This window comes from Streptomyces sp. NPDC056231 (genome assembly GCF_048270745.1).
Lineage (GTDB): Bacteria > Actinomycetota > Actinomycetes > Streptomycetales > Streptomycetaceae > Streptomyces.
The window spans coordinates 114,853-170,659 of sequence record NZ_JBLVKW010000006.1 but is presented as its reverse complement, the minus strand read 5'-3'; the positions used below and the strand labels follow the sequence as shown (position 1 = coordinate 170,659).

General features: G+C 68.5%; 56 protein-coding genes, 1 tRNA gene and 6 pseudogenes (1 of these 63 cut by a window edge). 43 read left to right on the top strand and 20 right to left on the bottom strand.

All coding sequences use genetic code 11. The features are described from left to right. Positions 1–88 precede the first annotated feature (88 nt). The gene (locus ACNPQM_RS08245; RefSeq protein WP_418083472.1) at positions 89–550 is read left to right on the top strand and encodes a hypothetical protein; all 462 of its coding nucleotides are present in this window, start codon (positions 89–91) and stop codon (positions 548–550) included. 15 nt (positions 551–565) lie between these two features. Here ACNPQM_RS08245 and clpB read toward each other — a convergent pair whose 3' ends face one another. Then, positions 566–3,163: an ATP-dependent chaperone ClpB gene (clpB, locus tag ACNPQM_RS08240; protein ID WP_418083471.1), complete on the bottom strand. Its 2,598-nt coding sequence runs from the start codon at positions 3,161–3,163 to the stop codon at positions 566–568. A 225-nt stretch (positions 3,164–3,388) separates the two neighbouring features. On the opposite strand from clpB, the gene ACNPQM_RS08235 reads away from it, so the two are divergent. Beyond that, positions 3,389–3,811 carry a pyridoxamine 5'-phosphate oxidase family protein gene (locus ACNPQM_RS08235; RefSeq protein ID WP_418083470.1) on the top strand — a complete coding sequence of 141 codons (423 nt, stop codon included), beginning with the start codon at positions 3,389–3,391 and terminating at the stop codon, positions 3,809–3,811. A gap of 268 nt (positions 3,812–4,079) precedes the next feature. On the opposite strand, the gene ACNPQM_RS08230 is transcribed toward ACNPQM_RS08235, so the two are convergent. Together ACNPQM_RS08230 and ACNPQM_RS08225 are read right to left on the bottom strand one after the other, a co-directional pair. Next, on the bottom strand, positions 4,080–4,400 hold the full coding sequence (locus tag ACNPQM_RS08230; protein ID WP_358857025.1) for a (2Fe-2S)-binding protein: 321 nt from the start codon (positions 4,398–4,400) through the stop codon (positions 4,080–4,082). Beyond that, positions 4,397–4,717, bottom strand: a complete 321-nt coding sequence (locus ACNPQM_RS08225) for a hypothetical protein (protein ID WP_418083469.1) — start codon at positions 4,715–4,717, stop codon at positions 4,397–4,399. The genes ACNPQM_RS08230 and ACNPQM_RS08225 overlap by 4 nt, the downstream gene beginning before the upstream one ends. Before the next feature lie 127 nt (positions 4,718–4,844). On the opposite strand from ACNPQM_RS08225, the gene ACNPQM_RS08220 reads away from it, so the two are divergent. Then, positions 4,845–5,909: a helix-turn-helix transcriptional regulator gene (locus ACNPQM_RS08220; protein ID WP_418083468.1), complete on the top strand. Its 1,065-nt coding sequence runs from the start codon at positions 4,845–4,847 to the stop codon at positions 5,907–5,909. Between the two features lie 267 nt (positions 5,910–6,176). After that, entirely contained in the window at positions 6,177–8,195 is a 2,019-nt protein-coding gene (locus tag ACNPQM_RS08215) for a fibronectin type III domain-containing protein (RefSeq protein WP_418083467.1), read from the top strand. 66 nt (positions 8,196–8,261) lie between these two features. On the opposite strand, the pseudogene ACNPQM_RS08210 reads toward ACNPQM_RS08215, so the two are convergent. The 3 genes and pseudogenes from ACNPQM_RS08210 to ACNPQM_RS08200 all read right to left on the bottom strand — a co-directional run. Beyond that, positions 8,262–8,396: pseudogene (locus ACNPQM_RS08210) on the bottom strand (heat-shock protein HspR); the annotation flags it as partial. A 416-nt stretch (positions 8,397–8,812) separates the two neighbouring features. Further along, on the bottom strand, positions 8,813–9,235 hold the full coding sequence (locus tag ACNPQM_RS08205; RefSeq protein WP_418083466.1) for a hypothetical protein: 423 nt from the start codon (positions 9,233–9,235) through the stop codon (positions 8,813–8,815). Positions 9,236–9,276: 41 nt separating this feature from the next. Further along, positions 9,277–9,636 carry a helix-turn-helix domain-containing protein gene (locus tag ACNPQM_RS08200; RefSeq protein ID WP_418083494.1) on the bottom strand — a complete coding sequence of 120 codons (360 nt, stop codon included), beginning with the start codon at positions 9,634–9,636 and terminating at the stop codon, positions 9,277–9,279. A gap of 479 nt (positions 9,637–10,115) precedes the next feature. Between ACNPQM_RS08200 and ACNPQM_RS08195 the strand changes: the two genes are divergently transcribed. From ACNPQM_RS08195 to ACNPQM_RS08165, 7 genes are all read left to right on the top strand, one after another. Beyond that, positions 10,116–10,283 (top strand): hypothetical protein, encoded by a 168-nt coding sequence (locus tag ACNPQM_RS08195; protein WP_358857019.1) that lies wholly within the window; start codon positions 10,116–10,118, stop codon positions 10,281–10,283. Further along, positions 10,283–10,795 carry a hypothetical protein gene (locus tag ACNPQM_RS08190; protein ID WP_418083465.1) on the top strand — a complete coding sequence of 171 codons (513 nt, stop codon included), beginning with the start codon at positions 10,283–10,285 and terminating at the stop codon, positions 10,793–10,795. Before ACNPQM_RS08195 ends, ACNPQM_RS08190 begins: the two co-directional genes overlap by 1 nt. Then, complete coding sequence (locus ACNPQM_RS08185; protein ID WP_418083464.1) at positions 10,792–10,980, top strand: helix-turn-helix domain-containing protein; 189 nt, start codon at positions 10,792–10,794, stop codon at positions 10,978–10,980. The genes ACNPQM_RS08190 and ACNPQM_RS08185 overlap by 4 nt, the downstream gene beginning before the upstream one ends. 245 nt (positions 10,981–11,225) lie before the next feature. Further along, positions 11,226–11,627, top strand: a complete 402-nt coding sequence (locus tag ACNPQM_RS08180) for a hypothetical protein (protein ID WP_358857016.1) — start codon at positions 11,226–11,228, stop codon at positions 11,625–11,627. A gap of 77 nt (positions 11,628–11,704) precedes the next feature. Beyond that, entirely contained in the window at positions 11,705–12,301 is a 597-nt protein-coding gene (locus ACNPQM_RS08175) for a phage tail protein (RefSeq protein ID WP_358857015.1), read from the top strand. Between the two features lie 78 nt (positions 12,302–12,379). Next, positions 12,380–12,670, top strand: a complete 291-nt coding sequence (locus ACNPQM_RS08170; RefSeq protein WP_358857014.1) for a hypothetical protein — start codon at positions 12,380–12,382, stop codon at positions 12,668–12,670. A gap of 116 nt (positions 12,671–12,786) precedes the next feature. Next, positions 12,787–13,080, top strand: a complete 294-nt coding sequence (locus tag ACNPQM_RS08165; protein WP_358857013.1) for a hypothetical protein — start codon at positions 12,787–12,789, stop codon at positions 13,078–13,080. 56 nt (positions 13,081–13,136) lie between these two features. Here the strand turns inward: ACNPQM_RS08165 and ACNPQM_RS08160 are convergent, their stop codons facing one another. Next, a complete protein-coding gene (locus ACNPQM_RS08160) occupies positions 13,137–13,784 on the bottom strand; it encodes a hypothetical protein (RefSeq protein WP_418083463.1) in 648 nt (215 codons plus the stop codon). A gap of 110 nt (positions 13,785–13,894) precedes the next feature. Between ACNPQM_RS08160 and ACNPQM_RS08155 the strand changes: the two genes are divergently transcribed. From ACNPQM_RS08155 to ACNPQM_RS08120, 8 genes are read left to right on the top strand one after another with little or no spacing between them, the layout of a single operon-like run. After that, positions 13,895–14,533 carry a hypothetical protein gene (locus tag ACNPQM_RS08155; protein WP_418083462.1) on the top strand — a complete coding sequence of 213 codons (639 nt, stop codon included), beginning with the start codon at positions 13,895–13,897 and terminating at the stop codon, positions 14,531–14,533. Positions 14,534–14,563: 30 nt separating this feature from the next. After that, positions 14,564–15,634, top strand: a complete 1,071-nt coding sequence (locus ACNPQM_RS08150) for a hypothetical protein (RefSeq protein WP_358857010.1) — start codon at positions 14,564–14,566, stop codon at positions 15,632–15,634. 7 nt (positions 15,635–15,641) lie between these two features. Beyond that, a complete protein-coding gene (locus ACNPQM_RS08145; RefSeq protein WP_358857009.1) occupies positions 15,642–16,490 on the top strand; it encodes a hypothetical protein in 849 nt (282 codons plus the stop codon). Continuing rightward, positions 16,477–18,846, top strand: a complete 2,370-nt coding sequence (locus tag ACNPQM_RS08140; protein WP_418083461.1) for a hypothetical protein — start codon at positions 16,477–16,479, stop codon at positions 18,844–18,846. The genes ACNPQM_RS08145 and ACNPQM_RS08140 overlap by 14 nt, the downstream gene beginning before the upstream one ends. Further along, the gene (locus ACNPQM_RS08135) at positions 18,846–18,992 is read left to right on the top strand and encodes a hypothetical protein (RefSeq protein ID WP_358857007.1); all 147 of its coding nucleotides are present in this window, start codon (positions 18,846–18,848) and stop codon (positions 18,990–18,992) included. The genes ACNPQM_RS08140 and ACNPQM_RS08135 overlap by 1 nt, the downstream gene beginning before the upstream one ends. 52 nt (positions 18,993–19,044) lie before the next feature. Then, a complete protein-coding gene (locus ACNPQM_RS08130) occupies positions 19,045–19,686 on the top strand; it encodes a hypothetical protein (protein ID WP_358857006.1) in 642 nt (213 codons plus the stop codon). A gap of 12 nt (positions 19,687–19,698) precedes the next feature. Beyond that, complete coding sequence (locus ACNPQM_RS08125) at positions 19,699–20,550, top strand: peptidoglycan-binding protein (RefSeq protein ID WP_418083460.1); 852 nt, start codon at positions 19,699–19,701, stop codon at positions 20,548–20,550. Between the two features lie 12 nt (positions 20,551–20,562). Then, complete coding sequence (locus ACNPQM_RS08120; protein WP_358857004.1) at positions 20,563–20,817, top strand: hypothetical protein; 255 nt, start codon at positions 20,563–20,565, stop codon at positions 20,815–20,817. Positions 20,818–20,882: 65 nt separating this feature from the next. Here the strand turns inward: ACNPQM_RS08120 and ACNPQM_RS08115 are convergent, their stop codons facing one another. The 4 genes from ACNPQM_RS08115 to dnaK form a co-directional block, all read right to left on the bottom strand. Beyond that, entirely contained in the window at positions 20,883–21,326 is a 444-nt protein-coding gene (locus ACNPQM_RS08115; protein WP_358857003.1) for a heat shock protein transcriptional repressor HspR, read from the bottom strand. A 1-nt stretch (position 21,327) separates the two neighbouring features. Further along, the gene (dnaJ, locus tag ACNPQM_RS08110) at positions 21,328–22,515 is read right to left on the bottom strand and encodes a molecular chaperone DnaJ (RefSeq protein WP_358857002.1); all 1,188 of its coding nucleotides are present in this window, start codon (positions 22,513–22,515) and stop codon (positions 21,328–21,330) included. Between the two features lie 93 nt (positions 22,516–22,608). After that, the gene (grpE, locus tag ACNPQM_RS08105) at positions 22,609–23,259 is read right to left on the bottom strand and encodes a nucleotide exchange factor GrpE (RefSeq protein WP_418083459.1); all 651 of its coding nucleotides are present in this window, start codon (positions 23,257–23,259) and stop codon (positions 22,609–22,611) included. Beyond that, positions 23,256–25,109, bottom strand: coding sequence for a molecular chaperone DnaK (dnaK, locus tag ACNPQM_RS08100; RefSeq protein ID WP_384373318.1), 1,854 nt, complete (start codon positions 25,107–25,109; stop codon positions 23,256–23,258). The genes grpE and dnaK overlap by 4 nt, the downstream gene beginning before the upstream one ends. A 320-nt stretch (positions 25,110–25,429) precedes the next feature. Here dnaK and ACNPQM_RS08095 point away from each other — a divergent pair, with 320 nt between their 5' ends. The 5 genes from ACNPQM_RS08095 (at position 25,430) to ACNPQM_RS08075 (ending at position 33,917) form a co-directional block, all read left to right on the top strand. After that, the gene (locus tag ACNPQM_RS08095; protein WP_418083458.1) at positions 25,430–25,993 is read left to right on the top strand and encodes a sugar transferase; all 564 of its coding nucleotides are present in this window, start codon (positions 25,430–25,432) and stop codon (positions 25,991–25,993) included. An 82-nt stretch (positions 25,994–26,075) separates the two neighbouring features. Further along, positions 26,076–28,343 (top strand): (Fe-S)-binding protein, encoded by a 2,268-nt coding sequence (locus tag ACNPQM_RS08090; protein WP_418083457.1) that lies wholly within the window; start codon positions 26,076–26,078, stop codon positions 28,341–28,343. A 242-nt stretch (positions 28,344–28,585) separates the two neighbouring features. Further along, positions 28,586–29,479 carry a Yip1 family protein gene (locus ACNPQM_RS08085; protein ID WP_418083456.1) on the top strand — a complete coding sequence of 298 codons (894 nt, stop codon included), beginning with the start codon at positions 28,586–28,588 and terminating at the stop codon, positions 29,477–29,479. Positions 29,480–29,943: 464 nt separating this feature from the next. Continuing rightward, a complete protein-coding gene (locus ACNPQM_RS08080; protein WP_418083455.1) occupies positions 29,944–30,972 on the top strand; it encodes a polyphosphate kinase 2 family protein in 1,029 nt (342 codons plus the stop codon). Between the two features lie 53 nt (positions 30,973–31,025). Beyond that, entirely contained in the window at positions 31,026–33,917 is a 2,892-nt protein-coding gene (locus tag ACNPQM_RS08075) for a cation-translocating P-type ATPase (RefSeq protein ID WP_418083454.1), read from the top strand. Between the two features lie 73 nt (positions 33,918–33,990). Here ACNPQM_RS08075 and ACNPQM_RS08070 read toward each other — a convergent pair whose 3' ends face one another. Next, positions 33,991–34,500, bottom strand: coding sequence for a phosphoribosyltransferase (locus tag ACNPQM_RS08070; protein WP_358856996.1), 510 nt, complete (start codon positions 34,498–34,500; stop codon positions 33,991–33,993). 9 nt (positions 34,501–34,509) lie between these two features. Further along, complete coding sequence (gene dcd, locus ACNPQM_RS08065; protein ID WP_037695496.1) at positions 34,510–35,085, bottom strand: dCTP deaminase; 576 nt, start codon at positions 35,083–35,085, stop codon at positions 34,510–34,512. Between the two features lie 493 nt (positions 35,086–35,578). On the opposite strand from dcd, the gene ACNPQM_RS08060 reads away from it, so the two are divergent. From ACNPQM_RS08060 to ACNPQM_RS08045, 4 genes are all read left to right on the top strand, one after another. Further along, positions 35,579–35,652 (top strand) — tRNA-Gly (locus ACNPQM_RS08060). 329 nt (positions 35,653–35,981) lie between these two features. Beyond that, positions 35,982–36,224, top strand: a complete 243-nt coding sequence (locus ACNPQM_RS08055) for a hypothetical protein (RefSeq protein ID WP_418083453.1) — start codon at positions 35,982–35,984, stop codon at positions 36,222–36,224. Between the two features lie 671 nt (positions 36,225–36,895). Then, complete coding sequence (locus tag ACNPQM_RS08050) at positions 36,896–38,137, top strand: PP2C family protein-serine/threonine phosphatase (protein WP_418083452.1); 1,242 nt, start codon at positions 36,896–36,898, stop codon at positions 38,135–38,137. Between the two features lie 261 nt (positions 38,138–38,398). After that, positions 38,399–38,707: an STAS domain-containing protein gene (locus ACNPQM_RS08045; RefSeq protein ID WP_418083451.1), complete on the top strand. Its 309-nt coding sequence runs from the start codon at positions 38,399–38,401 to the stop codon at positions 38,705–38,707. A gap of 61 nt (positions 38,708–38,768) precedes the next feature. Here ACNPQM_RS08045 and ACNPQM_RS08040 read toward each other — a convergent pair. After that, positions 38,769–39,533 (bottom strand): annotated as a pseudogene (locus ACNPQM_RS08040) (tyrosine-type recombinase/integrase); the annotation flags it as partial. Between ACNPQM_RS08040 and ACNPQM_RS08035 the strand changes: the two are divergent. The 8 genes and pseudogenes from ACNPQM_RS08035 to ACNPQM_RS08000 form a co-directional block, all read left to right on the top strand. Beyond that, a pseudogene (locus ACNPQM_RS08035) lies at positions 39,514–40,329 on the top strand (mobilization protein); the annotation flags it as partial. The pseudogenes ACNPQM_RS08040 and ACNPQM_RS08035 overlap by 20 nt on opposite strands. Positions 40,330–40,599: 270 nt before the next feature. Next, entirely contained in the window at positions 40,600–41,625 is a 1,026-nt protein-coding gene (locus tag ACNPQM_RS08030; protein ID WP_418083450.1) for a tetratricopeptide repeat protein, read from the top strand. A 387-nt stretch (positions 41,626–42,012) separates the two neighbouring features. Next, positions 42,013–42,453, top strand: coding sequence for an IS3 family transposase (locus tag ACNPQM_RS08025; protein ID WP_418083449.1), 441 nt, complete (start codon positions 42,013–42,015; stop codon positions 42,451–42,453). Beyond that, positions 42,351–42,638: pseudogene (locus ACNPQM_RS08020) on the top strand (DDE-type integrase/transposase/recombinase); the annotation flags it as partial. The gene ACNPQM_RS08025 and the pseudogene ACNPQM_RS08020, both read left to right, overlap by 103 nt. A 608-nt stretch (positions 42,639–43,246) precedes the next feature. Further along, positions 43,247–43,519, top strand: a complete 273-nt coding sequence (locus ACNPQM_RS08015; RefSeq protein ID WP_418083448.1) for a hypothetical protein — start codon at positions 43,247–43,249, stop codon at positions 43,517–43,519. A gap of 110 nt (positions 43,520–43,629) precedes the next feature. Further along, positions 43,630–43,902 (top strand): hypothetical protein, encoded by a 273-nt coding sequence (locus ACNPQM_RS08010; protein WP_329840475.1) that lies wholly within the window; start codon positions 43,630–43,632, stop codon positions 43,900–43,902. A gap of 265 nt (positions 43,903–44,167) precedes the next feature. Beyond that, on the top strand, positions 44,168–44,590 hold the full coding sequence (locus ACNPQM_RS08005; protein ID WP_418083447.1) for a YjbQ family protein: 423 nt from the start codon (positions 44,168–44,170) through the stop codon (positions 44,588–44,590). A gap of 224 nt (positions 44,591–44,814) precedes the next feature. Further along, positions 44,815–45,407 (top strand): annotated as a pseudogene (locus ACNPQM_RS08000) (DUF5994 family protein). 351 nt (positions 45,408–45,758) lie between these two features. On the opposite strand, the gene ACNPQM_RS07995 reads toward ACNPQM_RS08000, so the two are convergent. Together ACNPQM_RS07995 and ACNPQM_RS07990 are read right to left on the bottom strand one after the other, a co-directional pair. Then, complete coding sequence (locus tag ACNPQM_RS07995) at positions 45,759–46,178, bottom strand: SRPBCC family protein (protein ID WP_358856984.1); 420 nt, start codon at positions 46,176–46,178, stop codon at positions 45,759–45,761. A gap of 27 nt (positions 46,179–46,205) precedes the next feature. After that, positions 46,206–46,568 (bottom strand): VOC family protein, encoded by a 363-nt coding sequence (locus ACNPQM_RS07990; protein WP_418083446.1) that lies wholly within the window; start codon positions 46,566–46,568, stop codon positions 46,206–46,208. A 128-nt stretch (positions 46,569–46,696) separates the two neighbouring features. Between ACNPQM_RS07990 and ACNPQM_RS07985 the strand changes: the two genes are divergently transcribed. After that, positions 46,697–47,581: a helix-turn-helix domain-containing protein gene (locus ACNPQM_RS07985; protein WP_418083445.1), complete on the top strand. Its 885-nt coding sequence runs from the start codon at positions 46,697–46,699 to the stop codon at positions 47,579–47,581. A 221-nt stretch (positions 47,582–47,802) separates the two neighbouring features. Next, positions 47,803–48,321, top strand: coding sequence for a hypothetical protein (locus ACNPQM_RS07980; protein ID WP_418083444.1), 519 nt, complete (start codon positions 47,803–47,805; stop codon positions 48,319–48,321). 332 nt (positions 48,322–48,653) lie between these two features. Here ACNPQM_RS07980 and ACNPQM_RS07975 read toward each other — a convergent pair whose 3' ends face one another. Next, a complete protein-coding gene (locus ACNPQM_RS07975) occupies positions 48,654–48,932 on the bottom strand; it encodes a hypothetical protein (RefSeq protein WP_418083443.1) in 279 nt (92 codons plus the stop codon). Positions 48,933–48,960: 28 nt separating this feature from the next. On the opposite strand from ACNPQM_RS07975, the pseudogene ACNPQM_RS07970 reads away from it, so the two are divergent. After that, positions 48,961–49,395: pseudogene (locus ACNPQM_RS07970) on the top strand (alpha/beta fold hydrolase); the annotation flags it as partial. 55 nt (positions 49,396–49,450) lie between these two features. On the opposite strand, the gene ACNPQM_RS07965 reads toward ACNPQM_RS07970, so the two are convergent. Beyond that, the gene (locus ACNPQM_RS07965; RefSeq protein WP_418083442.1) at positions 49,451–50,233 is read right to left on the bottom strand and encodes a polysaccharide deacetylase family protein; all 783 of its coding nucleotides are present in this window, start codon (positions 50,231–50,233) and stop codon (positions 49,451–49,453) included. A 521-nt stretch (positions 50,234–50,754) separates the two neighbouring features. Here ACNPQM_RS07965 and ACNPQM_RS07960 point away from each other — a divergent pair. Continuing rightward, a complete protein-coding gene (locus tag ACNPQM_RS07960; protein WP_418083441.1) occupies positions 50,755–51,051 on the top strand; it encodes a hypothetical protein in 297 nt (98 codons plus the stop codon). 165 nt (positions 51,052–51,216) lie between these two features. Next, positions 51,217–51,648, top strand: coding sequence for an SRPBCC family protein (locus ACNPQM_RS07955; RefSeq protein ID WP_358856976.1), 432 nt, complete (start codon positions 51,217–51,219; stop codon positions 51,646–51,648). Positions 51,649–51,829: 181 nt separating this feature from the next. Here ACNPQM_RS07955 and ACNPQM_RS07950 read toward each other — a convergent pair whose 3' ends face one another. Together ACNPQM_RS07950 and ACNPQM_RS07945 are read right to left on the bottom strand one after the other, a co-directional pair. After that, entirely contained in the window at positions 51,830–53,251 is a 1,422-nt protein-coding gene (locus ACNPQM_RS07950; protein ID WP_418083440.1) for a HAMP domain-containing sensor histidine kinase, read from the bottom strand. Continuing rightward, positions 53,251–53,943, bottom strand: a complete 693-nt coding sequence (locus tag ACNPQM_RS07945) for a response regulator transcription factor (RefSeq protein WP_418083439.1) — start codon at positions 53,941–53,943, stop codon at positions 53,251–53,253. Before ACNPQM_RS07945 ends, ACNPQM_RS07950 begins: the two co-directional genes overlap by 1 nt. Positions 53,944–54,082: 139 nt before the next feature. On the opposite strand from ACNPQM_RS07945, the gene ACNPQM_RS07940 reads away from it, so the two are divergent. Next, a complete protein-coding gene (locus ACNPQM_RS07940; RefSeq protein ID WP_418083438.1) occupies positions 54,083–55,363 on the top strand; it encodes a glycosyltransferase family 4 protein in 1,281 nt (426 codons plus the stop codon). 427 nt (positions 55,364–55,790) lie between these two features. Further along, a protein-coding gene (locus ACNPQM_RS07935) for a hypothetical protein (RefSeq protein ID WP_418083437.1) crosses the window boundary here: on the top strand, positions 55,791–55,807 show its start. The gene runs 529 nt beyond the window's last position; 17 of the gene's 546 nt are visible here — the first part of the coding sequence; the start codon lies at positions 55,791–55,793; the stop codon falls past the right edge of the window.

Sequence of the window (55,807 nt, the reverse complement as noted above, 5' to 3'; positions counted from 1 at the left end):
CAACCCCCGACTGGTCCGATCAGCTGTCGGCTGACATGATCCCGCCTGCCGGGGAGGGGACCCGGGAGGCTCCGCGCGAGGGGATGTCATGGACGGAACACGCAACTGGGCCGCCCGTTTCCGCTCCCCCTGGGTGCTCCTGGCACTGCCCGCGCTCGTCGTCGCCTGGATCGGGTGGTCCGTCATCGGCTTCCTGACGAGCGACGATCCTCTCGGGACCGTTTCGAAGGTCCCCTGCGCCGAGGCGATGGAATTCACCGGGGTCCCGCTGCCGGCCGGGGCGCGCGACCGGCAGTGCAAGAGGCGCGCCTGGCTGGACACCGAGTACGACGTCCGCTTCCGGATCACCCGTAAGGAGCTGGACAACTGGCTGGAATCGGAGTTCCCCGGCACCGAGCTCGACCCGGAGTTCTGCGCCGACAAGGTCGACACCTGCGCGCACATCGAGTTCGGCGACCAGCGGCCGAGCCAGGCGGTCGCGGCCGAGGTGTCGGTCGTGTACGAGGGCGGCGGCACCGCCCTCGTACGCTTCGAGCCTTTCGACGTCTGAGAACCACCCGGTCCGTTACCGGGCGGCCCCCACGATCAGACCGCTCTCCTCGCCGTCCCCGAACGTGTCCACCCGCACGGTGTCCCCGTCCGTGACCTCGCCCGCGAGGATCTCCTTCGCGAGCCGGTCGCCGATCGCCGTCTGGATCAGGCGGCGCAGCGGCCGTGCCCCGTACGCCGGGTCGTTGCCCTCCTTCGCCAGCCAGGCCAGGGCGGCCGGGGTGACGTCGAGGGTGAGACGCCGGTCGGCCAGCCGCTTCGCGAGCCGGTCGATCTGGAGCCCGGCGATGTGCGCGAGCTCGTCGCCGGAGAGGGCGGAGAAGACCACCAGGTCGTCGAGCCGGTTGAGGAACTCCGGCTTGAAGGACGCGCGCACGACCTCCAGGACCCGCTCCTTCTTCGCCTCCGGCTTGGTCAGCGGGTCGACCAGGAACTGGCTGCCCAGGTTCGACGTCAGGATCAGGATGGTGTTGCGGAAGTCCACCGTCCGCCCCTGGCCGTCGGTGAGCCGGCCGTCGTCGAGGACCTGCAGCAGGATGTCGAAGACCTCGGGGTGGGCCTTCTCCACCTCGTCCAGCAGGACAACGCTGTACGGGCGGCGGCGGACCGCCTCCGTGAGCTGGCCGCCCTCCTCGTAACCGACATAGCCGGGCGGCGCGCCGACGAGCCGGGCGACGCTGTGCTTCTCGCTGTACTCGCTCATGTCGATGCGGACCATGGCCCGCTCGTCGTCGAAGAGGAAGTCCGCGAGGGCCTTCGCCAGTTCGGTCTTGCCGACACCCGTCGGGCCGAGGAAGAGGAACGATCCGGTGGGCCGGTCCGGGTCGGCGATACCGGCCCTGGTGCGGCGTACCGCGTCCGACACCGCCTGCACGGCCTCGGTCTGGCCGATCAGCCGCCGGCCCAGCTCCTCCTCCATGCGCAGGAGCTTCTGGGTCTCGCCCTCCAGCAGGCGTCCGGCCGGGATGCCGGTCCAGGCGCCGACCACATCGGCGATGTCGTCCGGGCCGACCTCGTCCTTGACCATCGTGTCCTTGGCGGCCTCCTGCTCGGCCTCGTCGGCCTCGGCGAGCTCCCGTTCAAGGCCCGGGATCTCCCCGTACAGCAGCTTGGAGGCGGTGTCGAAGTCGCCGTCGCGCTGGGCACGCTCGGCCTGTCCGCGCAGATCGTCGAGGCGCTCCTTCAGCTCACCGACGCGGTTGAGGCCCTGCTTCTCCTTCTCCCAGCGGGCGGTGAGACCACGCAGCTCCTCCTCCTTGTCGGCGAGGTCGCGACGGAGCTTCTCCAGGCGCTGGACGGAACCGGCGTCGGTCTCGTTCTTCAGCGCCAGCTCCTCCATCCGGAGGCGGTCGACGGCGCGCTGCAGTTCGTCGATCTCGACGGGCGAGGAGTCGATCTCCATGCGCAGCCGGGACGCCGCCTCGTCGACCAGGTCGATCGCCTTGTCGGGGAGGAAGCGGGAGGTGATGTAGCGGTCGGACAGGGTCGCGGCGGCGACCAGCGCGGAGTCCGCGATCTGCACCTTGTGGTGCGCCTCGTAACGGCCCTTGAGGCCGCGGAGGATCGCGATGGTGTCCTCCACGGTCGGCTCGGCGACCAGGACCTGCTGGAAGCGGCGCTCCAGGGCGGGGTCCTTCTCGATCCGCTCGCGGTACTCGTCGAGCGTCGTCGCACCCACCATCCGCAGCTCGCCGCGGGCCAGCATCGGCTTGAGCATGTTGCCCGCGTCCATGGCGGAGTCCCCGCCGGCGCCCGCGCCCACGACGGTGTGGAGCTCGTCGATGAACGTGATGATCTGCCCGTCGCTCTCCTTGATCTCGGAGAGGACGGTCTTCAGACGCTCCTCGAACTCCCCGCGGTACTTGGCGCCCGCGACCATGGCTCCCAGGTCCAGCGAGACGAGCCGCTTGTTCCGCAGGCTCTCCGGCACATCGCCCTTGACGATGCGCTGGGCGAGCCCCTCGACGACGGCGGTCTTGCCGACGCCGGGCTCGCCGATGAGCACGGGGTTGTTCTTCGTACGCCGCGACAGGACCTGCACGACGCGCCGGATCTCCTGGTCACGCCCGATGACGGGGTCGAGCTTGCCCTCGCGCGCGGCGGCCGTGAAGTCGGTGCCGAACTTCTCCAGGGCCTTGTACTGGCCCTCCGGGTCGGGGGTGGTCACCCGGCGCCCTCCCCTGCTCTTCTCGAATGCGTCCAGCAGCTTCTTCGCGCCGGCGCCCTGCCTGGTGAGGATCTCACCGGCACGGCCGCCCTCGGCCGCGATGCCGATCATCAGATGCTCGGTGGAGAGGTAGTCGTCGCCCAGCTCCTTGGCGCGCTGCGCGGCGTCGGAGATGACGGCGAGCAGCTCACGGTTGGGCTGCGGCGGGGCGACGGTCGACCCGGTGACGCTGGGCAGCGACGCGAGCAGCCGCTCGGTCTCGCTGCGCACGGCGGCCTGGTCGGCCTCGACGGCGGCCAGCAGGTCGATGATGTTCTCGTTGTCCTCGCCCTGGAGCAGGGCGAGCAGCAGATGCCCAGGGGTCAGATCGGGGTGTCCGTCCTTCACGGCCCTGCTGGTGGCCGCGTTGATGGCGTCCCGGCTCCTGTTGGTCAGCTCGGCGTCCACGTGCGCTCTCTCCTCCTTGCGGTGACTGGCCTGTCACAACTATGACCAGATCAACGTCCACAAAGTTGAGTCTATTCCACTCAAGGTGCGATCGCTCCCACGCCACACGGCCCACGCCCGGAAACCGGAGCGGAACGGGGCTCCCGACCGAGTGAACCGGCCGGACCGCTGCTCCGCCACCGCACCGCATCGGGGCACGGGACCGCGGATGCCTACCCTTTGCCCATGGCCGTAGACGTACGCAACCCCAGCCCCGAGTACCTCGCCTTCTGGCGCGAGCACCACGTGTGCACGCTGACCACCCAGCGCCCTGACGGCAGCCCGCACGTGGTGCCGGTCGGCGTGACGTACGACCCCGAGGCCGGACTCGCCCGCATCATCACCAACAAGAGCAGCAGAAAGGTCGCCAACGTCCTGGCCGCCGGCCCGGACGGGGCACGGGTGGCGGTCTGCCAGGTGGACCGGGGGCGCTGGGCGACGCTGGAAGGCCGCGCGACGGTCCGTACGGAGCAGGATGTGGTCGACGACGCGGTGCTCCGCTACGCGGAGCGCTACGGGCGCACGCCGGCACCCAACCCGAACCGGGTGGTCATCGAGATCGCCCTCGAACGGGCGCTGGGCCGGGGCGCACCGGTCCGCACGGCTTGACGGCCTCCCCCACGACAGGAAGTGGATCGGCGAGCGGCGTCATCCGGCTTCGACGGCAGGGCGGAGGAGGGAGTCGGTGACCGACGACAACACCGCAAGCGCAGTCGCGGGGCGTCGCGAGCCCACTCCCTGTCGCGGGGGAGACCGTGAGCCCCGGCAGCACCCCGCCATCCGCCCCCGGGCAGCACAGCGGCGCCACCGTATTCAGGTCACGATGGCGCCGCTGTGTGGGGGAGTGTCCGAGCGACATGGAACGACGGGGGATCGCTCAGGCACTTCGGGGGGTGGCGGAAATGGTTTGTGGTTCGATCAGCTGGTGGTCACGCTGATCAAGATTGACGAAGATCATTCCGTACCGGATCGCACACCGGACGGGCTGCGGTGCCCCGCGGGGACGCCGCAGGCACCGGTAGGCACGGACCTCGTCGTCGTCCTCGAGGACGACGACGACAGGCTCTCCGAGCAGGGTGACCATCAACGAATCGCCATGGCGGGGGAGTGCCGTGAGCAGATCGATGAAGTGCCACCCTGAGCGATAGGCCGAGGCCATCTCCCGCCGGAAGACCCGGTCGTCCGGCGGGATGGTCACGCCTCCGCCACATTCAGCGGAGAGCTGCCCCAGCCGACATCGCCCGGCTGGAGGTCGGCGACGGCGCCCGTCTGCGCGAAGCCCCAACCGACATCGGCTCGGCGGAGGTCGGTGACAGCGCCTGCCTGCACACTGCCCCAACCGACATCGGCTTGGCGGAGGTCGGTGACAGCGCCTGCCTGCACACTGCCCCAACCGACATCGGCTTGGCGGAGGTCGGTGACAGCGCCTGCCTGCACGCTGCCCCAACCGACGTCCGGGGGAGAGACATTCGCCACGAGCAGCAGCGCAGCAGCGCCAAACACAGTGACAAGCACTGAGCGAAGCATTCGCTTGTACATAGTCGGCTTCGTCCTCACTTGATGGGTTCCTCTCCCCCGCCCAACAAGACGATGGCTCATTCAGGCACGTCAATGCCACAGGAGCGATGCATCATGTTCCTGCATGTTCAGGACCCTGGGGGGTGGAGATTTGCCTACAAACAGCACTAAACCGACACATACTCACGCGGTCACGGACCTGTGCACGGAGGGGGCACGGCTGTACGCCAGCGCACTGAGCGTCGGACGCATCGCTCGCGCCGAGATGGGACCCGCACCCTGCCTCATCGAGTTCGGGCTCTTGCTTCCCGACCCGGACGACGCCTCGTGGCTCCGCCCGGTTCCGCCCTCCGCTGCCCTGGCGCAGCGGCTCCACCCGCTGGAACGTGAGATCCAGGACCGCAGACGGACGTCCGTGGAACTGACTGAGGCCTTTGAACCATTCATGGCCATCAGTGCCCAGAGTCCGGCGCCCACGCATGCGATCACGGTGCTGGAAGGCATCGACCGGATCAACGCTGCGCTCGACCTGGCCATCGCCGAGAGCCGGACCGAGGTACTGACCATCCAGCCCGGAGGCGGACGCAGCGAGGAAGTCCTCAGCGAAGCCCTGACCCGCAGCAAGCCGCTCATAGATTCCGGTATCAGCGTCCGCACCCTCTACCAGCACACAGTCAGGCACAGCCAAAGCACTTTCGCGTACGTGGAACTGATGGCCGGCGCCAGAATGGAGATCCGTACGCTCGAAGAGCTCATCGAGCGTCTCATCATCTGCGACGACACCGTCGCCTTCATCCCGGTCCGGGACACTCCCCCTATCGCCCTCGAACTGAGGCACCCCGGGCTGGTCGCGTACCTGACGAAGGTGTTCGAGCAATTCTGGCACCGGGCGGTTCCGTTGAACGAAGCGGCCCCGTACAACCCGGCACGCGACGGCATCACCGGCGTCCAGCGCGCCATAGCCACGCTGTTGGTCGAGGGGTACGTCGACGAGGCAATAGCCCGCCGTCTCGGCATGAATGTCCGTACCTGCCGTGCGCATGTCGCCAAGCTCTCCTCCACCCTCGGCAGCAACAGCCGCGCCCAACTCGGCTACCTGATAGCCCAGTCCGGAATACTGGACGCCCCGGACGACGGAACCCGGGATCTCGACATGACGTCTTCCGGGACGCCCCACCAGGACGCCTGAACGACACGCCGGCATCCCGGGCCCTCGAACGCACCCGCTCGCCGCCGCCCCCACCGGCGGCCCCACCTCCTGCGCCGCACGGGCCCTCGCCCGGTGGCAGCCGACCGGCCGGTGAGCTGTGGTGTCCCGCCGGTGACCTGGGGCAGGTCACCGGTGAAACCGGGCTGACAGCAAACGCTCAAGCGTGCGATCATCACGCCCGGCGCTCCCCCCACATCCCTGGTGCTCCCCCACGCCCCACCGGACCGAGAGCAATCCCGAATACACATGCCTCAGCGTTTCCGTGCTGCCTGCGCGACGGCCGCCGCCGTGGGCGCGGCCGTCGCCGGACTTGCCCTGCCCTCCACCGTGCATGCCGCCACCACCTGCGCGGACGGCGTGTGGAAGGCCACTTACTACCCCAACACCAGGTTCTACGGCACGCCCAAACTGACGACGTGCGACACCTCGATCAACGAGAACTACGGCACGGGTGACCCAGCGGGCGTCACCCTGCCCAAGGACAACTTCACCGTCCGCTGGCAGACCACCCGCGACTTCGGCTCCGGCGGCCCCTTCACCTTCACCGCCGCCGTCCGTGACGGCATCCGGGTGTACCTGGACGGCGTCCGCAAGATCGACGTGTGGAAGAACGTCTCCACCACCCAGAACAAGACGCTCAACCTCACCGTCCCCAAGGGCCGCCACACCATCCGCGTCGACTTCGTCGCCTTCACCGGCTACGCCAACGTCAAGTTCGCGTACGCCCCCCGCACCACCGCCGGCGTCGACAAGGTCAAGCCCCTCGCCCCCACCGGGGGGAAGACGGCGTACTCGACCACGACCTACCGGCCCACCGTCACCTGGTCCCGCAACAAGGAAATGGACATCGCCGGGTACCGGGTCAAGCGCTGTTCGACGCAGTGCACCTGGCGGACCGTCAGCGGAAGCGCCCTGGTGACCGGCACCTCCTTCACGGACGTCCCGCTGGCGGACGGACAGGCCTACTCCTACGCCGTGGCGGCCGTCGACAAGGCGGGCAACGAGTCGGCCCTGGGCGGTGCCAAGTACGTCGTCACCACCGATCTGCCCGATCCCGCCGCGCCGGCCGGCCTGAAGGCGGCCGACACCGCCAAGGGCGTCGCGCTCACCTGGACGCCGTCCGCCGGGGCCACCCGGTACGCCGTCACGCGGCAGGAGGGGGACATCCTCAGCTGGGACACCCTCGGCACCCCCACCACCGCATCGTTCACCGACACCACGGCGAAGGACAAAACCCGTTACACCTACTTCGTGAGGGCGCTCGACGGGTACGGCAACGTGTCCACCGCCTCGTCCGTCGGGATCACGCGCGGCGACCACCGGTTGCCGGGCGCGCCCACCGGGCTCACGGCCACGCCCGTCGGCGACTACGGCGTGAAGCTGGCGTGGACCCGGCCGAGCGGCAGCGGCACGGGCGTCCGGGTGTACCGCTCCACCACCTCGCCGGTGTCCACGTCCGGCACGCCCATCAGCTCGTGCAGCACGAACTATTCGGCGACCGCCTGCACGGACAGCAGCGGCCTCCAGCGCGGCGTCACCTACCACTACGTCGTCACGCAGGTGAACATGGACGGCGTGCAGTCGGCGCCCTCCAACGAGGTCGCCTTCACCGTCCCCGGCGACTCGACCCCGCCCGCCGCCGTCACCGGCCTCACCGCGACCGCCACCGAGTACGGCATCAAGGTGGACTGGAACGACAGCCCCGAGCCCGACCTCAAGCGCTACGAGCTCTACCGCGGTGAGCTGATCCAGGACGGCGAAGACACCGTGATCATGGTCAGCACCATCGAGTACCTGGGCCCGGACACCTCGCAGTTCCTGTACCAGGGCCTGCCGGACGGCGACACCTGGGCGTTCTTCGTCGTGGCGGTCGATGAGTGGGGCAACAAACTCCCCTACCAGACCGTCCCGGGCGGCTATGTGACGGCGACCGAGCCCGACCTGGCTCCCACCGTCGAGACCCCGGACGGCTCACCGCTCGAGCTGACCGCCGCGGCGGCGGCTCCGGGCCCCGGCGTGGCACTGTCCTGGACGTGCGCCACCGGGTGCGATGACATCACCGGCTTCCGGGTCCACCGCTGGGACCGGGCATCCGATACGTACGTCGAGCTCACCGACGCGCCGCTGCCGGCCGGCACCACGGCCTTCACGGACGCGGCCGTTCCTGCGGGCAGCACGTACTTCTATCGCGTGACGGCCGTCCACGCCGACGGCACGGAGTCCGTCCCTGCCACGGACTGGGCCGCACTGGCGCCCACGGCGTAACGGCACGGCATGCGCGAAGGGGCCGGGAGGTACACACCTCCCGGCCCCTTCGTACGTGCTACGGCGTCAGCCGTCGCGCTTCGGCCGCCACACCACCGGCGCCCTCGCCTGCTGCACATCCGTGTACGGCACCAGATCGCGCCGGTACGACGCACGCACCTGCGCCTCGCGCTGCTGCATCGCCGCCGCGGCACCGTCCACCACCGTGAACTGGCCGACCGAGTGCGGGCCCGGACAACCCGAGTCCCGCGGACATCGCCGCCTTCTTCTCCTGAAAGCGGCAGGCTCATCCGGTTCAGCCCGCCTCGCCACCGATTCCCTCGCACAGCGAAAAGTCGCACGGCACCACTCCGGTATAGAGCAGATAGGCCAGGAGGACGGCCAGGCTGAAGGAAATAGGAGAGCAGCGAGAGGCTGCCACAAAGTCGCTGAAGCGCATCAAGTCGGGAATTCAGGATCTTCGGGCAGGCTGAATTCTCTGGCCACGACGGTGGCCAGATCCTGAAAAATTCTCCGAGAACCTGCACCGGGTCTCCCCGGCGCCCCCGCCACCGCCGTACAGCGCAGCATCGCCCGCCTCCTCCTCATCGAGGGACACGTGACCGGATCAGCTTCCCTCAGCCGTCGTCGCCCCGCTCCCTCACCGACCGCGATCGGGGGCGATGCGGCATCAGTTCGCGTACGTTCGCATCGCCGGCACTCACGATCGGCAGCGGTTGCGGGCCCTGGCCCGCCGGAGGGCCCTCGCTCACCTGATCCGGAAAGGGGATCAGGCGGCCCTGAGCCGCAGGGAAGTCCTCCGAGTCGGGGTGCCCTGTCGCCTCCGGACGCTGTGGATCGGTCGCGCGGGCGTGTTCGGCCCACCCTGTGCGATACCAACGCACCTGGTCACGCTCGACCTCCTCGTCGGTAAGGATGTGAACGCCCTCGACACCCGCCTGCCGGACCTTGCGACCGAGTTCGATCAATAAGGCGCCCAACATGTCGGCCACACTGCCCTGTTCGGACGAATCAGTCGCACCGTCCCCCTCGTTCTCCATTCACGCCCTCCCTCACGCCCCAACCACGGGCCACTGGTCCCCTAATGGCCTCCCGGAAGGAACTGCGTCGCGACCTTCACAAACGTCTCCCGGAGCTCAGGGGGCACCCCCATTCTCCGTGCCGCCTCCTCCGGACTCAGCCGTGGGGAGTCCCCCGCCGGATCCGTCTGTTGCTTCGCAGCAAGCGGCAGGTCGTCCTCCGACAGTCGGCCGGACCTGATCAACATGTCCCGCAGCGGCACGTCAAGTACCCCTGCCAGGCGTCGCATTGTCTCCAGATCGGGCATGCTCTGCCGCTGCAGCAACCGGCTGACGGCGGCCCGATGCACCCCCGCATCGTCGGCGAGCTTCGACTTGCCGCCACCACGCGGGCTGTCGATGTCGTATCCCTGGCGGCGCATCAGTCCTTCCACCCAGCCTGCGAACTCCTCAAGTCCGCCCGTGCGGTTCCTGCTCCCCTCGGCGCGAAATTCCTGATCGTTGCGGGCACTTGCACCTATCCGTGAGCTTGATCCCATGGTTCCGCTCTCCCCTCGTCGCGAAGAGAGCGTACCGATCGCGCACGCATCAACAGGTGTGCGTACTCGCGCGTAGTTGTAAAAATGATGTCAATGGGCCTCTTCCGGAAGGGAGTTGCGCCGTAGCACGGCCGCCCCCGACAGACCGTAGTCGCTTGCGCACGCGCACGCACCATGCAACCCTGATCACGCGTTCGCAATTTTCGAACACATGTTCCCATATGCGGGAGGGGTTGCACGTGCCTGCACCAATGACAGTGTTCTCAACCACCTTGACCTTGGGTTACTCGCGTACGAACAATTCGGGCGATGAGCTCGACTGGCGCAGAGCGGCTGCCTGCGCACATCTCCCACGGCACTCCGTGTTCACCAAGAACCTCTCCGAAGCCGAACCGGTATTGCGCGCCTGCAATCACTGCGGGATACGGAAGGAGTGCGAGGCCGTCGTCGACCCCACGCACACCTGGTTCGACGGCGTCTGCGGCGGGCGCCTCTGGCGCAACGGCCGCGAAGTGGGGCGGGGTGCTTGATGAGCAGCGGCGGCGCAACGTGGATCGCCTCGCTGGTGCGACGCTTTCCCGAACTTCTTGAGGAGCTCACTCCCGGCACCGGACACGCTCTGCGCGAACGACGAGGCAGCGCGCCCACCGGCGGCACGGTCGCGCCAGTGCGGATCTACGTGTCCGACGCCATCCGCGACATCACCGACGGGGTCGTGGAGTTGGAGGAGGCCGTACGGGAACGGCTCGGCCTGCGCCCCGTCGTCGCCGCGCCCGTACCCGTACGGCTCCGGCGTCTCGCCGGCCTTCTGGAGCACATCGGACACGATGCGGACCTGGCCGCACATGTGGAGGCCGAGACCCGGAGAATGGCCCGGCGCTGCGCACGGGTGCTCGGCGACCCCGAGCAGCTGGTCCGAGTCGCCGGCCGGTGTCCCGCCTGCGACTCCGTATCGCTGCGGGCGTTCCCGGAACGGGCGACCGTGATGTGCGTGAACCCGGCCTGCCGCCACACGCTGGAGGACGGGGAGACCGCCTCATGAGCGCGACCCTCATATCGGGAGACCTCGCCGCGGCCGAGGTGGACGTGTCGCCCGCAACGATCCGCAAATGGGTCCAGCTCGGGCACCTCGCAGCGGCGGGGCGGCAGGGAGGACGTCTGCTGTACCGGCTGGAGGACGTGTTCGCGGCGGAACGGGCTGTGCACCGCAGGAGTACGAGCAGCTGAGACGGGCAAGGAGAGGGTCCCACCGGATGCCGGTGGGACCCTCTCGCGTTGCGTCCGAACGTGAACTCCCCTCTAGATGAGGCGAGTTGCAGATACCGGCATCCTCGATCACACTTGAAGCAGCGGCAGAGCTGCGCCCCCTCCCAGGGGCTGCGGACCTGCCGCTTTGTGTTGCCCGGAATCCACTCCCCTGGGTCGCAACCGGGTCCGCACATCCCATCCGCCCCTCCGAAGGGAGCGTCCATGTGAGCGTCCTTAGCTTTCCCGACGCGGAACGGCTCGTCGTCGACTTCCTCAAGGACCGGACCGAACTGGCCGGCACCGTCGTCGACAACCGTCCGCCCACCGGGTTCGACGGCACCCAAAAGGCCGTCCTTGTCTCCCGCGTCGGCGGCGCGTGGGTCGACGACCTGCATCTGGACCAGCCGCTGCTCGACCTTGAGGTGTACGGGCCCGACAAGACCACCACACACACGGTGGCGCTCGCCGCTCGCGCCTGTGTCCTGGAGCTGATCGGTACGACCTACGGCACGGCCGTCGTCACCGATGTGCGCGAGACCGACGGTCCACGCTGGCTGCCCGACTACAACCGCCCGGCCGGCAACCGCTATCTCGCCACGGTCCGGCTGTCGATCCGCCCCGCTTGAGCGGCGATCACTCGACCTACCGAAAGGGCTACGGCCGCCCGGCCGGGCCCCTCTCTCCCTCGCAACAAGGAGCACACATGGCTGGTTTCAAGAACAGTGAAGTCCGCATCGCCGGCACTGGCAACGTCTGGGTGGCCCCGGCAGGCACCACCGTGACCGACACCCTGGCGGCTTCGATGACGACCCCCTGGGTGAACCTCGGCTTCACTTCCGCCGACGGGGTCAAGTTCAACAAGAAGGACAAGAACGACCCGATCGATACCTGGCAGTCGATGGCACCGGCGCGCTTCATCCTCACGGACCGCGATGTCACCCTGAAGTTCCAGCTGCTGCAGATGAACAAGGACACGTTCCAGTTCTACATGGGTGCGGGCACCACGTCGCTGGTGTCCGCGGGCAGCACGGCCGAGACGACCGCGAAGAAGCTCGACCTGAGCGGGGCTCCCGGAGGCCAGGACCAGCGTGCCCTCGCCATCGACTTCAAGGACAACAACGGCACCACGGACCTCCGGTACCGCCTCGTCGTCCCGTATGCCGCGGTGTCGGACGTGGAGGAGCTGTCCCTCGCACGCACCGGCGCCATCAAGCTCGGCGTCACCGTCACGGCGCTGTCGGGCGACAAGCCGACCGACCCGATCGCCACGTGGCTGGTGAGCGACACGGCGCTCGCCTAGTCCCTCTCGGTGTCCGGTGCGCCCTCATCCGGCGCACCGGGCACCGCCCTTCTCTCCTACTACGAACTGGAGCCCCACATGGCTGGATTCAACGTCAACGCGGCCCGCGCCCAGCGCCTCGAAGCGCTCGGCCGGTCCTGGACCTTCAATCTGGACTCGGACTCGTTCGAGCTGCCAACAGAGCTGTCCCGCACCACCGCCCGCAAGCTCCGCGACCTCGACGACAATGACGTCGACGGGCTGCTCCGGCTCCTCCTCGGGGAGCAGCAGTTCTCGCGCTTCGACCAGCACGACATCACCATGCAGGACATCGCCGCGATCCTGGAGGCGTACGGCAAGGAGACCGGGCTTGGCCTGGGGGAAGACTGAGCCTCGGCGAGCTCGTCGAAGAGCACGCCGAGGCGCTTGAGGCAGACCTTCTCCGCCACTACGGCCTCGACCTGCTGGACTGGCATCGCGGCCAGCTCTCCTCTCGCCGACTGTCGGTGCTCGTCCAGCACCTGCCACGCGACAGCGCCCTCGCCCGGGACCTGCACGGCGAGGCCGCCGAATGGTCGGTGACCGACCACCTCCTGGCGAACGCCGTCGACCAACTCACGGTGGCGAACTGGATGTTCGCCACCGTTAATCGCGACATGGACTCCGAACCCCTCGACTGTCCGGAACCGACCCCCCGGCCCGGCACCACCCCGGACGCCGATTCCACCGCTCCGGAAGACACCGCCACCACGGAGAATGCCTTGCCCACACCGGCAGAACTCAGCGCCTTCTTCTCCTGACCGCCCGGCGGCCCCACCTCCGTTGCGGGCGGCACCCCGTCCGGCTCCGCCCGCGCTCAGCCCGTGGGCGTCCGCCTCTGCCAACGTGTCACCGCACGACGAATGCGGCGGCCGGTGCGCCACTTGGTGAATGCGGACCAGCCTCTTGTCTTCACGATGACGAAATTGTCCGGGTCTCCGGGCTCCGATCCAATCGTCTCCACCGCACCGAGGCGGACCACGGGTTCGATGGACGGCCCGGTTCCGATGAAGACCCAGAAGACCGGATACCTGGCGGCCCTCCGTACCGTTCGTATGAAGTCAGCGCCGTCGTGCGGCGGGCCGGTCAGGACCACCATGGCCAGTGTGTGGCCGCTGAGCCCGCTGGAGGAACTGATGATCCTCTTCAACACGGGCGCCAGATCATGCGTGCCGGAGAAGAGCCGACCGTCTTCCCTCAATCGCGCAAGACCATTGTTCTTCTCTTCCCCTCTCGACCACTCCTCTGGCGTTTCGAGGGTGAGCCATTGATTCGCCCAATTTTCTATCTCCCCGGCACCGGGGGCGGGTATGGCCACCGGCCTGTTGGTGAACATCCATACGCCCGCCCCAGGCCCACCGAAATGCCGCTCGGATAATTCAACGGCGAAACATGCCGCCCCCTTCTCCGTAGCAGGAATCCCCGCCGTCGCACCGAAGGCCGATATTCCGATCGCAACGTTCACCGCGCACCCCGCCCCTGATTGCCTGATCGAAATCCGCTCCGAGTCTTCCATCTGACGCCGTCGTACGCAATAGGCCACGACGAGGTTCCCTATCCGAAAGCGAGTACGCCATGGCCGGTACCGGAAAACCGGGACCCGATTCACCGCACACCTGGGACTGGAACACACCCGATTTCGCTCGCCTGTACTTCACGAAGGAGGAAGCGAACACTCTGGTGATGAAGGTCGCCGCCCTGAACCATACGGCGGACCTCATGAAGGTCGCCCTGGCCGGCCTGGCCACGGGACTGACCGTCGTCAAGGCGGACTTCTCTCTCTTCAAGGTCGACGAGAAAGGGGTTTCCATCCTGGGAAATGCCCGCTACACCTTCCCCTGGGCAGAAGAGGGGGACAACTGGTTCTGGAAGAAAGCCGTAGGGAAGGCGAAGGTCGAAGAACTCGAAAGACTAACGGTAGAAAAAGAGAAAGAGAAAAAGGAGCACGAGGAACTGAAGAAGCAGCCGGAGAAACTCCGGACGTACATGGACAAGACTTTCTACAGGAAGTCTCGTGCCGGTGAACTGAACAAGCGCATCAATCACGCGCAGAACTCCGCGGACCGCGTCGGCCGGGACATCACGGCATTGCGAAGCCAACTACGCAACGCGGGCGGAGCTTCCGGAGGCCTTCCAGCCAATAAGAGCAACCAGGCGATTAATGCCACCCAGAGGGCGGTTAACAAGCTGAGCCAAGCACTGGCCGGAATCTGATCGGTCACCCGTCGCAGGAGGAGGACGCAGATGAATCTCAAGCAAGCTGTATCATCGGTAAATTCCGCGATCGGCAGCCTGAAGGGATCGCTCACCCAGACGAGCAACGGCCTTGACAAATTCCGGAGGAGCGCGGGGAGCAGCACAGACACCCTCACACGGGTCAAGGGGCAGTCGGACAAGGTCTCCTCCGCGCTGACCAAGGTGAGGAAATCCGCCGATCAAGGCGGAAAGGGCCTCGACGCCGTCAGGAACGCGGCCCGTGGCGCTGACAGTGGCCTCGGCAAGGCGAGGACCGGCACCGACAAGTTCAAGTCATCCCTCGACAAGCTCAAGGGCTCCGCCGACAAGGCCAAGAACGCCCTCCAGGACGTCAAGCGGCAGGCCGACGCGGTCGAGAAGTCCGTCGGCAAGGCCGGCAAGAACGCCGACAAGGGCGGCACGTCGATGGGCAAGCTGGGCAAGGGTCTCAAGGGCGCGTCGCTCGCGCAGAAGGGGCTCAACCTCGCCATGGCGGCAAGCCCGTTCGGGCTGATCATGACGCTGCTCGGGCCGCTCATCGCGCAGTTCATCAACATGGACAAGGTCGCCGCGCTGGTGAGGAAGGGGCTCGTCGCAGCCTGGAGCGGCATCCGCAGCGCTTCGTCCTCCGCCGCCAAGTTCCTCGGGCCGATCTTCAAGGGCGTGGTCAACGCCTTCCTGCTGCCCACCCGGATGCTCGTCCGAGGCCTGAACGCGCTCATCAGCGGACTGAACCACGTCAAGTTCAAGGTGCCGGACTGGGTGCCTGTCATCGGCGGCAAGGGATTCGCGTTCAACCTTCCCAGCATCCCGGTCCCCGCCCTTGCCCAGGGCGGCATCGTCCAGGCCCGCCGCGGCGGCACGCTCGCACTGATCGGTGAGGCGGGCGAGCACGAAGCCGTCATCCCGCTGCCCAAGCTGGAGCGGATGCTCGGCCGCCACAACGGCGGAGGCGCCGCGCTGCACCGGCTCGCGCAGGCCATGGAGCGGCTCGCCGACCGTCCCGTACACGTCGAGGTCGACTCCCAGACCATCGCCCGCGCCGTCTTCGCCGGACAGCGCCAACTCGCCCGGAGGTGAGGAACCCATGGCAGGAAATCTGTGGATCGGCAAGCCGGGTCTCATGCGTGAGATCAGCCAGTCCGCCAGGAGCTGGGACCGCAGCGCCGAGCTGAACGTCAGCGAGTTCCGGTCGCTGGAAGGGCAGATCACCACCGTCGCGCCCGCGCGTACGACCCGTCGTCTGAAGTTCTCCTGGGAGTGGCTGGAGCCGGGCGACGCCGACCATCTCGTACGGCTCGCCCGGCGGATCAACGGCCCCGGAATGCTGGGCAGTGCGGTGAACGCCGGCGCCGGACCGGTCGCCCTGCTGGACCCGGTGTCCAGCAATCTGCTCGACCCGCTGCAGGCAGCCGGGCAGAGTGAGCAGGCCGGCGGCGCGGACCACTGGTTCACCGTCAACGGGTCGTTCACCATCGCCCCGTTCATCGGGGACACCGTCCTCGGTGACTGCCAGGACCCCGCCACCAAGATCGGCTGGCGGCACGGCGTCTGGTCCGGCTGGCCGGTGATGCCGGGCATGCAGGTGTCCTGGATGGTGCCGCCGGACTGGAGTGCGGGCCTGTGCACGGCCCAGCTGGACTGGAAGGACCGGGACGGCGCCTATATGAGCACGACCAGCGCCGCCGCCTCGGTGGTCACCGGCACCGCCCCCGCAGGCGCCGCGTTCGTCACACCCGTGGGCAGCCCCGGCGCGACCGGTATGACCGGTCTGGCCGGTGCCTGTCTGACCATCGGCGAGGCGCCGACGGCCTTCGCCCTGGGCGACGGCTGCCCCGCCATGTCGGTCACCGGTTACACCGATACGCCGGCCAGCCGCCTGCCGTACCGGAACGTCAGCATCGACCTGGTGGAGGTGCGTAGTGCAGCCGTCTGACCAGAAGCTCGACGCCGCCCTCGCGGCCCCCGAGCGCGCCCCCGTCCACTCCACCCGTCTCGGCGGCAAGGACCTCGGTGCCCAGTTGCAGTCCTGGAAGGTCGAGCGCGCCTACAGCACCGACCTCCCGGAAGCCATGCGGGCGTTCAGCGGCAGCGCGGCAGCGCAGTTCGAGGCGCAGCTCACGGGCGCGGACGGGGTCCCCGCTCCGCACCTGTACTCCGCCTGGGCCAGGCGTACCACCGGCGATGTCGTACGCCCCAGTCAGTCCGTCGTCCATGAGACGGGCGTGGCCGGTCACACCCTGCCGGCCTTCCGTGGCACCGTGCGCTCCCGTAGCGCCGCCTCCGGCAGTGACACGGTCACCATCCAGGCCCTGGACGGCGCCGAGCGGCTGCGGGGCCCCGCCTCGCTTCCCCGGCCGTACCACGGCGTCTCCACCGGCCGGCGGATCGCGTCCACCGCCTGGTGCGTGGACGAGCTGCTGCGCCAGGGCGGGATCGACAGCTGCCCGCCGCCCCGGGCGCCGCTCGCCGACACCGATGACACCTCTCCGTTCACCGTCCTCTATGCCTCCCTGCACGGCGGCGTCAACGCCAGCTATGGGCAGCCCGAGTCGGTGCCGTGGATCGGCGACTACGACTGGATCCGTGACGGCGCGCCCTTCGAGATGGCGCTGATGCCGAAGGCAGCCGCGCTGACCGCCTCCTGGATGCCGCGCTCGCGGTTCGTGGTGCCGGGCAAGGTCTACCTGGTCGAAGCCTGGGTCAGCACCGCCAAGACCAGGGGCAACAAGATCGAGCTCAAGACCCTGTTCGACCGCAGCGGAGGGGCGTACGGCTATGTGAGCGGCGTCTTCGACATCTCCAACGGGGCGATCAGGATCTATTCCGGTACCCAGGGCGGCCCGGCCTGGTACTTCGAGTGGACCTCCAGCAAGCTGGCGGCCCTCAGGGGCAACTGGCACATCGGTTTCCTGGTCAACACCAAGTCGTCCGGGACCAGTGTGCTGCCGACCGTGCAGCCGCTGCTGACCGGGCCCGACGGCTCGCACTTCGTCGGCGGTATGGGCACCTACACGGATCCCGCGGCGAGCCAGCCTCGCGCCGAGCTCTACCGCATCGAGATGGTCACCGACATGGCGGTCGAGTGCCTCCAGGTGACCGACCGGATCTGGACCGACACCGCCACGTACCCCCGCGACGAGTGGGAGCAGAAGGGGAAGTGGGTCAAGGGCGCGGTCCTCGACGAGGCCGATATGCCGCTCTTCAACGTCCCCAAGGTATCGGGGTCGCAGTGGGACGCGATCACCGAGATCGCCCGCGCGACGCTGTCCACCGCCGAATTCGACGAGCAGGGCGTCTTCCACTGGAGGGGGCCCGCCCGGTTCGGCAAGGTGCCCACCGGAGCGGATCTCACCGTCACCACGCGGCGGGACATCGCCACGCTCACCATCAGCGAGGAGATCGACGCCTGTCGCAACCACTGCGTCCAGCCGTACCAGGACTGGTCCGCTGCCGGCAGGGCCGACGGAGCCTTCATCGACGACACAGTGGTACGGGAGATCAAACCGGGTGAATCGGTGGAGGTTCCGTATGCCATCGCCGAGGACGAGTTCGACATCGGACCGCTCGTCGTCACCGACGACTCCGTGGTGAACGACGGGCACCGGGTGAGGTTCGGCACCGCGGTCACCGGTGGCACGGCGGTGAAGGGGGTGGTCACGGTCAGCTGCCGCCGCGAGGGCCCTTCCTACATCGCGCGCTTCACCAACACCGGTACGACAAGCGTGTGGACGGTCACCAAGGACGGCAAGCCGTCGGTGCGGATCGTCCCCCAGAAGGCCACCGGCGACCCCAAGCAGCGCAACTGGGCCTGGTGGAACACGATCAGCCAGAGGCACTACGGGCGGCAGCAGTACACGGCCCCTGCCTCCGACTGGGTACAGAACAGCACCGCCGCAAGCCTGCTGTCGAAGAACATGCTCATCGCCGGCCAGTACCCGGTGCCGGTGCTGGGCGAGATCGAGGTGCTGCACGATCCCCGTCTCCAGCTCGGTGACGTGGTCCGCGTGGTGGACACGGCGGGAGCCCAGCTCGACACGTTCGCCTGGGTCGTCGGCATGCGCACCAGTTTCACCGCGGGCGGCGCCCCTCAGCAGACGCTCACCCTGCGCGGCACCTCGTACAACGGCGTTCCGGTCGACGAGGGTCTCACCCCGGACGGTCCGCTCGATCCCTCCTACGGCGCGCAGCGCAAGTACGCCCAGGTCACGGCCCAGTACGCCACGCTGGCCGACCTGATGGCGGGCGAGCCCACCTATCGGGCCCTGCTGACGGCGACGGGAGGTGCGTGATGAGCGAACCGCCCGTGGAGCCACCTGTCGACGGCTCCGTACCCGACACCGGCGCGGCGCTTCCTGTGCCCATCGACAGTCCGGCCGCAAGTACGGGCGTCGTGGGCACGGACCCCCAGATCCTGCCGCCGTCCGCCGAGGGCTGAGCCCGTCGCGGGCGCCCTCTCCTTCTCCTCACCACCGACCGGAGGTCTTGCCATGTCCCTGCTGACCCCGCTGGGCAGTCTGCCCTACCCGCAGTCCACCGACGCCGCCAATGTCCCGCTCCACATCCAGTCGCTCGCCGAGGCCGTCGATGGCCGCACGGTGCTGCGCTTCGCCGATGCCGCGACCCGTGATGCCAAGGTCACCGCCCCCGTCGCCGGCATGCTCGTCTGGCTGACCACTCCAGGCCGGCTCCACTACTACACGGGAAGCTACTGGGCCCTGGTCGCGCCCGGCCCCGCGCACAAGGCCAACGCCGCCACCGGAACCACCCTGTCCACCGCCTATGTGGAGACCCTCACCGGATCCACCGGCGACCCGACGGCCGTCACCTTCACCGCACCGCCCGGCGGTTCGGTGCTGGTCACCGTCGGCGCACGGATCAGCGGCAACACGACCTCGGCGTCGCTCATGTCGGCGAACATCCGGCAGGGCACGACGGTCACGCTGGCCGCGGCGGACACGCGCGCGGCGATCGTCACCGGCACCAACCAGGCCTCCGTCTCTTCGCAGTTCCAGGTCACCGGGCTCACCGCGAACGGCATCTACACGGCCACCGCCGCGTACAAGTCGGCGGCCGCCACCAACACGGCCACCTTCATCTACCGCTTCGTGACCGTCACACCCATGATGTAAAGGACCCCGCGCATGGCGACGCCTCTGTCCGCCGACGCCCTCGTCCGCGCCCTGCGCGACGAGGGCGTCCGCGTCCTTGAACACGGCAACTGGAAGACCCACAACCGCAATCACAAGGGCCCCTGGGGCCCGGTGCACGGTGTGATGCTGCATCACACCGCGGGCACCGACAGCCTGACCCTGTGCCGCACCGGCACACCGGACCTGCCCGGCCCGCTCTGCATCGGCCTGGTGGCCAAGGACGGCACGGTCCATCTCGTCGGGTACGGGCGGACCAACCACGCGGGCAACGGCTCGGCCGCCGTCCTCGATGCCGTACGCGCCGAGGCATCCGTGCCCGCCCCCGGCCCGGACACCGTGGACGGCAACGCCCGCTTCTACGGCTTGGAGATCGAGAACCTCGGCAACGGGCGCGACCCCTACCCCGCCGCCCAGCTCATCGCCGTGGAACGGCTGTCGGCCGCGATCTGCCGGGCGCACGGCTGGTCCGCGCAGCGTGCGATCGCGCACAAGGAGTGGACCCGGCGCAAGATCGACCCGTCGTTCTCGATGGCCTCCCTGCGCAGTCGTATCGCTGCCCGCCTCGGCACATCGTCCACCGGACCCGCCGATCGTGCGTACGAGACGTTTCCCGGCGCCGCGTTCTTCGTGGCCGGCCGGCGGAGCCCGCTCGTCACAGCCGTCGGCCGGCGCCTGGTCAGCGAGGGCTGCGGCCGGTACGAGGTCGGTCCCGGGCCCGTGTGGGGTGAGGCCGACCGCCGTTCCTACGCGGCCTGGCAGCGCAGGCTCGGCTACAGCGGCGCCGCAGCCGACGGCATCCCGGGACGTACGAGCTGGGACCGATTGCGCGTTCCCCGCATCTGAGGAGGCCCCGCGATGACACAGTCCGAGGCCGAGCACATCGCCCGGGAACTGCAGCGGCTGCACCGTTCCGTCGACGTCGGGTTCGCCACTACCCGGGGAGACCTGGCGCTGCTGCTGCAACGCGCCGACCAGACCGACAAGGCCCTCGGCGAGCACGAGGAGCGGCTCGACGCCCTGGAGCGCACCCGCTGGCCGTTGCCGTCGCTCGCCGCAGTGACGTCGTGCACTGCGCTGGCTCTCTCGCTCTGGCAATCCGCGGGGAAATGACCCGTGCACACCGCGAAGGGGCCGGGAGGTTCACACCTCCCGGCCCCTTCGTACGTGCTACGGCGTCAGCCGTCGCGCTTCGGCCGCCACACCACCAGCGCGCTCGCCTGCTGCACATCCGTGTACGGCACCAGATCGCGCCGGTACGACGCGCGCACCTGCGCCTCGCGCTGCTGCATCGCCGCCGCGGCACCGTCCACCACCGCGGAGAGTTCGGCCACGCGCTGCTGGAGCGCGGCCACCTGGTTCTCCAGTTCGATGATGCGCTTGATCCCCGCCAAATTGATGCCCTCGTCCTGCGACAGCTGCTGCACCGTGCGCAGCAGCTCGATGTCGCGGGCCGAGTAGCGCCGGCCACGGCCGGCCGTGCGGTCCGGGGAGACCAGGCCGAGGCGGTCGTACTGGCGCAGTGTCTGCGGATGCAGGCCCGAGAGCTGGGCCGCGATCGAGATCACGTACACCGGTGAGTCATCGGTCAGTTCGTACGGATTACGTCGTCGGCCGTCCACCTCAAGCTCCCTTCGCAGCCTGGAACAACTCCGCCCGCGGGTCCTCCCCCGCGGTCGCCTTCCGGTAGGCCTCCAGCGCGTCCTGGGCGTCGGAGGTGAGGCCCGTGGGGACCGCCACCTCGACGGTGACCAGGAGGTCGCCCCGGGTGCCGTCCTTGCGTACGGCGCCCTTGCCGCGGGCGCGCATCGTACGCCCATTGGGGGTGCCGGGCGGAAGTTTCAGGGTGACGGGCGGTCCGCCGAGCGTCGGGACCTTCACCTCGCCGCCGAGCGCCGCCTCCACGAAGGTGACGGGCACGGTGACCGTGAGGTTGTCGCCCTTGCGGCCGAAGACGGGGTGGGCGTCGACATGGACGACGACGTACAGATCGCCGGCCGGTCCGCCGCGCTCGCCCGGGGCACCCTTGCCCCGCAGCCGGATCCGCTGGCTGTCGGAGACGCCCGCCGGGATCCTGACCTGCATGGTGCGCGACGAACGCGCCCGCCCGCTGCCCTTGCAGACATCGCACGGGTCCTGGGCGATGAGGCCCCGGCCCTTGCACTCCACGCAGGGATCGGTGAGCGAGAAACCGCCGCCACTGCCGCGCGACACCTGTCCGGTGCCGACACAGGTCGGGCAGACCCTCGGGGTGCCGTTCTTGTCGCCGGTGCCCGAACACGCCTTGCAGGGCGCCTGGCTGGACATCCGCAGCGGGACCGTGGCCCCGTCGACCGCCTCGGTGAAGCTGAGCGTCACCTCGGACTCGATGTCCTGCCCGCGGCGCGGCTGCACGCGTGTCCCCGTACCGCCGCCCCGGTTGAACAGCCCGCCGAAGACATCGCCCAGACCGCCACCGCCGCCGAATCCGCCGGGGCCGCCGGGACCTCCGCCCTGCGTGCCTCCGAAGAGGTCACCCAGGTCGAAGTTGAAGTTGCCTCCCGCGCCACCGGGACCGGCCCGGAAGCCGCCGTTGCCGAAGAGGGCGCGTGCCTCGTCGTACTCCTTGCGCTTCTTGGCGTCGCCGAGGATGTCATTGGCCTCGGAGATCTCCTTGAAGCGCTCCTCCGCCTTGTTGTCGCCCTTGTTCGCGTCCGGGTGGAACTCGCGGGCGAGCTTCCGGTACGACTTCTTGATCTCGGCTTCGGTGGCGTCCTTGGGGACGCCGAGGACCTTGTAGTAGTCCTTCTCGACGAAGTCCTTCGTGCTCATCGACGTCCCTCCTTCCGGACGATCGGCCGGGCGACCGGCCCGCGGGCCGGTCGCCTTACCGGGCGGTGGGCCCCGCGGTGGTCGGACGAAATGTCAGACCTCCTCGGTGCCACCGCTCTCCTCGTCGTCTGTCTTCTCTTCCTTTGCCGCCGTGGGGCTCGCGCCCGGCTGCGGCTCGGCCACCGCCACCCGTGCGGGGCGGATGGTGCGCTCGCCGATGCGATACCCCGGCTGCAGGATCGCCACGCAGGTCGTCTCGGTGACGTCCGGCGCGTACGAGTGCATCAGGGCTTCGTGGATCGTCGGGTCGAAGGGCTCACCCTCCTTGCCGAACTGCTGCAGGCCCAGCTTGGCGACGACCGTCTCCAGCGATTCGGCCACCGACTTGAACCCGCCCACGAGCTCGCCGTGATCCCTGGCGCGGCCGACATCGTCGAGCACGGGCAGGAGTTCGCTCAGGAGACCCGCAACGGCGATCTCCTTGACCGTGACCCGGTCCCGCTCCACGCGGCGGCGGTAGTTCTGGTACTCGGCCTGGAGCCGCTGGAGGTCGCCGGTGCGCTCGGTGAGCGCACTGCGTGCCTGGTCCAGCTGCGCCGTCAGACCAGCGGTCTGGTTCACGTCCCCGGCCGGGGCCGCCTCCTCCTCCGTGGAAGAGGCGGCAGCCTTCGGATCGGCGTCGTCAGAGGTGGCGCCGGAGGGAACGTCGGGCTTCTCCTCGAAGCCCGGAGTCTCCTCGGTCACGCCGCACCGCCCTTGGCGTCCTTCTCGTCGTCCACGATCTCGGCGTCGACGACATCGTCATCGGCCCTGGCCTGCTCGGCGCCCGGCTGGCCTTCGGCCTGCGGGCCGCCCTCGGCCTGCGCGTTGGCGTACATCGCCTGGCCCAGCTTCTGGGAGACGGCCGCGACCTTCTCGGTGGCGGTACGGATCTCGGCGGTGTCCTCGCCCTTGAGCTTCTCCTTCAGCTCGGTGAGCGCGGTCTCCACCTCCGTCTTCACGTCGCCGGGAACCTTGTCCTCGTTGTCCTTGAGGAACTTCTCCGTCTGGTAGACGAGCTGCTCGCCCTGGTTGCGGGACTCGGCGGCCTCGCGGCGGCGGTGGTCCTCCTCCGCGTACTGCTCGGCCTCCTCACGCATCCGGTTGACCTCGTCCTTCGGCAGCGAGGAGCCGCCGGTGACGGTCATCTTCTGCTCCTTGCCGGTGCCGAGGTCCTTGGCGGCGACGTGCATGATGCCGTTGGCGTCGATGTCGAACGCGACCTCGATCTGCGGGACACCACGCGGGGCCGGCGGCAGACCGGTCAGCTCGAACATGCCGAGCTTCTTGTTGTACGCCGCGATCTCGCGCTCGCCCTGGTAGACCTGGATCTGGACGGACGGCTGGTTGTCCTCGGCCGTCGTGAAGATCTCGGACCGCTTGGTCGGGATCGTCGTGTTGCGCTCGATGAGCTTCGTCATGATGCCGCCCTTGGTCTCGATACCGAGAGACAGCGGGGTGACATCGAGCAGCAGGACGTCCTTGACCTCACCCTTGAGGACACCGGCCTGGAGCGAGGCTCCGATGGCGACGACCTCGTCCGGGTTCACGCCCTTGTTGGCCTCCTGGCCACCGGTGAGCTCCTTGACGAGCTCGGCGACGGCCGGCATACGGGTCGAGCCACCGACGAGAACGACGTGGTCGATCTCGGAGAGCTGGATGCCCGCGTCCTTGATGACGTTGTGGAACGGGTTCTTGCAGCGGTCCAGGAGGTCCGCGGTGAGCTGCTGGAACTGAGCGCGCGTGAGCTTCTCGTCCAGGTGCAGCGGGCCCTCGGCGGACGCCGTGATGTACGGCAGGTTGATCGTGGTCTCCGTCGAGGAGGACAGCTCGATCTTCGCCTTCTCCGCGGCCTCGCGGAGACGCTGGAGAGCCATCTTGTCCTTGGACAGGTCCACACCGTGACCGTTGGCGAACTGCTTCACCAGGTAGTCGACGACGCGCTGGTCCCAGTCGTCACCACCGAGGTGGTTGTCACCGTTGGTGGCCTTCACCTCGACGACGCCGTCACCGATCTCCAGGAGGGACACGTCGAAGGTGCCGCCACCGAGGTCGAAGACGAGGATCGTCTGGTCGTCCTTGTCGAGCCCGTACGCCAGCGCGGCGGCGGTCGGCTCGTTGACGATGCGCAGGACGTTCAGGCCCGCGATCTCGCCGGCCTCCTTCGTCGCCTGACGCTCGGAGTCGTTGAAGTACGCCGGAACGGTGATCACCGCGTCGGTGACCTTCTCGCCCAGGTACGCCTCGGCGTCGCGCTTCAGCTTCTGCAGGATGAAGGCGCTCATCTGCTGCGGGTTGAAGCTCTTGCCGTCGAGGTCGATCTTCCAGTCGGTGCCCATGTGGCGCTTGACCGACCGGATGGTCCTGTCGACGTTGGTCACCGCCTGACGCTTGGCGACCTCGCCCACCAGAACCTCGCCGTTCTTCGCGAAGGCGACGACGGACGGCGTGGTCCTGGCGCCTTCGGCGTTGGTGATGACGGTGGGCTCGCCGCCTTCGAGAACGCTGACGACGGAGTTAGTCGTGCCCAGGTCGATGCCGACCGCACGTGCCATTTCAATTCCTCCAACTGACTACTTGAGTGGATCTGGCTCAAGGATGCACGAGAGGAGCTTCGGAGTCAACAGAGCTGAGTCGAGTCGACTCAACTATCGTGCACACATCCCACGCCACCTGCACTTCATCGGACGACACCGGGCCGCCGAGCGGGCCGCATACCCGGTCCAACATCGTCACGTGGGATCGTTCTGTTACAAAATGGCGAGAGCAGCACAAAACAGGCACTAGATCCGTCCGAGCCAGGCAGGTGTGAACGATGCGGATGCGCACGCGGATGCGGACGCGGTCACACGCGTGGCCCGGACCGAGGTCGCGCATGACAGCCAAGCGCGCACTGGATCTCGTCCTCGGCTCAGCCCTGCTGGCCCTGACCGCTCCCCTGCTCGCCGCCGCAGCCCTCACCCTCGCCGTACGACGCCCCCCGGGCTGCGTACTGACCCGCTCCACCCGGATCGGACTGGCCGGCCACCCCTTCGCCCTGCGCTCCCTGGGTACCCGTCGGCTGCGCCTGGACGCGCTGTCCCGGCTGCCCCACGTCGTACGGGGAGATCTCTCGCTCGTCGGACCGGAACCGCTCACCCCTGACCACGAACGGGCGGACACCCCGAACGAGACCGGCGCCCGGCACTGGCGGCAGGAACTGAGACCCGGCCTCACCGGCTTGGCCCAGGTCCGCTCCCGCTCCACAATGCCCTGGGACGAACCCACCCTGCTCGACCAGCACTACGCCGAGCACCACTGGCTGGGACTCGACCTGGCCATCCTCGCGGAAGCCGTGTACACGCCACTCCGCGCCACCCTCCGCGGGCTCACCCACCGCGGGAAGGCGCACCTGAGCGACACAGATCACCGGCGGCGCGGCTACAGCGCGGCGGAATAAGTGGATAGTGTCAGCACAGACTGATTAAGTTACTGCTTAGTACGCACTGGATCCCACCCTCGCAGGCCCGAGGAGCCCCCAAATGCAACTCGCCGCGATCATCGTGTCGCTGGTTCTGACCGTGGTCGGCGTTGCGCTCTTTTTCCGAGCCTTCGCGCAGATCTACCGGTTCGTCAAGCTCGGACAGCCGGTACCGGCGGGCAGCCGAACGGACAACCCCAAGGCCCGAACGACCACCCTGGTCAGGGAGTTCCTCGGCCACAGCCGGATGAACCGGTGGGGCATCGTCGGCTTCGCCCACTGGTTCGTCGCCATCGGCTTCCTGACGCTGCCGCCGACGCTGGCCCAGGCATACGGCCAGCTCTTCCGGGCCGACTACACCCTCCCGGTCCTCGGCGGATTCCTGCCGTTCGAGATGTACACCGAGTTCATCGGCCTGATGACGACGGTGGGCATCGCTGTCCTGATGGTGATCCGGCTGCTCTCGCTCCCCTCCCGGGCCGGCCGCAAGTCGCGCTTCACGGGCTCCAAGGCCTGGCAGGCGTACTTCGTCGAGTACGTCATCCTCACCATCGGCCTGGCGATCCTGACCCTGCGCGGTCTCGAGGGCGCGATCCACCATGTCGAGAGCTATGACGCGGCGTACTTCGTCTCGTACCCGCTGGTGCTCGCGTTCAAGGGCCTGAGCCTCACCACGCTGCAGAACCTCATCTACTTCACCGCGATGGTCAAGATCAGCGTCTCGCTGATCTGGATGATCACGGTCTCGCTGAACACCAACATGGGTGTCGCCTGGCACCGCTTCCTCGGCTTCCCGAACATCTGGTTCAAGCGCAACGCGACCGGTGAGAGCGCGCTGGGCGCGCTGCAGCCCATGACCTCCGGCGGCAAGCCGATCGACTTCGAGGACCCGGGCGAGGACGACGTCTTCGGCGTCTCCCAGGTCGAGCAGTTCTCCTGGAAGGGCATCCTCGACTTCTCCACGTGCACCGAGTGCGGTCGCTGCCAGTCGCAGTGCCCCGCCTGGAACACGGGCAAGCCGCTCTCGCCGAAGCTCCTGATCATGTCGCTGCGCGACCACGCGCACGCCAAGGCCCCGTACCTGCTCGCCGGTGGCGGCAAGGACATGGAGGGCAACGAGAAGGCGACCGAGGAGCAGCTGAAGGACGTACCGGCGGCCGCTCTCGCGGAGGCCGAGCGGCCGCTGATCGGCACCGTCGAAGAGAACGGCGTCATCGACCCGGACGTGCTCTGGTCCTGCACCACCTGCGGTGCGTGCGTGGAGCAGTGCCCGGTCGACATCGAGCACATCGACCACATCGTCGACATGCGCCGCTACCAGGTCATGATCGAGTCCGCGTTCCCGTCCGAGGCGGGCACGATGCTCAAGAACCTGGAGAAGAAGGGCAACCCCTGGGGGCTGGCCAAGAAGCAGCGCGTCGAGTGGACGAAGGAAGTCGACTTCGAGGTCCCGATCGTCGGCAAGGACGTCGAGGACCTGTCGGAGATCGACTACCTCTACTGGGTCGGCTGCGCGGGCGCTCTCGAGGACCGCGCCAAGAAGACCACCAAGGCTTTCGCGGAGCTGCTCCACATCGCGGGCGTGAAGTTCGCGATCATGGGCGGCGACGAGAAGTGCACGGGTGACTCGGCCCGCCGCCTGGGCAACGAGCCGCTGTTCCAGCAGCTCGGCCAGGAGAACGTCGCGATGCTGAACATGGCGTTCGGTGAGGACGACGACGATGAGGCGACGAAGAAGCCGAAGTCGTCGAAGAAGATCGTCGCGACCTGCCCGCACTGCTTCAACACCATCGCGAACGAGTACCCGCAGCTCGGCGGCGAGTACGAGGTCATCCACCACACGCAGTTGCTCCAGCACCTCATCGACGAGGGCAAGCTGATCCCGGTGACGCCGGTCGAGGGTCTGATCACGTACCACGACCCCTGCTACCTGGGCCGTCACAACAAGATCTACACGCCCCCGCGCGAGATCATCGCGAAGGTGCCGGGTCTGCGGAACGAGGAGATGCACCGTCACAAGGAGCGCGGCTTCTGCTGTGGCGCCGGTGGTGCCCGGATGTGGATGGAGGAGCGGATCGGCAAGCGCATCAACAACGAGCGCGTCGAGGAAGCCCTCTCCCTCAACCCGGACATCGTCTCCACCGCCTGTCCGTTCTGCCTCGTCATGCTGACCGACTCGGTCAACGGCAAGAAGAACGACGGCCAGGCCAAGGAGTCGGTCCAGGTGGTCGACGTCTCGCAGCTGCTGCTGGACTCGGTGAAGACCCCGTCGGACCCGGCCGGCGAGCCGGAGGCGGCAGACGCTCCGGAGCCCGAGCCGGTGAAGTAGCCGGTCTCAGCGGTACAGAAGCGGTCGGACCTGCCTCGGGGGCAGGACCGGCCGCTTCTGCTGTCGGGCGGACCGGCGCCCGCCACCGAACCGGTCCTGTTTCCCGTACAGCAGACCCGGGTTCCGCGCCCACCGGCCAGCCCCCCAGGGTCCCCCTAGGGGATGTCACAGCTCGGCCGCAAAGGGGGCCGGGTTCCCCGGCTCTCCCACCGCACACACGCGGACCAGGTACGTTCGATGACGTGGCTGGATTCAGGATCGGACGCGGCCGGGACAACCGCACCCCTCGACAAGGGCAACAACAACCGCAGCAGCCGTACGGCAGGCAGGCACCACCGCCGCCGTACGGACAGCAGCCATGGCCGCCGGCGGGAGGCAACGGCGCCCCGTACGGAGCCCGGCATCCCGGGGGGAACCAGGGCTACAGCGGCGCACACGGCGAACCCGAATACTTCGGCGACCCGTACCACCAGCCCCACCAGGGTGACCCGTACGCCAACAACCCGGGTCACACCCAGGCGTTCAGCATCAACGAGGACCCGTACAGCAACGGCAGCACCTACCACGCCGGCCAGACACCCGCCCAGCCCGCCGGCCCCCGCCTGCACTGGCAGCAGCTGCTGAGCGGCATCGTGCTGCGCCCCGGACCGACGTTCTGGCAGATGCGCGACTACGCCGTCTGGGGCCCGGCCCTCATCGTCACGTTCCTCTACGGCCTGCTGGCGCTCTTCGGCTTCGACCAGGCCCGCGACGACGCCATCCACGCAACGATATCCACCGCCGTCCCGTACGTCCTCCTCACGGGCGTCGGCTTCGTCATCGGCGGTCTGGTCCTCGGCGCGGTCACCCACACACTCGCCCGCCAGCTCGGCGGCGACGGCGCCTGGCAGCCGACCGTGGGCCTCTCCATGCTGATCATGTCGATCACGGACGCCCCACGACTGATCTTCGCCCTCTTCCTCGGCGGCGAGAACTCCCTGGTCCAGCTGCTCGGCTGGATGACCTGGCTGGCCGCGGCCGCACTGTTCACCTCCATGGTGAGCAAGTCGCACGACCTGCCGTGGCCGAAGGCGCTGGGTGCGTCCGCGATCCAGCTCATCGCGCTGCTGTCGATCATCAAGCTGGGCACGATCTGACGACCGCCCCCCACGACCATGCAGGGACCCCCGGCACATGGCACCGGGGGTCCTTTGCTGTCACGGACCGGACCTGACCGGGCTCAGGCGTCGAGAACCTGCCCGCGGAGTGGCCGGTGACGACGATCAACCGGCGAGGGTACGCAGATGCGACCCCATCGCCCTCGGCGTGCGACGAGCCGACGTGCGGCGCACCCTATGAGGACGAAAGCCTCGAGAATCCTCGTACCTTTCCGGGTTCTTCGTAGCGCGCTGCCGCTCCGATGCCCCCTGGGCCGCGGGCCCCGCATGGGGTGGCAGGCATGCCGACCGACCAGGCGCCTGAGCCACCGCGGCACAGCGCTGGCGAAGGAGGGTCTGTGAACGGCTGCTTCCCGGCCCCGGCGGCGGGGAGCAGTCCGCGACGGTGGCGAGGGCCGGGACGCGCGGCGCTCACCGTGACCGGAGAGAAGGGCTGATCGGTGATGGCGGACGAGAGAGCCGAACGCATCGCGGAGTTCATCGGGCCGCTGCGGGTGAAACCGGGCTCGAAGGTGAACCTGCGCCGGGACTTCGATCCTCGCTACAGGGCCGGCATGAGGAAGCGCGACGGGATCGAGCTGCTGCGGACCGGGGTGTCCCTGCTGGCGGAGTACCAGGAACGGCTGGCCGCCCAGAACACGTACGGCGTACTGCTCTGTCTCCAGGCGCTCGACGCCGGGGGCAAGGACGGGACGATCCGCCACGTCATGAGCGGAGTCAACCCCCAGGGCGTGCGGGTCAGCAGTTTCAAGGTGCCCTCCACCGAGGAACTCGACCACGACTACCTGTGGCGTTACGCCTGTCGGCTGCCCGGGCGCGGAGAGATCGGCATCTTCAACCGCTCGCACTACGAGGAGGTCCTCGTCGTGCGGGTGCACCCCGAGAACCTCGTCCGGCAGAAGCTGCCGGACGAAGCCGGTGGGCCGGGGCTATGGGACCGCCGCTACCGGGAGATCAACAACTGGGAGCGCTACCTCACGGACAACGGGTTCAAGGTGGTGAAGATCTTCCTGAACCTCTCCAAGGAGGAGCAGCGCATCCGCTTCATGAAGCGGATCGACCTGCCGGAGAGGAACTGGAAGTTCTCCGCGGCCGACGTCAGGGAGCGGCGCAGGTGGGACGACTACCAGCACGCGTTCTCCGAGATGCTGTCGGCGACGAGTACGAAGTGGGCGCCCTGGTACGTCGTGCCGGCGGACCGGAAGTGGTTCGCGCGGATATGCGCGGCGGCGGTGCTCGCGCACACCCTGATGGACATCGATCCCCAGTACCCCGAAGTGGGGAAGCAGGCCCGGAAGGATCTGCTCGCGGCCAAGAGGGAGCTGGAGCACGAGGCCCCTGCGGGGGCCCCGGCCGACCCGTACGCCTCCCGGCATCCGACGGCTGACCGGGCCGCGGACGGAAACGACACCCCGGCGGCCGACGGGCGCGCGTCCGGCACCGGGCGGCCGACCAAGAAGAAGCGCGGCTAGGGCGTGTTTCGAAAGTCCCGCCTGCCAGGCCGGACCACATCGGAGGCACAACGATGACGGTGCAGTCAGACGCCGGGGGAGAGCGGCCCAGGGCATCGGAGGACGGCTGGTACGCGCGTTCTCCCGAGGAGGTCCTGGCGGCGCTCGGGGTGGATCCGGAGGTCGGTCTCTCCGCGGCACGGGCCGCCGAACTCGTCGCCGTTCACGGCCCGAACGCACTGCCCGAGGAGAAGCGGACTCCGGCCTGGCTCCGGTTCCTCAGGCAGTACCGCAGCTACATGCAGCTCGTCCTCGTGGCCGCGGCGGTCGTCTCGCTGCTCATCAGGGAGTGGAGCACCGCGATCCTGCTGTTCGTGCTGACGCTGCTCAACGCGGTCGTGGGCCTGCGCCAGGAGGGCAAGGCCGAGAGCGCGATGAACGCGCTGAAGTCGATGATGAAGGCGACGGCCCGGGTGCGCAGGGACGGGACGGAGTCGGAGATCCCCGCCGAACGGCTCGTCGTCGGCGACATCGTGCTCATCGCCGCAGGCGACCAGGTGCCGGCGGACGGGCGCATCATCGAGGCCAACGCCCTGCAGATCGACGAGTCGGCGCTCACCGGCGAGAGCGTTCCCGCCGCGAAGAACTCCGGCACGCTGCCGGCCGGCCTGCCGGGACCGGGTGACCAGACCGACATGGCGTTCATGAACACCCCGGTCACCCACGGGAGCGGCGTACTCGTCGTCACCGCGACCGGCGCCGGCACCGAGCTCGGCAGGATCTCCGGGATGCTGTCGGCCACCGAGAGGGAGGAGCCGCCGCTCACCAAGGAACTCAACACCCTCACGCTGTGGATCACGGGGGCAGCGGGCCTGACCATGATCGTGATGTTCGCCCTGGGCCGTGAGCGGGGAGAGGCCTGGGACGTGCTGTTCGTCAGCGCGGTCTCGCTGGCCATCGCCGCCATCCCCGAAGCCCTGCCGACCGTGACCCAGGCGATTCTGTCCGTCGGCAGCCTCAGCCTGGCCAGGCGGAACGCCATCGTGAAGGAACTGCCCTCGGTCGAGACCCTGGCGTTCACCTCGGCGATCAACTCGGACAAGACCGGCACCCTGACGATGAACCAGATGACCGTCGTCGAAGTGGTGAGTCCCACCGACCGGTACACCGTCTCGGGCACGGGCTACGGACTCGAGGGGAAGATCCACCATGGCGCGGGTTCCTCCGTGGGCATCGAGGACGCGATCCTGCCGTACGTGGTGGCCTGCGACGCGAAGCTGGTGGACGGCCAAGTGGTGGGCGATCCCACCGAGGGCGCGCTGCTGGTGCTCGCGCACAAGGCAGGGCTGGACATCGACGCCACGAGAGACGGCCTTCCCCGGCTCGCCACGCTGCCGTTCGACCCCGGCTACAAGCTGATGGCCACCTTCAACTCGGCGGTCGACGCCACTGGGCGGCAGGTGGTCCGATGCTTCGTCAAGGGCGCGGCCCCGGCGGTGATGGCGCGGGCCAGCACCGCACTCGCGGCGGGCAGGACCATCCCCTGGGACGCCGAACTGCTCCGGCACGCCGAGGCGCGGACCGAACGCATGGGCGGCGAGGGGCGCCGGGTGATGGCCGCGGCCACCCGCGATCTGGACCCGGACGGCTTCGATCCGGACGGCGACCTGCTCGCGTACGTCACCGAGCTGCGGATGACCAGTCTCGTCGGCATGGTCGATCCTCCCCGTGCGGAGTCCAGGGCCGCTGTGGCCGACGCCCAGGCGGCGAACATCCGGGTCCGCATGGTGACCGGCGACGACGTCACCACCGGGGCGGCGATCGCCCGGCAGCTCGGCATCCCTGGCGAGGCCGTCCTCGGCGCCGAGTTCGCCGCCATGACCGAGGACGAGCAGCTCGCCCGCATCGACGGCATCGGCGTGGTGGGGCGGGTCGCGCCGGAGCACAAGGTACTGCTCGCCAACACGCTGAAGAAGCAGGGTGATGTCGTGGCGATGACCGGGGACGGCGTCAACGACGCACCCGCCATCAAGGCCGCCGACATCGGTATCGCCATGGGCAGCGGCACGGACGTGGCGAAGAGCGCCGGACGCATGATCCTCTCCGACGACAACTTCGCCACCATCGTCTTCGCCGTGGAGCAGGGCCGGAAGATCTACGACAATCTCACCAAGTACATCCGGTTCGTGCTCCTGCTGCTCGTCACCTTCGTCCTGACGTTCCTCGGGGCCACCGTCTTCAACATCGCCGCCGGCGAACCCTTCACGCCGCCGCAGGTCCTGTGGATCCACTTCGTCGTCAACGCGTCCTTCGGCTTCGCGCTCGGCTTCGACCAGGAGAGCCCCGGACTCATGCGTCGCAGGCCGCGTCCGCGCGGGGAATCGGTGCTCACCCGGCCCGTACTGGTCACGGTCGGGCTCGGCGGACTGGCGATCACTGTCGTCCTGCTCGGACTGATCAAGCTCGGCGTGGCCCACTTCGACAGCGTCGAGACCGGTCAGTCGATCGCGTTCACCGCCTTCGCGCTCTGTCTGATCGTGGCCGCCTTCGAATGCCGCAGCGAGACGGACTCGGTGCTGAGGACGTCCACCTTCGACAGCAAGCAGATGAACTGGGTGGCACTGGCCCAGTTCGTGCTCGCGGTGCTGGTGACCCAGCTGGACGGCTTCCGCCGCATCCTCGGGACGACCGAGATCAACGCGCTGCAGTTCGGCTGGGCACTGCTGGCCGCGGTCGCGCTCCTGGTCCTGTGGGAACTGGGCAAGTTCCTCGCTCGCCGGTCGGGGGTCACCGGGAACGGTGACGGCGACAAGCACCCGGCCGACGGGATCTCTGGCCAGGACGCTTCGGTTGCCGTGCGGCCGGCAGCCGGGCGGCCGGAGCGGGGCCAGGGTGTCGGCACCGGTCCTCGGGCCGTGCGTGAGCGGGCCGCGAACGCTCCGGACGATCAGGCATCCGGCACGTAACAGCCACCCAGAGGGTTCACCGGGTTACACCCTGCGCCGAGCGCTCACGAGGAGCTGACCGCCGCCGCGGCAGTTACAGTGCTTCCCTGGACGGCGTGACGGGCTCGCCCGGCTTACGCACCGGAGGCAGGACGCTCCACGGGAAATTGATCCAGCGATCGGTCCTCTTCCACACGTACTCACACTTCACGAGCGAGTGCGGCTTCTCGTAGATGACCGCGCTGCGCACCTCGGCGACGTGCTCGATACAGAAGTCGCGCACCAGCTTCAGCGTCTTGCCGGTGTCCGCCACGTCGTCGGCGATCAGGACCTTCTTGTTCGAGAAATCGATGGCGTTGGGAACGGGCGCCAGCATCACCGGCATTTCCAACGTGGTGCCCACGCCGGTATAGAACTCGACATTCACCAGATGAATGTTCTTGCAGTCCAGCGCATACGCCAGACCGCCGGCGACGAAGACCCCGCCCCGCGCGATGCTCAGCACCACATCCGGCTCGTAGCCATCGTCGGCCACGGCCTGCGCCAGCTCACGCACGGCATGGCCGAACCCGTCGTACGTCAGATTCTCTCGTGCGTCAGTCATGGTCCGGCCTCACACCTGGGTTCGGTGGAAATTCATGAACGAACGCGAAGCTGTCGGCCCGCGCTGCCCCTGGTAGCGCGAACCGTACCGCTCGGAGCCGTACGGGAACTCCGACGGCGAACTCAGCCGGAACATGCACAGCTGGCCGATCTTCATGCCCGGCCACAGCTTTATCGGCAGCGTCGCAAGATTCGACAGCTCCAGCGTCACATGCCCGGAGAACCCGGGATCGATGAACCCGGCCGTCGAATGCGTCACGAGCCCGAGCCGCCCGAGCGAACTCTTGCCCTCCAGCCGCGACGCAAGATCGTCGGGCAGCGAAATGACCTCGTACGTCGAGGCAAGCACGAACTCGCCGGGGTGGAGGATGAACGCCTCGTCCCCGTCCGGCTCGACCGTGCGCGTCAGGTCCGCCTGCTCGACGGCTGGGTCGATATGCGGATAACGGTGGTTCTCGAACACCCGGAAGTAGCGGTCGAGCCGCACGTCGATGCTCGATGGCTGCACCATCGACGGGTCGTACGGATCAATGCGGACCCGCCCGGCGTCGATCTCGGCCCGGATGTCCTTGTCTGAGAGAAGCACGCCCCCGAGGATACGCAGAACGCGCGAGACCGCCCCAACCGGACTGTCCCGCGCGCTCCGTCATGATCGCCTGCCGCAGCTCCTGCCGCCGGCTTCTACCGCCGCTCGAACTCCACCGGAACTGCCTGTCGCAACCGGGCACATCGCGGACAACGGATAAGCCGCCCGGGACCGATCCGACCGGCCCCGAGCTGCTGCATCGGGAACGAAGCGGTAGCGAAAATGTGCCCTTCGGCACAGCGGACGACGGTGCGCTCCATGGAGTCCATCAAGCCCTTTCCCCAACAACCCTTGGACGAGAACGCCACATTAGGGGATGAACAGGACGCCACTCCAGGCGGCACTCCGACGGCGTACGCTACGCCCTCAACTCCCGCCCGCAGCAACCGCATCCACCGCTGAGGCATGACGCAAAGGCCCCCGGTTCGTACACCGGGGGCCTGCCATGGGGTAGAGTGTGGGACGATGCATCGCTGATCATTCAGCGCGCTACGCGGGTGTAGTTTAATGGTAGAACATGAGCTTCCCAAGCTCAGAGCGCGAGTTCGATTCTCGTCACCCGCTCCATGACGAAGGCCCAGGTCAGTGACCTGGGCCTTGTTTGTTGTCTAGACCTCTTCGACCTCTCCGTGCCCTCGGCGTGCCCCAACTCGCCGGAGTTCCCTGCTCGGAGGGCGCGCGACGCACCACTTGCACCACCTGCCCGCCGGGCCTTCTCAAATCACGAGACCCATTTCACGTGACCTGCGACACACGCCAGTCACGTCGCGCGAATTCGCTCCTACAAAACCGCCGTCGAATGGGCCCCGCTGGGCGCGGCCCACAATCGACCGCTCGGCGAGTGAGTCCGCGAGAAGCGGCGCATCCTGTGGTGGTGGCGCTCGTTGCTCCGGGACATGAAGAAGATCATCATGCTCGCTGCCCTGCCGCTCGCGATCGTCGGCATGGCGGCCCCGGCGCACGCCGACAACGACCGCGACTTCGGCAGCGGCGTCAACGCCGCCAACAACTGGAACTTCACCGAGTCCGTAGCGTGCCTGCAGGAAGTCGCCGCCGTGCCTGGTATCGGTGATTGGGTCGGTGACCACACCAACAACTGCAGCAACGGCAGCGTGATCAACCACGCCCTGGGAGGCTGAGAAACTGCGGGTGCCCCGCGCAGTCAGCGACGGCGGGGGGCCTGCACGAGACACCTGCCGCGTCTGGGCGGAGACTTGCCGGAGGCGGTATCTGGGGACACCGACCCCTGCCCATGCCAGATGCATGCTCATGACTCCCCTGGTCGGAGGTCATCATGCTCATCGGCCACACCGCGGACACCGGCGCCCTTCGGGCCGGGGCGCCGTCGTCGGCACCGCAGCTATCCGGCGCCGACACCGCGAACCCCGGTACCGGCCGACCGCAGTCAGGTCGCGGGAGGAGGCCCCGTTTGAGCAGGGGACTATGCATGCCAACTGTTCTGACCGGGTGGGACATGCCGCCTCTGGCGTAATCGACTCGTTGGGCCGGTTGGCGGTGTCAGGCTGTACGGGTTGATCACTGTCGTGCGAGGAGCCCTGTGCGTATGGGGCGTGTGAACGTTCTTTCGAGCGGATCGCCGTTGACTGCCCGCTGAATCCGAGTATGTCGGGGTGTGCGTCGGGTCGGGGGCACCGTGAGCCGGAATATGTGGCTGGGGTGCTGAAGGCGTCGGCGCCTAGAGGGACGGAGAAGCTGCTCCCCATCCAGGATGGCACCGCTTCGTACCGGCTCCACACAACCGACCGCCCACTGAATTCCCATGCCGCGACACGAAGGGATGCAAGCACCGATGTCCGAAGGCAGGCGAAAGCCGAGCAAGTTCGGGGTGGACCGGTCGGAGGGGTTTGGTGAGCGGTTGCTGGGTGTGCTGCTGGACCGGACTCACGAGATGCCGCCGCAGTTGATCGCCCCGCTCGTTGCGGAAGAGGTGGCCAGGGTCGGTGGCCGGGACCTCTCGATCCTCTTGCAGGACTACGAACAAATGCTGCTGGTGCCGCTGCCGGGCAGGCGGCTGACGGTCGGTGACCCCGAACCGGTCGAGGGCTCACCCGCCGGCAAGGCGTTCCTGAGCCGCAAAACGGTAGAGGTACCGCAGGACGGCACCGTGCGGATGTATCTGCCACTGCTGGACGGCAGTGACCAGGTCGGGGCGATGGCCGTCACCCTGGACAGCGTCGATGACGACGACCGACGGTTGCTGCGCAGACTCGCCGGTTTGGTCGCCGACATGATCGTCACCAAGGACGCCTACACCGACCTGTTCTTCCAGGCCCGACGCAGCGCCCCGATGAGCGTGGCCGCGGAGATCCAGTGGTCGTTGCTGCCCCCGCTGTCGATGACTGTTCCGCAGGTTGAGGTGGCCGGAATCCTGGAGCCCGCGTACGACGTGGCCGGCGACAGTTTCGACTACGCCCTCAACGGCGACATCCTTCATGTGGCCATGATCGACGCGATGGGCCACGGCCTGGACGCGGCGACCATGGCGACGGTAGCCATCGGCGCCTATCGCCACACGCGAAGGGCCAACACCGATCTGTCCCACGTGTACGCGTTCATGGACAAGGCCATCAATGAGCAGTTCGGCCCCGACCACTTTGTCACCGCACAGATGATGTGTCTGAACATCGCCACAGGCTGGCTGCAATGGGTCAACGCCGGGCACCCGGCACCGCTGCTGATCCGTGACCGCGCCGTGGTGGACAGGCTGGAGAGCCCAACCACATTGCCGGTCGGCTTCGGCGGTGACCAGCCGGAAGTCAGCGAGCGGATGCTGCAACCCGGGGACCGGTTGCTGTGCTTCACCGACGGCCTGATCGAGGAGCACCAAGCCGGCGGGGAACAGTTCGGTGAGGCGCAACTCATCGAGTGCACCAACCGGATCCTCCGTGACCACACCGCGGTGCGGCCGGTGGTGCGCGCGCTCTCCCACGCTCTGAAACAGGAACGAGGCGACATCACCAGCGACGACGCGACCATCTTCCTCATCGAGTGGCGCGGCGGCGACGCCGATCATCTCGCCACCCTCGATTGAGCCGACTGCCATCGCCGCTACGGAGCCGACGGAGCCGAAGCCCCCGCGGCCCATCTGCCGTTCGCCAAGGCGCCCTCGGCCCGGAGGGCGAAGGCAGCCGTCACCGCCGGAACTGTTGAACCTCCGGACGCCACTTTTGCTTGTCTGCGCTGTGGACTCATCCCAGACGGACATTCGTGACTCAGCGTGCCAACTTCGCAGAAGTTGAGCCAGAGCCCACTCTCGCGCATAAAGCCAGGACGCCCCCTCGGCGGATAATGGATGCGGGGACGTACACCGCCCCTCCTCCTCACAGCCGGCCAGCGATTCGACCTGGAGACGGTGCCCCGTCTGCGTGAGGCACTCGCCGATGCCCGGCATGAGGGCAGTCGGCAGAGCATCCTGGACATCTCCCAAGTCTGCTTCGGGGACTCCTCGTTCCTGCACGAACTACTCGCCGCCCGCTACAGCCACCACCGGCTCGTCCTGGCCGGCCCCATCCCACACGAACTGCGTCAGCGCTTCCTCCTGACCGGAACGCTCCGGCTGTTCACCACCGTCAGGAGCCGCAGAAGCAGCGGCCTCGTCTGAGCCCCGCATAGGTCAGCGCGGGGGCGGTGCAACTTGCTGCCGCACCGCCCCGTCGGTCTTCTCAGGCTTCGCGCGCCATCGACGGCTTGGCCGCCGCCTTCTGGCGAGCGTCGCGAACCTTCGCGTCGATGCCTCCGGCGACCTCCTGCTGACGTTCGTCGTCGGAGTGCTGGTAGATCATCGCGGCCCTCTCCGAGGACTGGCCGGCGCGGACCATCGTGTCCTTGAGCGTGGCGCCGGACTGGGTGGACAAGGTGTGTCCGGTGTGGCGGAGGTCGTAGAAGCGGAAGTCCTCCGACAGGCCGACCTTGGCCCGTGCCCTGCGCCACTTGCGGCCGAACGTGGACCGCCGGAAGGGCGCACCCTTCTCGCCGACGAACAGGAGCCCGTTGGGCTCCTTCTCGACGTACCAGTCCAGGTGGCGCTTCACCTCGATGTGCAGGAAGGCCGGGAGGAAGACGGTGCGCCTACCGGCGGTCGACTTCGTGTCGCCTTCGACGCGGCGGCCGGTGGTCAGCTCCGGTGCTGCGTCACTGATCTTCACCGTGAGGGGTTCGAGCGTGCCATCGGGCCGTCGCAGAGCCGCCTGTTCCTCCGGGCGCATCGGCCCGTAGGCACCGAAGTACACCATCAGCCGCCACCTCGGCCCCATGGCATCAGCGAGAGCGTCGACCTGTTCGACGGTGGCCGTCGGGCGTTCCTTGGCCTTCTCGCTGCCGGCGCCCCTGATCCGGCAGGGGTTGCGGCGGATCAGCTCGTCGTCGGTCGCCGTCTCCATGATGGCCTTGAGCAAGCGGTAGGACTTCGCGACTGTCGTGGCGCCAGTCGTGGCCGACGACCCCGACGCCTGCCGCTGGGTCGCCGTCCGCCACGCCGACGACCACATCCACATCGTCGCCACCAAGGTCCGAGGCGACCTCCGCCCACCCCGAAACTGGAACGACTACCTACGCGCCGACAACGAACTCGCCGCCATCGAGAAGGACTACGGCCTGCGCCAAGTCCTGCGCGGTGACCGAACCGCCGCCAAGCGGCCCACCCGTGCCGAACAGGAGAAAGCCCACCGCACCGGCCACCAGACGACGGCGCGCGAACGTCTGCGCGTCACCGTCCGCACCGCGATCTCGGTCGCCACCAGCCCCGAGGAGTTCCTCGGTATCCTCTCCGGCACCGTCGGCGTACTGATCGAGATCCAGCGCTTCCCCTCCGGCGACATACGCGGCTACAAGATCGCCGTCGCAGGCGATACCAACGCCGCTGGCGAACCCGTCTGGTTCTCCGGCTCCAAGCTCGCCCCCGACTTGTCCTTCCCCCAGATCCGCGAGCGGCTGACCGCCACCGAACCGCAGCCGAGCGGTCACAGCAGGCCCAACCCGTGGCACCAGGCCACCGCAGCCGCCGAACGCATCCCCCACCACCTCGACCACAGCGACGACGCAGCCGCCCAGGCACACCTCGCCGCCTTCGGCGAAGCCCTCGACGCCCTACCCCGCCTCGCTCCGAAGGAGATCCAACCCCAACTCCGCCAGGCCGCCATCACGTTCGAGCGCGCCACCCGCTCCCGCATCCAGGCCGGACACCACCACGCCCGCGCCCTGCGCGCGGCCCGTCGTTGCAGACGACCTCTTGGGCGATGGAGACGATCTTGTCTGCATCCCGGGCACTTTTGACGACGTCTCTGTCGGCAACGTCTTGGGCACCGGCGTTCCCGCGCCGGGTGCGCGTGATCGCGGAGGCGTCCAGGTAGGCGATGGTGAGGTGGGGCCCGAGCATCCGGGCGAGTTCGGCCGTCGAGTCGAAGTCGTGCAGCGACTCGATGCTGACGGAGTCGAGGAAGTGATGAGCCTGGCAGAACCGCCGTTGCATCAGTCCTACACCTGGGAAGGAGCGACGTGGAACGTCGGGAGTTCATCCTCGCGTCCAGTGGATACGCCCTGTCCGCGCTCGGTCTGCCCGACATGGACAGCATCACCCGCCGGACCAAGACCGCCCCTCCCGGAGCTGTCCGCGTCGGCCAGGGCGAGGTGGCGGCCGTGCGCCACATGGTGAAGGCCCTCGGCGATTCAGCCTCCGAACTCGGCGGCGGCCGCGCCCGCCACCTGGCCGTCCGCTACCTCACCCAGGACGTAGCCCCCTGGCTGGAGGGCCGCTTCACCGAGGCCACTGGCCACGAGCTGTTCGCCGCGACCTCCCAGCTCGTCCACCTCGCCGGCTGGATGGCCCAGGACGAGGGCGACACCCCCGAACTGCGCGGACTCGCCCAGCGTTACTACGCACACTCGTTCCGCCTGGCCGCCGAGGCCGGCGATCCGGAGCTTTCGGCGACCGCACTGCGGGGGCTGGCCGTGCAGTGCGTCGATCTGGGCTACCGAGCCGAGGCAGTCCAGCTCGGCGAAGCCTGCGTCGAATACGGCCGCCACCTCGACAACCCACGCGCCGTCGCCTACTACGAGGCCACCCTCGCCAACGCCGCCGCCCAGGACGACGACCGCCGTATGGCCACCAAGCACCTCGCCATGTCCGAGACCGCCATCGCCAAGCCGACAGCCGCAGGCGGCGACTCCTGGGCAGCGCATTACTCCCCCGGCCGCTGGGCACACGAATCCGGCATGATCCTCTCCCGCCTCGGCGACCTCGACGCCGCCAAGGAACACCTCCACCTCGCCCTCGACATCCACGGTCTCGACCGCCGCCGCACCCGCGCCATCGTCCTCGCCGACCTCGGCGGCGTCCGCCTACGACAAGGCGACATCGACGGCGCCATGGCCACCTGGCGCGACTTCCTCGACTGCGCCGATGGCATCCGCTCGGTGAAGGTCCAAGCCGCTCTCCAGGACATGCGCGTACATCTCCGCCGATACAGCGGAGTTCCAGAAGCCCAGGAATTGCGTGAGCGGGCGGCACGCGCTGCAGGCTGACCCTCTCCCAGTGGCGTCACTCTCGGCGGTTGCACCCCTTCGGCCATGCCTCCCAGCGGCCCAAGCAGGGCTCCGGTGAGACGGCCGAGCATGAGGCCCTCGGAGCTCCCCGTGGCGCTTTGGCAGACGGCGGTCCTGGGGTGAGATCGGAGGCGCTGCATCTCACCTCCGTTACGGATGTCCCCAATGGAGTGTTCAACCGTGCGCTGGAATAGATCACGGCCCGGTGGCCACCGACAGGATGGCCCTCGTTGCTGAAGGTGGGCCCCACCACGCCACAGCCAGGTAGGAGAGAAGGCCGCCTCTTTCGGGGTCCCCACGAGAGGGCGTGCCACAGCGTGCCAGTAGGGGCGGTAGACAGCGGTCAACAAGGGGGGTCAAGCGGGAATGTTCCCGCAACCCCGGCGCGGCTACAGCGTGGCCCTGCTGTGCCGCGCCACGGGGATCAACCGCTCCACCTACTACTCCTGGCCGGCGGCGGCCGAACGGCAGCTGGCGAAGGACGAGTTGACCGAGGAGATCCGCGAGATCCACGCCTCCTCACGGGGTGCCTACGGTGCCCCGCGCGTGCACGCCGCGCTGCGGCGCAAGGGCTATGCGATCAACCGGAAGAAGGTCGAGCGGATCATGCGCGAGCGCGACATCCGCGGCGTCACCCGCCGCAGGCGCCGCCACCTGACGCAGCAGGACACCAAGGCCGCACCGGCCCCGGACCTGGTCCACCGCGCGACTTCACCGCCACCCGGCCGGGCAAGAAGCTCGTCGGCGACATCACCTATCTGCCGACGATCGAGGGCTGGTGGTATCTCGCGACCGTCATCGACCTGACGACGCGCGAGGTGATCGGGTACGCGATGGCCGAACACCATGAGCAGCATCGAGCAGCACGCCGCTGGGAGCATGCCGCCGATATGCGCAACGCCTTGTCGGCTTCGCGAGAGCCCCTCACCAACATCACCACCGCGCCTGCAGAGCTTCCGGGAGCCGACTTGCTCACCGCAGTCACCCAGTGAGCGGGGCGGCCGCCCCCGCTCGGCCCGCCTCGCCTTCAGTGCCGGTATGGCCGGTTGCCGGCCGGTGATGCCGAGGTCAGCAACGTGATCATCACTGAGCTCAGCGACGCGCTCACGACCCTCGGCGCGGTCGTCTGTACCGTCGGCGCGCGGTCCGACGCGGCGGTCGTGGTCAGCGTTGGCAGGGGTGGTGTACCCGAGTGCCTCACCGACACCCCCCGCAGCGCTGGAGGACCTCTTCTCACGCCCCGACCGCCGAGGGCGATAGGGCACGGGCCGCCCCCACGAACGCCTGGTCTCGTGTGGGTTCGGTGGACCGTCGGCCGGAGTACGGTGAACCCATCGGGATATTTCGAGCGCTCCCACCGCTTGCCGGTATCCCTCTCGGTGAAAGCGAGAGGAACGCAAGCTTTCACAGCAGCAATGCCTCGCCGGAGCAGGAAGACCGGCGGTGGGTCCGGCCGGTTCATCCCTCTGTCCATCGGCAACTCGCCGCGGACAGCACGATAAGGGCGGTGAGGACGCCAACCGTTCCATGACTGGCGGCGGTAGGTGTGGCCCTTCGCCTCACCCCGTGGGCACCTCACCCGCCTGGCAAAGAGGCTGGCATGAGACCTGTAGAACCGATGCCTTCGGCAGGGATGGCCGAGGTCCGTATCGTCGCCGCATCCCCCGAGGCCGCCCGCCGCGTCACAGAAGTTCTGCGGCACTGCTTCCCTGCCACCGAACAGCGCAGCTACCCCGCCGGCCACGATGGCGGGACCCGGCTCCACATCACTGTGGACACCACGCACACGCCCGAGCCCAATGCGACGGCCCCGCCGTGGCTGGTGACCAGCAAGTCAGCCGCGCGTGACCGCGCGCATCCGGACGAGGTCTGAGGGAGCCGGGCCTCAGATAAGCAGCTGCGACAGAGTCGGCTCCTCGCCGGGCATCCCGGCACCCCTCCGCCGCGATAAGCACGGTGCCTTTTCCCCCAGAGGTGGCAGTCATGGCATCGCTAGCCGACCGGAAGGCGTACCGCGAGAAGATCATGCGGGCTCTGTACGAGGCCACTGAAGGCAACCGCCTGCTGGGGATCACCGGGGCGAAGCTGCTCCAGGAACTCGCGATCCCCCAAGAGGATCTGGCGGCCGCCTGCACCTATCTGGTCGGCGAGGGCCTGATCACGGTCGACTGGGCCGCGGGCAATACGCCGCTCATGATCACGCTGACGCACCAAGGCATTCGACGTATGGAGTCTGAAGAGGAAGAGCACGGTTGACGCGGAGCCCGGGCGAGGTCCGAGCTGCCCGGACTACGCGGTGCCAGGTACTCCAGGTGCCGGGGGCTGGGCGCTGGACGCAAAGGGATGCGTCTGGGGCCGGGCAGGCGAGGAAGTCGCGGTCCAGGTCTCGCTTGCGGGACTCGGATGAGACGGCATGAGGACCTGTCCAGGTACGGGAGCGCGTCCCTTTACCGGCGGAGTCCCGGAGGAACAACCCATCCGGCCGTCAGTGCTCGGGCTCCGCAATGGGTATCGGTGAACCATGGCTGGCACCTTCACCACCCGCACGATCAACATCACAACCAGCTCCACGGAGACCCTGCACGACCTCACGAACGCATGCTCCGCGTTCCTCCGAGAGGTCGCTCACGGGCGAAACGGACTGCTGAACATCTTCACCCTCCACGCGACGTCCGGCCTGGCCGTCATCGAGACCGGCGCGGGCAGTGACGATGACCTGTTGGCGGCCCTCCGCGACATTCTTCCCGCGGACGACCGCTGGCAAGACCGCCACGGCAGTCCTGGCCACGGCAGGGCCCACATGCTCCCGGCTCTGGTCCCACCACACGCCACATTGCCCGTAGTCGACGGTGAGCTGGAGCTGGGGACCTCGCAGTCCGTCGTACTGGTGAACACCGACCGGGACAGCCCCGAACGCCAAGTCCGGCTGTCTTTCCTCAGCTGACCACACGACCCACGCGGCCCTGCGGCTGACAGTCCCCTGCTGGCAGCCGGTGCCGTACGAGACCGTCCAGTTTCCCGCACGGGAGGCTCCGTATCGGTCCGGCGGGTCTTACCGCGAGTAAGCTGGAACTACCGAGAGCACTTCGTACACCAGTCTCCGTGCTCGTGTCGCTTTCGGCGATTCACGACACCGGGTTGCGATCGGCCCGGGGCAGGGTCCGCGCCATGACCACGACCATTCGGTATACGCATGCGGTCGAAGGCCGGACCTCTTCGCTGCCCCTCCGACTCATGCTGGCGCCGGCCGGTACCGCTCCGGCTCTGCTCGACGGTGCGTGGTGGCCCCGCTCCCGTGACCTCACGGCAGAACTTCCCGCACTGACGGCGGTCCTCGACCCGCTGTGGGGGCGGATCACCCACGTCACGGTAAACCCCACGTTCTGGCCGGTCATCCCACGGAAGGTGCCCGTCGACGGGCATGTGGTGGGTGTCGGCTGGTTCAAGGCCGAGCAAGATCCCCACAAGCTGCTGCTGCTCTCCTATACAACACCGGCCGTTGGGACCTGCTGGTGATTCCACCGGAGACCATCCCCGCCACAGCCGCCCGGCTCATGACGGAGGCCGCCTATCCGCTGGGCACCCTCACCGCGAGCGCCCTGATGGAGGAAGCGGAGCAACGCCGGATCGCGGAGGAGATGGAGCTGTCCCTGGTTTCGGTCTGGGATTCCGAAGGCGGCCATGGAGCAAGACTGCCGACATCACGTTCCCCCGCCCAAGCAATCGTTGCTCAGGTACCAGATGCGGTGGAAGGTATCTGAGTATCGTGGAAACCTTCGAGAGCGCGGCGTCGATTCCCGTCCCGCGCCGGAAGAATGCCCCGGGCCAACAGCCACCTTCGGTACTCATGCCCCATCCGTGCCCTTCAGAGCGGTCAGCACCGGTCAATAGCGGTACTGAGGCGCCCCCGGATGGCGCCCCCTCAAGGGCATTCCTACAGTTCAGAGCGGTTTATGGGGGCTGAGCGCCAGTGATTCCCAAGCTCAGAGCGCGAGTTCGATTCTCGTCACCCGCTCTTGAACGAAGGCCCTGGTCAGAGACCAGGGCCTTCGTTATTGTCTAGACCTGCCTAAGCGTCTTGCACCACCTCTGCACCACCTGCCCCGAGGTTCCTACCTGCCCGTCGGAGCCGGGGTGGCCTTCAGCGTCTCCCGCATGATGCGCGCGCCTTGCTCGGCCATCTCGTCGATGGGGACGGCGAGTTCATCCGGCGTCACGTCGGTCGTCCAGACGAAACGGCTGCGCCCTTCGGTGTCGGCCAGGACCTGCATCGAGGCGTGATGGTGCTTCGGCGCCATCGAGCCGCCGACCACCGCATAGGCCACCCGGCGGGCCGCATCGTCGATGTCGACGATCAGCTCGTGCACGACCACACCGTTCGCGAAGGTCACGATCCTGGTGTCCGCCTCCATGCGGGTGTCCGTGACGAAGCCCGGCACCAGGCGCTGGTGCACGGCTCCGACCTCGCGCAGGGCCTCCCAGACGTTTTCCGGGGAGTTGTCGATCAGGAATTCCTTGTGGATGTGAGCCATGTGCCCTTACTCCTGTCGGGGGATGTGTCAGGCGCTGGCGATGAGGCAGAACGGATGCCCCTCGGGATCGGTAAGGACGACCCACTGATCCTTGCCGGGCTGGAACTCGGGCCTCGACGCTCCGAGAGCGAGGATCCGGCCCGCCGCCTCCTCCAGGTCGGTGACCGTGAAGTCGAGGTGGGTGTGGCTGGCATCGGCGGGCCAGCCCGGGGCCTGGTAGCCCTCGATGCGTACGAACGCCAGGCCGGGCTGCTCCCCGCCGGCCAGGGAGGCGTAGTCCTCGCCGCTGTCGGTGATCTCCCAGCCGGTGACCTTGCTGTAGAACTCGGCGAGCCGGACCGGGTCACCACAATCGATGGCTACGGTGCTGATCTGCGCGAGAACGGACATGACGGCGACTCCTTGAGCGCGGTACGGGATGACGTGCGACGCCGCTCAGCTTGCTTGCCACGTCCCATCCCGGTCTTGAAGATCCTTGCGGCGGGGCCGATGTCAGACCCCCGGCGTAGCGTCCAAGAGTGCTCACCACCACCGTCCTCGCCACCCGGCCCGACTTCCGCATCACCGCGGCGAGCTGCCGGGACGACCACACCCGCTGGTCACAGACGGAGGTGCGCGAGGACTACCGGGTGGTGCTCGTGCGGCGCGGCCGGTTCCGCAGGCAGGTGGCCGGCGCCCCGGCCGAGGTCGACCCGACGACGGCCTATCTCGGCGTGCCGGGTGAGGAGGAGCGTTTCGCGCATCCGGCCGCCGGGGGCGACGAGTGCACCTCGATCAGCCTGACGCCCACGCTCTGGCGGGCCGTGGCCGGTGAGGACGCCCGCCCGGCTCGGCAGAGCGTGTACGTGGACGCCCGCCTCGACCTGGCCCACCGCCGCGTCCTCGCGTCCGCCCGTACCGGCGACGTGGACCACGCGGTGACCGAGGAACTCCTCGGGCTGCTCTCCGCCACCGTCGGACAGGCCGTTGACGGAGCCGTCCCGTCCGGCGTGCGCCCCGGCCGGGACGAGGGGACGCTCGTCGCTGCGGCCCGGCAGGCGATCGGCGAGGCCCACCCCGCCTCCGAGGGACTGTTGCCGCTCGCGGAGCTCCTCGGCGTCTCGCCCTACCGTCTGAGCCGCGCCTTCACCCGCGTGCTGGGAGTCTCCCTGACCCGCTACCGCAACCGGGTCCGGGTCGGCCGCGCCCTGGACCGTCTGGACGCGGGCGAGGAAAGCCTCGCCACCCTCGCCGCCGACCTGGGCTTCTCCGACCAGGCCCACCTCACCCGGACCATGCGCCACTACCTCGGTCACACACCGACGGCACTGCGGCGGCTCCTCGTTCCGGGGCACCTTGAGGGGGACATAGCCGGGTACCGGGCCCTCGACCAGGGTCCGGCACGTGCCACTACGTGCCAGTAGGGACGTTCTCGTCACCCGCTCTTGAGAGAAGGCCCTGGTCAGAGACCAGGGCCTTGTTTGTTGCCTAGACCTGTTGCGGGCTGCCGCGCGAGCGACCCCAGGCTCTTGCACAAAGTTCAAATACTTTCTTGCACAAAGTTCAAGCCCCGGCTAACTTGTACTTGCACTTAGTTCAAGACATGAGCGCCGAGGCCGGCGCGCCATCCCGAGGGGAACCAGTCGTGAACGTTTTCGTCGCCGCCATGCAGCTGTCCGTCGCCGGTGCCTTCGTCAGCATCCCGGTCGTCCGGGCCCGTTTCGGGGCAACCGCCACCGCCGCCGCACAGGCCGAGCTAAGCCGCCAGGGCGTGCGAACCACCGTGCTGGAGGAGAACGGGATGCGCTTCGACGCCGGCGGCCACGAAACCTGGGCCCCGGTGTCCATCGCCACCGTCCTGGCCGCCACTGCGGCACTGAACCTCATCGGCAACTCCATGGCCGAGTTGTTCAGTTGGATCGTCCTGGGCCTGGTCGTGGCCATCAACTGCGTGATCCTCCACAGCAACCTGACGGCCACCACCTCGGTCCAGGCCGCCTTCGCCCGCAAGGGCGACCCGGAGCTGACCCGCATCGACGTGGCCGCCCTGCTGAAGGCCGCCGAGTCCGGCTTCCCTCGCTGGGTCTGGGTCCTGCAGAACGCCCGCCACGTCATCGTCTTCGGCGCCGCCGCCCTCGCCCTCACCACACTCGCTCTCGCCTGACCCCGCACCGGGCGCCCGGCCGCACCGCGACTGAACCACGGCGACGCACCCAGGCCCCACGCGCACCAGATGCGCACCAGAGAGCGGAGGACAGCGGTCAACAACGGGCGCCCGGCAAGCTCAGCCACCAGACGCCAGAAAGCATTTCCTCTGGTCGGCGGCTGTCTCCAGCCAAGCAGCCCGTGATTCCCAAGCTCAGAGCGCGAGTTCGATTCTCGCCACCCGCTCCTGGAAGAAGGCCCTGGTCTCAGACCAGGGCCTTCTTCGTGCCCAGGTCTCTCGGGGCCCGCGCGCCAATCGCGCGATACACACGCTCTGGCAGTGCGTCAGATTTAGCCCGCCCTGCTCACCGACGCCTCGGCGGTCGAGAAGATCCGGTCCAGGTGGTGACGAAGTACTGCGATGGCCGACTCCGGACTCCGCTGGCCCACGAGGATGCTGGTGCCCATGGTCGCCGTCATGGCGAGCAGGCTGACCGCCTCCGTGCGCGCGGCGATACCGGGATCGGCCAGGCCTGACGCCTGGGCCTGTTCGAGCAGCCCGGTCAGGGCGTTCTCCGCGGCGTCAGGGTTGTCGATGAAGGGCTGAGCGGCCAGCGCCTCGTCGGTCACGGACAGGATCGAGTAGGAGCTGTAGAGGAGGTGCCACCTGGTCGGCTCCTCCTACGGAGGCTGGCTGGTCATCAACCAGGTACACCTCCGCCCCGGCCGGGTCGCCTCCGTCACCGCCCTCGACCCCGGCGGCCTGGAGAAGGTGGGCCTGCGCTTCTTCGTGTGGATCTTCGCCAGCCTGTTCGCGACCTTCGCCCCCAAGGCACTGCGCCCGCGCCTCGCCTCCTGGATGGAACAGCCGGTACTCGTCGTTCCCGAACTGCGCGCGATGATCCAGGCAAGCGTCCGCGCCTTCCGGATACGCCGCCCCGCCCCGCTGCCTCTGTCGGACGAAGAGCTGGGCTCCATCCGGACGCCGTTCTACCCCATCATGGGCAAGCGCAGCCTGCTCGTGCACCCGAGGCGGCAGCTGGAGCGCGTACCGCGTGTCATCCCCGGCGCCCGCGCCGAAATCGTCGCGTCGTGCCTGTCTGCCGGTGCCGGGGGCGGGTCTTGATGTCAGTGCGGGCGCGCCTCACTCACCTCACGGGGAAGCCGAAGGAGTACCCCTGCTGCTTCAGCCAGGGCAGGAGCTCGCGCAGAGCGGCCAAGGTCTGGGAGCGATCTCCTCCCGCGTCGTGGAAGAGGACGGTCGGCCCGTTGGAGATCTCGCTCTTGACGGTGGCAACCATGGTGTCCACACCGGGACGCTCGAAGTCTTTGGAGTCGACGTTCCAGCCCAACGGTCGCATCCCCCGGGACGCGGCGAGCTGTCGGCTGTACGGGGTGAAAGCACCGCCCGGGGCCCGGTAATACTGCGGCCGGACGCCTCCGGACGCCTTGGTGATCATGTGTTCGGCATCCAGGATCTGCTGGGACTGGTATGCCTCGGACTTGCTGTCCATGGCGGTGTCGTGCGAGACCGCGTGGTCGCACAGCCGGTGCCCGGCCGCCACGACCTCTTTGACCAGGTCCGGGTGTGCCTGGGCCTGCGTACCCACCATGCAGAACGTAGCCTTCACACCGTTGTCCTTCAGCAGGTGCAGCACCTGCGGCGTCCAGACCGGGTCCGGTCCGTCGTCGATGGTGATGTTGACGCCCCGGGCGCCGCGGTCCGAGGCGTGCGCAATGTCCGCCGCCACCTTGGTCATGGTCCGGTCCTGAGGCCGGGCGTCCGGCGCTGAGACACGCGCTTGCGGCTGCCGCCCTCCGGCAGTGTCGGCCTGCGCGGTCCACACCGAGGTGGCAGCGGCCGCCGCTGTCACCCCGAGCGCCGCCGCGAGAAGCCGGCCGTGCCATCCCCTTCCCTTGTGCCTTGCCATACCCACCCGCCCCTTTGCTGTCTCCGCCGATGCCGTTCCCCCATGAAGACATACGAATGCCCGCACAAGATCCCTCTGTTACCGATCGCAGACGAATCCGCAGGGCGCCGGCGACAAACGCAGGAGCCCCGCGACAGATGTGGGGGCGATGACTGTCGAGCAGGACTGCAGCCTGGGCTTTCGTCGTACCGACGCGGCATCGCGCTGGAAGGCACCTCCGACACAACCGAGTTGGTGGTCGTCGGTGATGAGGAGCACATCAGGGCAGAGGCGCTGCGCTACGTGGCGGCAGGGGTGGTCTGGGTCGCCTTTCACCCGCGACCGGGCTTGTCGGCGACGGGCTGTGCTGCGTACCACCTCGACCGACTCCGACGCCATCCGAGCAGTCGCCGCGAGCGCGCACCGGTGCGAAGGATTTCGTTACCGCACTGCCCCGCAGCAGAGGCGGAAGCGGTGCCACAAACCTACGATGGATCAAGAAGGCGCCATCAAGTCGAACCGGCGTTCCAGAGGAGGCCGCGATGGTGGAGCACTTTGTCTGGGTGACGACACGCCGCATCAAGCCGGGAGCGCTGGAGGAGTTCGAGAGGGCCTGGCGCCCGGACACGTACCCGCAGGCGCTGCGCCGCGCCTACGCGTACTGGTCCGAGGACGGGCAGGAGATCACCGGGGTGTCGTTCTGGGACACCAAGGAAGCCTGCGACTCCTGGCGGGCATCCGCGGCGGAGACGCAGCGGCGTGAGGCCATGGCCCCGTACATCGTCGAGGAGCGGGAAAACTTCTACCGCGGCCGCGAACTCGGACTCGGGCACGCCTGAAGCCGCTGCGGTCCTTGTGCCCGTGCCCAGGAACGCCGAGGACGGACGGCGCCGGCCTCGCCCGGCCCACGGACACCGACGTCGGCCTCCATCGACCCTCTGGAGGCGACAATGAAAATACGGCCCCGTAAACCGTGAACCGTAAACCTAATTGCGAGGTGGCCGATGAGCACTCTCGAAGAACAGATCGACGTTGATGTTCCGATCGCTCTGGCCTGGGAACGCCTTCACCAGGTGGAGACCTATCCGCGATTCGTCGACGGAGTACGCAAAGCTCGTTCGGAGGACGGGCACCGGGCACAGCTGGACGTCAACGCGGGCGGCCGAGCTCAGAAGTTCGAAGCCGAGATCACCGACCGCGGCAAGGAACACCGGATGGAATGGCAGACCACGAGCGGTCCCGACCTGTCGGGAACCTTCTCACTGCTGCCCATCGACCAGGAGCACACCCGGGTCCAGGCCCGGATCGAGTACGACCCGGGCACCGTCAAGGAGGCGTTCGGCGGCCCGAAGGGATTCGCCCAGGCGACCGCGATCGAACGGCTTGTACGGGACGACCTCGAGCACTTCAAGGAGTTGGTGGAACAGAAGCGGTGAGGCGCCCCCGCCGAGCACGACGGCAGTGCGGTCCACGGCCGCCGTCGGACACTGTCTGTGCCCTTCAGCGCGGCAAACAGCAGTCGACAACGGTGCCCCGTGCACCCGCACACGGGTCGCCCCGACGGCGTCCGGCCCGGTCGGCCCACTCCCGCTCTCCCTGTAGGGACCGTGCGCCGGATCAGTCTCCGGAATCGGGGTGGCGGACCGTGAAACCGATGACGGCGCCGCCGCCGGACCGGTTGTGAGCGAAGACCTCGCCGCCGTGGGCGTGGGCGACCTCCCGCACGATGGCCAGGCCGAGCCCGGAGCCGGGGAGGCTGCGTGCGGTCGGGGCCCGGTAGAAGCGGTCGAAGATCCGGGGCAGATCCGGCACGGGGATGCCGGGGCCGCGGTCGCGCACCTCCACGCGCGGGCCGCTGATCACGGCCTCGATCGGGGCGTCGCCCCCGGGATCGAACTTGGCGGCGTTCTCCAGGAGGTTGGACACCGCGCGTTGCAGGGCGGCGGGCCGGCCCCGTACGACGCCGCTGTCGGCACGTACGACGATCTCACGGCCCGTGCGGCGGCCGACGAGCGCGGCCGCCCGCTGCGCCACGTCGCCGAGCAGGAGGTCCACCGGATCCTCGCCGTCGCGGTGCCCGGCGGCCAGTTCGACCAATTCGTTGACGAGGTCGGTGAGCTCGCGGGTCTCGTCCGCCATGTCCTCAATGAGTTCCGCCCTGGCGTGCGGCGGCAGTTCGCCGAGCCGACGCAGCAGCGAGACGTTGGTACGCAGTGAGGTGAGCGGCGTGCGCAGTTCGTGTCCGGCGTCCTGGACGAGCCGGCGCTGGTCCTCCTCGGATTGTGCGAGGCGGCCGAGCATGTCGTCGAACGCACGGCCCAGACGTCCGACTTCGTCCCCGCCGGTGACCGGTACCTCCACATCGAGCCGTCCGGTCCGTGCCACGTCCTCCGCGATGCCGGTCAGCCGTACCAGTCGTCCGGTGATCCAGCGAGCCAGCCACCAGCCGGCCGAGCCCGCGCCGAGCACGATCACTGCCATGAGTGCGATGGTGCGCCGCTGCAGACTGCGCAACAGGTCCTCGGTGTCGCTGAGTCGCCGGCCGACCTGGACCGCGCCACGGCCGCCGCCCAGGGCCACGGTCGCCACGCGGTAGTGATCGTCGCCGATCCTGGTCTCGTACAGCCGGGTGTGACCCGCCGTGTCATGGGCGGCGGTGGTCCGGTCGGCGGCGGACACCGGCAGGGCGGGGCTGCCCCGGTCCGTGACGCTTCCCTCAGGACCCAGCACCTGGACGTCGGTACGGCTGCTGCGGATCAGGTCGTCGCGCAGTCCGTCATGGTCCGAGTCCTTTCTGGCGAATTCCTTCGCGGTCAGCGGGTGCTGCGTGACCTGGCGGTGCAGATCGTCCACGACGCCCGTGAAGACCCTCTGCTCGTCGAGTCTCACCAGCCGGGCCGCCGCGTCATAGCTGAGGAACCCGGCCAGGATGGTGACGGTCACGGCCATCACCGCGAAGGACACGGCGAGCGCGGTGCGCAGGCTGGCGTACGGTGCGGGCCGGAGGATGCGGCCGGTCCGCCTGCGCCGGGGCAGCATCACGACTCCCTGACGGTATAGCCGACGCCGCGCACCGTGTGGATCAGCTGCGGCTTGCCGGGGAGATCGACCTTGCGCCGGAGATAGCCGATATAGACGGCGAGGTTCTTCGAGCCGGACTCGAAGTCGTAGCCCCAGATGCGGTGGTAGATGGTGCTGTGGTCCAGCACGATCCCCGCGTTCCGGGCCAGCAGCGCCAGCAGGTCGAACTCGGTGCGGGTCAGGTCCAGTTCCCGCTCACCCCGCCAGGCGCGCCGCGCCGCGGGGTCCAGGCGCAGGTCGGCGGCCTCCACCAGCTCGTCCTCGGCCGGACCGGCCGGGTCGGGGACGGTCCTGCGCAGCAGCGCGCGCAACCGGGCGAAGACCTCCCCGACCTCGAAGGGCTTGGCCACGTAGTCGTCCGCGCCCGCGTCGAGCCCGGCGATCCGGTCGGCGATCTCCACCCGCGCGGTCAGCATCAGCACCGGCGTACGGTCGCCCTCGGCGCGCAGCACCCGGCATACGGCCAGGCCGTCGATGCCGGGCATCATCACGTCGAGCACGACCACGTCGGGCCGGTCCTGATGGATGGCCGCCAGCGCCTCGACACCGTCGGGCACAGCCCTGACCCGGTAGCCCTCCAGGGTGAGGGCGCGTTCGAGCGACTTACGGATCGCACGGTCGTCCTCGGCCAGCAGCACAGTGTTCCTCACCCCGCCAGTGTGCACGGCGCCGCACGGCCCCGCCGAGCCTCCCGAGGCCGTGACCGGCACTCTTACCGTCGTCTCACCTTCGTCACGCCGTCGGCTTACCTCGCTGCCCCAGGCTGGCGGCCATGCCTGGAGACCACGTATGAAGATCGCGTTCCTGTTGCACGACGTCTACGGGATCGGCGGGACCATCCGCACCACGCTCAACCTCGCAGCCGCGCTCGCCGACCACCACGACGTGGAGATTGTCTCCATGCGACGGCACCGCGAGCAGCCCCGGTTCGCCATCGACCCGCGCGTCCGGCTGATCCCGCTGGTCGACGTACGGCCGGGCAGCCCGGACCTCGACGATCCGCTGTACGACCGGCCCTCCCGGGTCTTCCCCTCCGCGGAGAACCGCCACCACCAGTACAGCGCCCTCGTCGACGCCCGCGCCGAGGAGTACCTGCGCTACAGCGACGCCTCCGTCCTGATCGGTACCCGGCCCGGCGTGAACGTCTACCTCGCCGAGTTCGGCCCCCGCCGCGCGCTGCGCATCGCCCAGGAACACCTCAGCCACGACGTCCACAGCAAGCGACTGCGCGCCCAGCTCGCCCCCTACTACCGGCGCCTGGATGCGCTCGTCACCATGACCGACGCCGACGCGGCCGTCTACCGCAAGCGGATGCCACTGCCGGGGGTCCGTGTCCTGTCGGTGCCCAACAGCGTCCCCCAGCCCGCCGGACCGCCCTCGGACGGCACGGCCAAGGTCGTCGCCGCGGCCGGCCGACTGGCCCGCGGCAAGCGTTACGACCTGCTCATCGAGGCGTACGCCACCGTCGCCGCCAAGCACCCCGACTGGCGGCTGCGCCTCTACGGCGACGGCCCCGAACGCGGACGCCTCACCCGGCTCATCGCCGATGCCGGACTGCAGGACACCGTCGAACTGATGGGCGTGCGCTCGCCGATCGACCCGGAGTTCGCGCAGGCGTCGATCGTGGCGGTGACCTCGGACGCCGAGTCCTTCGGCATGACGATCGTCGAGGCCATGCGCTGCGGGGTGCCCGTGGTCAGCACGGACTGCCCACTCGGCCCGGCCGAGATCATCCGCCACGGAGCCGACGGCCTGCTTGTCCCGGTGCGGAACGCCGCGGCACTGGCGGAGGCGCTTCTGCGGCTCATCGAGGACGAGTCCGGCCGACGGCGGATGGCCGCGACCGCGCTGGAGAACGCCGCCCGCTTCGACCCGGAGCACATCGCCGGCCGGTATGAGCTGCTCTTCGCAGAACTGGACGCTACACGCGGCGACCGCGCCCGCGCCCGGCAGCGCGCCGTCCTCCGCGCCGGCACGGCGGACGCGCTGCGCCGGGTCGGACTGCTGAAGGCCGCGCGCCGGACGGTCGGGCGCCTGCGTGGACTCGGGTTCGCCCGCACCGCACACTGACCCCACTGTTCCGGCCGCTGCGCGCGCCGGGCGATACGAAGGGGCGTGGCGCTCGCGGCGCCGGTCAGCGGACCGGCCCGGCCGGGTGCCGGCGGGCGCCGGGCCGGGTGGGGCGCGGTCGGGTGGTGAGGGGCGGGTGTCCGGGATCGACGCTCGGGCCGGGGCCGGCGCTCTTGCCGCCATCTCCTCACGGCCGGGACACGCGCGAGGTGCCGGTCGGCGATACGCAGCCGCCTCTGCCGGGACCGGGACGCTGATCCTCGCGGACTCGGGGCAGCGGTCCTCACCGCCGGGTACGGCATACGGCGGCATGTTGATATGTCCAGGCTTGCCGAAATTGCCTGATCTGGCAAAGTTGTCGAAAAGGTGAGAATCGTCACGGCCTCGATGCCGCATGCCTCACCTTCGCTACGGAGGGAGAGCGACCATGACTGACAGTTCCCA

Bases quoted from the DNA above. Each gene is read 5' to 3' on its own strand.
- ACNPQM_RS08070 (WP_358856996.1), bottom strand. From the start codon at position 34,500: ATGACTGACGCACGAGAGAATCTGACGTACGACGGGTTCGGCCATGCC.
- ACNPQM_RS08215 (WP_418083467.1), top strand. From the start codon at position 6,177: ATGCCTCAGCGTTTCCGTGCTGCCTGCGCGACGGCCGCCGCCGTGGGC.
- ACNPQM_RS08015 (WP_418083448.1), top strand. From the start codon at position 43,247: ATGAGACCTGTAGAACCGATGCCTTCGGCAGGGATGGCCGAGGTCCGT.
- dnaJ (WP_358857002.1), bottom strand. From the start codon at position 22,515: ATGAGCACGAAGGACTTCGTCGAGAAGGACTACTACAAGGTCCTCGGC.
- dnaK (WP_384373318.1), bottom strand. From the start codon at position 25,109: ATGGCACGTGCGGTCGGCATCGACCTGGGCACGACTAACTCCGTCGTC.
- ACNPQM_RS08200 (WP_418083494.1), bottom strand. From the start codon at position 9,636: ATGCGCCGCCAGGGATACGACATCGACAGCCCGCGTGGTGGCGGCAAG.
- ACNPQM_RS07965 (WP_418083442.1), bottom strand. From the start codon at position 50,233: ATGGCAAGGCACAAGGGAAGGGGATGGCACGGCCGGCTTCTCGCGGCG.
- ACNPQM_RS08080 (WP_418083455.1), top strand. From the start codon at position 29,944: ATGGCGGACGAGAGAGCCGAACGCATCGCGGAGTTCATCGGGCCGCTG.
- ACNPQM_RS07950 (WP_418083440.1), bottom strand. From the start codon at position 53,251: ATGCTGCCCCGGCGCAGGCGGACCGGCCGCATCCTCCGGCCCGCACCG.
- ACNPQM_RS08205 (WP_418083466.1), bottom strand. From the start codon at position 9,235: ATGGAGAACGAGGGGGACGGTGCGACTGATTCGTCCGAACAGGGCAGT.
- ACNPQM_RS07990 (WP_418083446.1), bottom strand. From the start codon at position 46,568: ATGTCCGTTCTCGCGCAGATCAGCACCGTAGCCATCGATTGTGGTGAC.
- ACNPQM_RS08130 (WP_358857006.1), top strand. From the start codon at position 19,045: ATGTCCCTGCTGACCCCGCTGGGCAGTCTGCCCTACCCGCAGTCCACC.
- ACNPQM_RS08045 (WP_418083451.1), top strand. From the start codon at position 38,399: ATGCGGGGACGTACACCGCCCCTCCTCCTCACAGCCGGCCAGCGATTC.
- ACNPQM_RS08055 (WP_418083453.1), top strand. From the start codon at position 35,982: ATGAAGAAGATCATCATGCTCGCTGCCCTGCCGCTCGCGATCGTCGGC.
- ACNPQM_RS08135 (WP_358857007.1), top strand. From the start codon at position 18,846: ATGAGCGAACCGCCCGTGGAGCCACCTGTCGACGGCTCCGTACCCGAC.
- ACNPQM_RS08075 (WP_418083454.1), top strand. From the start codon at position 31,026: ATGACGGTGCAGTCAGACGCCGGGGGAGAGCGGCCCAGGGCATCGGAG.
- ACNPQM_RS07940 (WP_418083438.1), top strand. From the start codon at position 54,083: ATGAAGATCGCGTTCCTGTTGCACGACGTCTACGGGATCGGCGGGACC.
- ACNPQM_RS08005 (WP_418083447.1), top strand. From the start codon at position 44,168: ATGGCTGGCACCTTCACCACCCGCACGATCAACATCACAACCAGCTCC.
- ACNPQM_RS07955 (WP_358856976.1), top strand. From the start codon at position 51,217: ATGAGCACTCTCGAAGAACAGATCGACGTTGATGTTCCGATCGCTCTG.
- ACNPQM_RS08010 (WP_329840475.1), top strand. From the start codon at position 43,630: ATGGCATCGCTAGCCGACCGGAAGGCGTACCGCGAGAAGATCATGCGG.
- ACNPQM_RS08185 (WP_418083464.1), top strand. From the start codon at position 10,792: ATGAGCGCGACCCTCATATCGGGAGACCTCGCCGCGGCCGAGGTGGAC.
- ACNPQM_RS07960 (WP_418083441.1), top strand. From the start codon at position 50,755: ATGGTGGAGCACTTTGTCTGGGTGACGACACGCCGCATCAAGCCGGGA.
- ACNPQM_RS08235 (WP_418083470.1), top strand. From the start codon at position 3,389: ATGGCCGTAGACGTACGCAACCCCAGCCCCGAGTACCTCGCCTTCTGG.
- ACNPQM_RS07995 (WP_358856984.1), bottom strand. From the start codon at position 46,178: ATGGCTCACATCCACAAGGAATTCCTGATCGACAACTCCCCGGAAAAC.
- ACNPQM_RS08170 (WP_358857014.1), top strand. From the start codon at position 12,380: ATGGCTGGATTCAACGTCAACGCGGCCCGCGCCCAGCGCCTCGAAGCG.
- ACNPQM_RS08245 (WP_418083472.1), top strand. From the start codon at position 89: ATGGACGGAACACGCAACTGGGCCGCCCGTTTCCGCTCCCCCTGGGTG.
- ACNPQM_RS08090 (WP_418083457.1), top strand. From the start codon at position 26,076: ATGCAACTCGCCGCGATCATCGTGTCGCTGGTTCTGACCGTGGTCGGC.
- ACNPQM_RS08190 (WP_418083465.1), top strand. From the start codon at position 10,283: ATGAGCAGCGGCGGCGCAACGTGGATCGCCTCGCTGGTGCGACGCTTT.
- ACNPQM_RS08050 (WP_418083452.1), top strand. From the start codon at position 36,896: ATGTCCGAAGGCAGGCGAAAGCCGAGCAAGTTCGGGGTGGACCGGTCG.
- ACNPQM_RS08025 (WP_418083449.1), top strand. From the start codon at position 42,013: ATGTTCCCGCAACCCCGGCGCGGCTACAGCGTGGCCCTGCTGTGCCGC.
- ACNPQM_RS08150 (WP_358857010.1), top strand. From the start codon at position 14,564: ATGAATCTCAAGCAAGCTGTATCATCGGTAAATTCCGCGATCGGCAGC.
- ACNPQM_RS08095 (WP_418083458.1), top strand. From the start codon at position 25,430: ATGACAGCCAAGCGCGCACTGGATCTCGTCCTCGGCTCAGCCCTGCTG.
- ACNPQM_RS08125 (WP_418083460.1), top strand. From the start codon at position 19,699: ATGGCGACGCCTCTGTCCGCCGACGCCCTCGTCCGCGCCCTGCGCGAC.
- ACNPQM_RS08120 (WP_358857004.1), top strand. From the start codon at position 20,563: ATGACACAGTCCGAGGCCGAGCACATCGCCCGGGAACTGCAGCGGCTG.
- ACNPQM_RS08155 (WP_418083462.1), top strand. From the start codon at position 13,895: ATGGCCGGTACCGGAAAACCGGGACCCGATTCACCGCACACCTGGGAC.
- ACNPQM_RS08145 (WP_358857009.1), top strand. From the start codon at position 15,642: ATGGCAGGAAATCTGTGGATCGGCAAGCCGGGTCTCATGCGTGAGATC.
- ACNPQM_RS08175 (WP_358857015.1), top strand. From the start codon at position 11,705: ATGGCTGGTTTCAAGAACAGTGAAGTCCGCATCGCCGGCACTGGCAAC.
- ACNPQM_RS08220 (WP_418083468.1), top strand. From the start codon at position 4,845: ATGTTCAGGACCCTGGGGGGTGGAGATTTGCCTACAAACAGCACTAAA.